The 54943-nt window shown below is 66.2% G+C and carries 56 protein-coding genes, 2 tRNA genes and 1 pseudogene (2 of these 59 cut by a window edge); 19 read left to right on the top strand and 40 right to left on the bottom strand.

All coding sequences use genetic code 11. From position 1 onward, the window contains the following. The 6 genes and pseudogenes from WC729_RS27260 to WC729_RS27235 all read right to left on the bottom strand — a co-directional run. On the bottom strand, positions 1-415 hold the 5' end (the start) of the coding sequence (locus WC729_RS27260; protein WP_372857777.1) for a sodium/sugar symporter. Its footprint begins 1214 nt before the window's first position; the window shows 415 of its 1629 coding nt (coding positions 1-415); its start codon is at positions 413-415; the stop codon falls past the left edge of the window. Positions 416-790: 375 nt separating this feature from the next. Continuing rightward, complete coding sequence (locus WC729_RS27255) at positions 791-2749, bottom strand: serine hydrolase domain-containing protein (protein ID WP_372857776.1); 1959 nt, start codon at positions 2747-2749, stop codon at positions 791-793. After that, positions 2742-3437 (bottom strand): SdpI family protein, encoded by a 696-nt coding sequence (locus WC729_RS27250; protein ID WP_372857775.1) that lies wholly within the window; start codon positions 3435-3437, stop codon positions 2742-2744. The genes WC729_RS27255 and WC729_RS27250 overlap by 8 nt, the downstream gene beginning before the upstream one ends. Continuing rightward, on the bottom strand, positions 3437-3709 hold the full coding sequence (locus WC729_RS27245; protein WP_372857774.1) for a metalloregulator ArsR/SmtB family transcription factor: 273 nt from the start codon (positions 3707-3709) through the stop codon (positions 3437-3439). The genes WC729_RS27250 and WC729_RS27245 overlap by 1 nt, the downstream gene beginning before the upstream one ends. A gap of 20 nt (positions 3710-3729) precedes the next feature. After that, positions 3730-3978, bottom strand: a pseudogene (locus WC729_RS27240) (Arm DNA-binding domain-containing protein); the annotation flags it as partial. 113 nt (positions 3979-4091) lie between these two features. Further along, positions 4092-4182 (bottom strand) — tRNA-Ser (locus WC729_RS27235). A 98-nt stretch (positions 4183-4280) separates the two neighbouring features. Here WC729_RS27235 and WC729_RS27230 point away from each other — a divergent pair. Next, entirely contained in the window at positions 4281-5156 is an 876-nt protein-coding gene (locus tag WC729_RS27230; RefSeq protein ID WP_372857773.1) for a peptidylprolyl isomerase, read from the top strand. Positions 5157-5422: 266 nt separating this feature from the next. Here WC729_RS27230 and WC729_RS27225 read toward each other — a convergent pair whose 3' ends face one another. The 4 genes from WC729_RS27225 to WC729_RS27210 are packed head-to-tail and all read right to left on the bottom strand — an operon-like array spanning position 5423 to position 8938. Further along, the gene (locus tag WC729_RS27225; RefSeq protein ID WP_372857772.1) at positions 5423-6022 is read right to left on the bottom strand and encodes an ABC-type transport auxiliary lipoprotein family protein; all 600 of its coding nucleotides are present in this window, start codon (positions 6020-6022) and stop codon (positions 5423-5425) included. Next, positions 6019-6990, bottom strand: a complete 972-nt coding sequence (locus WC729_RS27220) for an MlaD family protein (RefSeq protein WP_372857771.1) — start codon at positions 6988-6990, stop codon at positions 6019-6021. The genes WC729_RS27225 and WC729_RS27220 overlap by 4 nt, the downstream gene beginning before the upstream one ends. After that, positions 6990-7835 (bottom strand): ABC transporter ATP-binding protein, encoded by an 846-nt coding sequence (locus WC729_RS27215; protein ID WP_372857770.1) that lies wholly within the window; start codon positions 7833-7835, stop codon positions 6990-6992. Before WC729_RS27215 ends, WC729_RS27220 begins: the two co-directional genes overlap by 1 nt. Further along, positions 7832-8938 carry an ABC transporter permease gene (locus WC729_RS27210; RefSeq protein WP_372857769.1) on the bottom strand — a complete coding sequence of 369 codons (1107 nt, stop codon included), beginning with the start codon at positions 8936-8938 and terminating at the stop codon, positions 7832-7834. Before WC729_RS27210 ends, WC729_RS27215 begins: the two co-directional genes overlap by 4 nt. A gap of 62 nt (positions 8939-9000) precedes the next feature. On the opposite strand from WC729_RS27210, the gene WC729_RS27205 reads away from it, so the two are divergent. Further along, positions 9001-9687 (top strand): HAD family hydrolase, encoded by a 687-nt coding sequence (locus WC729_RS27205; protein WP_372857768.1) that lies wholly within the window; start codon positions 9001-9003, stop codon positions 9685-9687. Between the two features lie 4 nt (positions 9688-9691). Here the strand turns inward: WC729_RS27205 and WC729_RS27200 are convergent, their stop codons facing one another. The 3 genes from WC729_RS27200 to WC729_RS27190 all read right to left on the bottom strand — a co-directional run bounded on the left by WC729_RS27200 (position 9692) and on the right by WC729_RS27190 (position 15414). Further along, on the bottom strand, positions 9692-10957 hold the full coding sequence (locus WC729_RS27200) for a DUF445 domain-containing protein (RefSeq protein WP_372857764.1): 1266 nt from the start codon (positions 10955-10957) through the stop codon (positions 9692-9694). A gap of 90 nt (positions 10958-11047) precedes the next feature. Continuing rightward, entirely contained in the window at positions 11048-14218 is a 3171-nt protein-coding gene (locus WC729_RS27195) for an efflux RND transporter permease subunit (RefSeq protein ID WP_372857762.1), read from the bottom strand. 5 nt (positions 14219-14223) lie between these two features. Then, complete coding sequence (locus WC729_RS27190; RefSeq protein WP_372857761.1) at positions 14224-15414, bottom strand: efflux RND transporter periplasmic adaptor subunit; 1191 nt, start codon at positions 15412-15414, stop codon at positions 14224-14226. A gap of 237 nt (positions 15415-15651) precedes the next feature. Between WC729_RS27190 and WC729_RS27185 the strand changes: the two genes are divergently transcribed. Together WC729_RS27185 and WC729_RS27180 are read left to right on the top strand one after the other, a co-directional pair. Further along, positions 15652-15918, top strand: coding sequence for a GlsB/YeaQ/YmgE family stress response membrane protein (locus tag WC729_RS27185; RefSeq protein WP_372857760.1), 267 nt, complete (start codon positions 15652-15654; stop codon positions 15916-15918). A gap of 90 nt (positions 15919-16008) precedes the next feature. Then, complete coding sequence (locus WC729_RS27180) at positions 16009-16734, top strand: SIMPL domain-containing protein (protein WP_372857758.1); 726 nt, start codon at positions 16009-16011, stop codon at positions 16732-16734. Between the two features lie 54 nt (positions 16735-16788). On the opposite strand, the gene WC729_RS27175 is transcribed toward WC729_RS27180, so the two are convergent. From WC729_RS27175 to WC729_RS27165, 3 genes are all read right to left on the bottom strand, one after another. Next, complete coding sequence (locus tag WC729_RS27175) at positions 16789-17040, bottom strand: GlsB/YeaQ/YmgE family stress response membrane protein (RefSeq protein WP_372857840.1); 252 nt, start codon at positions 17038-17040, stop codon at positions 16789-16791. Between the two features lie 170 nt (positions 17041-17210). Next, the gene (locus tag WC729_RS27170) at positions 17211-17510 is read right to left on the bottom strand and encodes a DUF1153 domain-containing protein (protein WP_272624352.1); all 300 of its coding nucleotides are present in this window, start codon (positions 17508-17510) and stop codon (positions 17211-17213) included. Between the two features lie 75 nt (positions 17511-17585). Then, positions 17586-17840, bottom strand: a complete 255-nt coding sequence (locus tag WC729_RS27165; RefSeq protein WP_372857757.1) for a hypothetical protein — start codon at positions 17838-17840, stop codon at positions 17586-17588. A gap of 139 nt (positions 17841-17979) precedes the next feature. On the opposite strand from WC729_RS27165, the gene mnmA reads away from it, so the two are divergent. Further along, positions 17980-19092 carry a tRNA 2-thiouridine(34) synthase MnmA gene (mnmA, locus tag WC729_RS27160; protein WP_372857839.1) on the top strand — a complete coding sequence of 371 codons (1113 nt, stop codon included), beginning with the start codon at positions 17980-17982 and terminating at the stop codon, positions 19090-19092. A 126-nt stretch (positions 19093-19218) separates the two neighbouring features. On the opposite strand, the gene WC729_RS27155 is transcribed toward mnmA, so the two are convergent. Further along, on the bottom strand, positions 19219-19557 hold the full coding sequence (locus tag WC729_RS27155) for a hypothetical protein (RefSeq protein ID WP_372857756.1): 339 nt from the start codon (positions 19555-19557) through the stop codon (positions 19219-19221). 25 nt (positions 19558-19582) lie between these two features. Between WC729_RS27155 and WC729_RS27150 the strand changes: the two genes are divergently transcribed. Then, a complete protein-coding gene (locus WC729_RS27150) occupies positions 19583-20701 on the top strand; it encodes a serine hydrolase domain-containing protein (RefSeq protein WP_372857755.1) in 1119 nt (372 codons plus the stop codon). After that, the gene (locus WC729_RS27145; RefSeq protein ID WP_372857754.1) at positions 20698-21150 is read left to right on the top strand and encodes a hypothetical protein; all 453 of its coding nucleotides are present in this window, start codon (positions 20698-20700) and stop codon (positions 21148-21150) included. Before WC729_RS27150 ends, WC729_RS27145 begins: the two co-directional genes overlap by 4 nt. 282 nt (positions 21151-21432) lie before the next feature. Here the strand turns inward: WC729_RS27145 and WC729_RS27140 are convergent, their stop codons facing one another. Both WC729_RS27140 and WC729_RS27135 read right to left on the bottom strand, forming a co-directional pair. Next, positions 21433-23121 carry a GMC oxidoreductase gene (locus tag WC729_RS27140; RefSeq protein WP_372857753.1) on the bottom strand — a complete coding sequence of 563 codons (1689 nt, stop codon included), beginning with the start codon at positions 23119-23121 and terminating at the stop codon, positions 21433-21435. A 22-nt stretch (positions 23122-23143) separates the two neighbouring features. Continuing rightward, positions 23144-23707: a gluconate 2-dehydrogenase subunit 3 family protein gene (locus WC729_RS27135; protein ID WP_372857751.1), complete on the bottom strand. Its 564-nt coding sequence runs from the start codon at positions 23705-23707 to the stop codon at positions 23144-23146. Positions 23708-23843: 136 nt separating this feature from the next. On the opposite strand from WC729_RS27135, the gene WC729_RS27130 reads away from it, so the two are divergent. Together WC729_RS27130 and WC729_RS27125 are read left to right on the top strand one after the other, a co-directional pair. Beyond that, positions 23844-24608: a ThuA domain-containing protein gene (locus WC729_RS27130; RefSeq protein WP_372857750.1), complete on the top strand. Its 765-nt coding sequence runs from the start codon at positions 23844-23846 to the stop codon at positions 24606-24608. Between the two features lie 97 nt (positions 24609-24705). Next, on the top strand, positions 24706-25092 hold the full coding sequence (locus WC729_RS27125) for an endonuclease domain-containing protein (protein WP_372857748.1): 387 nt from the start codon (positions 24706-24708) through the stop codon (positions 25090-25092). 119 nt (positions 25093-25211) lie between these two features. Here the strand turns inward: WC729_RS27125 and WC729_RS27120 are convergent, their stop codons facing one another. The 6 genes from WC729_RS27120 to WC729_RS27095 all read right to left on the bottom strand — a co-directional run bounded on the left by WC729_RS27120 (position 25212) and on the right by WC729_RS27095 (position 34532). Further along, positions 25212-26258: a sugar phosphate isomerase/epimerase family protein gene (locus WC729_RS27120; RefSeq protein ID WP_372857747.1), complete on the bottom strand. Its 1047-nt coding sequence runs from the start codon at positions 26256-26258 to the stop codon at positions 25212-25214. Further along, a complete protein-coding gene (locus WC729_RS27115) occupies positions 26255-27406 on the bottom strand; it encodes a Gfo/Idh/MocA family protein (RefSeq protein WP_372857746.1) in 1152 nt (383 codons plus the stop codon). Before WC729_RS27115 ends, WC729_RS27120 begins: the two co-directional genes overlap by 4 nt. Next, on the bottom strand, positions 27403-28308 hold the full coding sequence (locus tag WC729_RS27110; RefSeq protein ID WP_372857745.1) for a sugar phosphate isomerase/epimerase family protein: 906 nt from the start codon (positions 28306-28308) through the stop codon (positions 27403-27405). Before WC729_RS27110 ends, WC729_RS27115 begins: the two co-directional genes overlap by 4 nt. A 300-nt stretch (positions 28309-28608) precedes the next feature. Continuing rightward, the gene (locus tag WC729_RS27105) at positions 28609-29196 is read right to left on the bottom strand and encodes an outer membrane protein (RefSeq protein ID WP_372857744.1); all 588 of its coding nucleotides are present in this window, start codon (positions 29194-29196) and stop codon (positions 28609-28611) included. Between the two features lie 546 nt (positions 29197-29742). After that, positions 29743-30528, bottom strand: a complete 786-nt coding sequence (locus tag WC729_RS27100) for a response regulator (RefSeq protein ID WP_372857743.1) — start codon at positions 30526-30528, stop codon at positions 29743-29745. Continuing rightward, a complete protein-coding gene (locus WC729_RS27095) occupies positions 30525-34532 on the bottom strand; it encodes a GAF domain-containing protein (protein WP_372857741.1) in 4008 nt (1335 codons plus the stop codon). Before WC729_RS27095 ends, WC729_RS27100 begins: the two co-directional genes overlap by 4 nt. 162 nt (positions 34533-34694) lie before the next feature. On the opposite strand from WC729_RS27095, the gene WC729_RS27090 reads away from it, so the two are divergent. Next, positions 34695-35378: a LysR family substrate-binding domain-containing protein gene (locus WC729_RS27090; protein WP_372857739.1), complete on the top strand. Its 684-nt coding sequence runs from the start codon at positions 34695-34697 to the stop codon at positions 35376-35378. A 14-nt stretch (positions 35379-35392) separates the two neighbouring features. Here the strand turns inward: WC729_RS27090 and WC729_RS27085 are convergent. Next, positions 35393-35468 (bottom strand) — tRNA-Lys (locus tag WC729_RS27085). Positions 35469-35484: 16 nt separating this feature from the next. After that, entirely contained in the window at positions 35485-35970 is a 486-nt protein-coding gene (folK, locus tag WC729_RS27080; protein ID WP_372857738.1) for a 2-amino-4-hydroxy-6-hydroxymethyldihydropteridine diphosphokinase, read from the bottom strand. A 20-nt stretch (positions 35971-35990) separates the two neighbouring features. Between folK and WC729_RS27075 the strand changes: the two genes are divergently transcribed. Continuing rightward, positions 35991-36650 (top strand): uracil-DNA glycosylase, encoded by a 660-nt coding sequence (locus tag WC729_RS27075; protein WP_372857736.1) that lies wholly within the window; start codon positions 35991-35993, stop codon positions 36648-36650. On the opposite strand, the gene WC729_RS27070 is transcribed toward WC729_RS27075, so the two are convergent. Then, positions 36647-36922 (bottom strand): hypothetical protein, encoded by a 276-nt coding sequence (locus WC729_RS27070; protein ID WP_372857735.1) that lies wholly within the window; start codon positions 36920-36922, stop codon positions 36647-36649. The two genes, WC729_RS27075 and WC729_RS27070, sit on opposite strands and share 4 nt — an antisense overlap. Before the next feature lie 108 nt (positions 36923-37030). Between WC729_RS27070 and WC729_RS27065 the strand changes: the two genes are divergently transcribed. Then, entirely contained in the window at positions 37031-37282 is a 252-nt protein-coding gene (locus WC729_RS27065) for a hypothetical protein (protein WP_372857734.1), read from the top strand. A 197-nt stretch (positions 37283-37479) separates the two neighbouring features. On the opposite strand, the gene aguB is transcribed toward WC729_RS27065, so the two are convergent. Genes aguB through WC729_RS27050 form a run of 3 tightly spaced genes read right to left on the bottom strand, consistent with a single transcriptional unit; the run spans position 37480 to position 40971 of the window. Then, the gene (gene aguB, locus WC729_RS27060; protein WP_372857732.1) at positions 37480-38328 is read right to left on the bottom strand and encodes an N-carbamoylputrescine amidase; all 849 of its coding nucleotides are present in this window, start codon (positions 38326-38328) and stop codon (positions 37480-37482) included. Between the two features lie 31 nt (positions 38329-38359). Continuing rightward, entirely contained in the window at positions 38360-39331 is a 972-nt protein-coding gene (locus tag WC729_RS27055; RefSeq protein ID WP_372857730.1) for an agmatine deiminase family protein, read from the bottom strand. A gap of 2 nt (positions 39332-39333) precedes the next feature. Further along, entirely contained in the window at positions 39334-40971 is a 1638-nt protein-coding gene (locus tag WC729_RS27050; RefSeq protein WP_372857729.1) for a M28 family peptidase, read from the bottom strand. Positions 40972-41119: 148 nt separating this feature from the next. Here WC729_RS27050 and WC729_RS27045 point away from each other — a divergent pair, with 148 nt between their 5' ends. Both WC729_RS27045 and WC729_RS27040 read left to right on the top strand, forming a co-directional pair. Next, complete coding sequence (locus WC729_RS27045; RefSeq protein ID WP_372857728.1) at positions 41120-43123, top strand: alpha/beta hydrolase family protein; 2004 nt, start codon at positions 41120-41122, stop codon at positions 43121-43123. 88 nt (positions 43124-43211) lie between these two features. Then, positions 43212-45182: an alpha/beta fold hydrolase gene (locus WC729_RS27040; RefSeq protein ID WP_372857727.1), complete on the top strand. Its 1971-nt coding sequence runs from the start codon at positions 43212-43214 to the stop codon at positions 45180-45182. Positions 45183-45246: 64 nt separating this feature from the next. Here the strand turns inward: WC729_RS27040 and rpsD are convergent, their stop codons facing one another. Together rpsD and WC729_RS27030 are read right to left on the bottom strand one after the other, a co-directional pair. Next, positions 45247-45861, bottom strand: coding sequence for a 30S ribosomal protein S4 (gene rpsD, locus WC729_RS27035; RefSeq protein WP_372857725.1), 615 nt, complete (start codon positions 45859-45861; stop codon positions 45247-45249). A 174-nt stretch (positions 45862-46035) separates the two neighbouring features. Beyond that, the gene (locus WC729_RS27030) at positions 46036-46287 is read right to left on the bottom strand and encodes a hypothetical protein (protein ID WP_372857724.1); all 252 of its coding nucleotides are present in this window, start codon (positions 46285-46287) and stop codon (positions 46036-46038) included. Between the two features lie 198 nt (positions 46288-46485). On the opposite strand from WC729_RS27030, the gene WC729_RS27025 reads away from it, so the two are divergent. Next, positions 46486-46791: a chorismate mutase gene (locus WC729_RS27025; protein ID WP_372857723.1), complete on the top strand. Its 306-nt coding sequence runs from the start codon at positions 46486-46488 to the stop codon at positions 46789-46791. A gap of 8 nt (positions 46792-46799) precedes the next feature. Here the strand turns inward: WC729_RS27025 and WC729_RS27020 are convergent, their stop codons facing one another. The 6 genes from WC729_RS27020 to WC729_RS26995 form a co-directional block, all read right to left on the bottom strand. Beyond that, complete coding sequence (locus WC729_RS27020) at positions 46800-47762, bottom strand: TauD/TfdA family dioxygenase (protein WP_372857722.1); 963 nt, start codon at positions 47760-47762, stop codon at positions 46800-46802. Positions 47763-47851: 89 nt separating this feature from the next. Further along, positions 47852-48613, bottom strand: coding sequence for an RNA methyltransferase (locus tag WC729_RS27015; RefSeq protein WP_372857721.1), 762 nt, complete (start codon positions 48611-48613; stop codon positions 47852-47854). Then, positions 48610-49071 carry a transcriptional regulator NrdR gene (nrdR, locus tag WC729_RS27010; protein WP_372857720.1) on the bottom strand — a complete coding sequence of 154 codons (462 nt, stop codon included), beginning with the start codon at positions 49069-49071 and terminating at the stop codon, positions 48610-48612. The genes WC729_RS27015 and nrdR overlap by 4 nt, the downstream gene beginning before the upstream one ends. Before the next feature lies 1 nt (position 49072). Then, positions 49073-50389 (bottom strand): serine hydroxymethyltransferase, encoded by a 1317-nt coding sequence (gene glyA / locus WC729_RS27005; RefSeq protein WP_372857718.1) that lies wholly within the window; start codon positions 50387-50389, stop codon positions 49073-49075. After that, a complete protein-coding gene (rpiB, locus tag WC729_RS27000) occupies positions 50386-50838 on the bottom strand; it encodes a ribose 5-phosphate isomerase B (RefSeq protein WP_372857717.1) in 453 nt (150 codons plus the stop codon). The genes glyA and rpiB overlap by 4 nt, the downstream gene beginning before the upstream one ends. An 84-nt stretch (positions 50839-50922) precedes the next feature. Beyond that, the gene (locus WC729_RS26995; protein WP_372857716.1) at positions 50923-51762 is read right to left on the bottom strand and encodes a LytTR family DNA-binding domain-containing protein; all 840 of its coding nucleotides are present in this window, start codon (positions 51760-51762) and stop codon (positions 50923-50925) included. A 53-nt stretch (positions 51763-51815) separates the two neighbouring features. Here WC729_RS26995 and WC729_RS26990 point away from each other — a divergent pair, with 53 nt between their 5' ends. The 4 genes from WC729_RS26990 to WC729_RS26975 all read left to right on the top strand — a co-directional run bounded on the left by WC729_RS26990 (position 51816) and on the right by WC729_RS26975 (position 54558). Beyond that, entirely contained in the window at positions 51816-52403 is a 588-nt protein-coding gene (locus WC729_RS26990) for a DUF1579 domain-containing protein (RefSeq protein ID WP_372857715.1), read from the top strand. A gap of 58 nt (positions 52404-52461) precedes the next feature. Further along, a complete protein-coding gene (locus WC729_RS26985) occupies positions 52462-53043 on the top strand; it encodes a sigma-70 family RNA polymerase sigma factor (protein ID WP_372857714.1) in 582 nt (193 codons plus the stop codon). Next, positions 53040-53813, top strand: a complete 774-nt coding sequence (locus WC729_RS26980) for an anti-sigma factor domain-containing protein (protein ID WP_372857713.1) — start codon at positions 53040-53042, stop codon at positions 53811-53813. Before WC729_RS26985 ends, WC729_RS26980 begins: the two co-directional genes overlap by 4 nt. A gap of 370 nt (positions 53814-54183) precedes the next feature. Beyond that, positions 54184-54558, top strand: coding sequence for a nuclear transport factor 2 family protein (locus WC729_RS26975; RefSeq protein ID WP_372857712.1), 375 nt, complete (start codon positions 54184-54186; stop codon positions 54556-54558). 186 nt (positions 54559-54744) lie between these two features. On the opposite strand, the gene WC729_RS26970 is transcribed toward WC729_RS26975, so the two are convergent. Next, positions 54745-54943: the 3' portion of a hypothetical protein gene (locus WC729_RS26970; RefSeq protein WP_372857711.1), read on the bottom strand. Its footprint extends 140 nt past the window's final position; only the last 199 of its 339 coding nucleotides appear in the window; its start codon lies off the right edge, out of view; its stop codon occupies positions 54745-54747.

Below are 54943 nucleotides of genomic sequence, written 5' to 3'. Positions count from 1 at the left end.
GGTTCACGAAGACATAAAGCGCCAGCCAGAATATCGCCATCAGCACGGGCAGGACCCGGCCGTACCGCTGCTCGAGGAACTGCGGCATGGTGTAGATGTGGTTCTTGAGGAAGATCGGCAGGAAATATTTGCCGACGATCAGCAGGGTCAGCGCCGCCATCCACTCATAGGACGCGATCGCGAGGCCAAGCGCATAGCCCGAGCCGGACATGCCGACGATCTGCTCGGCGGAGATGTTCGCCGCGATCAGCGATGCGCCGATCGCCCACCAGGGAAGCGATTTCGAGGCGAGGAAATAATCGGACGTGTCTTTCGCATGCCCCGCCTTTTCGCGGCTCACCCATTGCGCCAGGCCGAAAATGCCGATGGCATAGACAATGACAACGATGACATCGATCTGCGACAGACTCGTCATGCTGGTCCCCTCCTTGCCTGTGGGCGCGAGGCTCCAGCGGCGTTGTCGTACATCTATCTATATTTTTGGGCCTTGGAAGAGGGAGCGATCACGCGATGGGCTGCGCTCTCCGCGCGCGCGCTCGCCGGGATGGGCCTATGGCAGGAACAGGAGGATGTCGCGGGCCACGCCCGATGATGATGAGCACTACATCTACGCTGCAGCGTTACGACCGTAGCCGAGCAGACTGGCCTCAGGCGAAGCAGACCTGTGGCGGCGCCCTGTCGCCGCCACGGCCAACATCTTTGGAGGGTAGCATCCATAGCGAGACGCTACTGCTATCGACCGCTGCCCGATAAGCTGGGGGAAGGCTTGGCTCGGCTTAGCGCGCTTTCATCAATAATCGAGGGAAGGTGATAACAGCGAATAGGTAACACCGATCCAGACTATGCCAGCGCAAGCGAGCGCGAAAAGGGCCGAGCCGAGCCGAGCTGGCCAGCCCCGCGTTCTGTCGCGCCAGACCAGCACAAGGTTCCAGAGCGCAAAGGCGCCACCGATGATGCCGAGCAGGCCGAACAACTGAAACGCTCGGAGCAGCGGATCCAGCCCAGGACCAAACAGGGAAAGATTAGCGGCCCCCGCGACAAGCACTCCGAGGAACCCGCCGACGAACAGGAGGTTCGCGAGGGATGTCGCCCAGCTCATCCGATCGAGCAGCGCGGCGCGAGCCCGAAGCGGATATGGCTGTTTTCGCCGCCACCGGATCAGCGCTCGCACTGGCCGCGCGGCCAGCGTGTACAGCAAGACCAGCAGTGAGAATGCGAGCAGCGGCCCATTCCATGCCATGGACCGCGCTGCGACGCTGCGCTGCATCTCGAACGCTACCGGCAAATCATCGGTGGCAAAGGCAACGACGCGCCCATTTTCGACCCGCGCCGTGAGCCGACTGCTGCCGCCGACCTCCTGCCAGACGAAAGGTGCAACTTCACGCCATCGCTTCGGCATTGCATCGGTGCCGAGCAACTGGCTCACCAGGATTGTTCCGTCGGGCTGGGCTACGACCTGTGCTTCGCCAAGCGCGAACATCATCGAAATGAACGACGAGTCCCCGCGCCGGGAACTCAGGTAGCGGCCGGCGATCAGTTGGGCATGATCGGCAGCGGTGCGCGCCGTTGGCGCTGCAGGCCGCGGGTCCGGGAAGTAGCGGTTCATAAAGGAGCGGAACAGGTCGCCACGAGTGATCCCGGCTGTCGGCAGCCTTCCGGTGCTGTTCATCACGATGAAGAAGCCGATATCTTCCTGCGGCACAAGTTGCATGACGGAATGGAAATACTGGCTGTCGCCGGCATGGCTAAGCACGATCCGATTGTTTCTGTCGTCCCGGAAGAAACCGAGCCCCATTGGGGGCAGAGGCGGCATCGCGGCGAAGGTACCCTTCCACATGAGATCGATCGTTTCCGGCCGCAGAACCGATGCGTCGCCGAGCCGTCCGCCGCCGAGATAGGCGCGCATGAAACGCCCCATATCGGCAGCGGTCGCCGAATGCCCGCCGGCGGGACCGACCGAGAATATCTCGAAGGGCATGGCCGGACCTGAGCCGAGCATGTAGCCGCGTGCGGCTTCGCGCTGCAGGGCCGGAGGAAGCGGCTGGCGCGCCGTAGAGTGAGACATGCCCAGCGGCTCGAAAACATTACGGTCGATATAGGCGTCGTAAGCCTTGCCGGAGACCCGCTCGACGATATAGCCGGCAAGCGTAACCCCGTAATTGCTATAGGCGATCGTGCGGCCGGGCGGATAAATCCTCTCCGGCGTCCAGCCACGCACATAGTCACGCAGCGGCAGCGGAGCGGCGCCGCTCGTTACGAGATTCTTGACGTGCTCCTCGAAGCCCGGCGTGTGAGTCATCAGGTTCCGCAAGGTAATCGGCTGGCCATCCCGAGGCGGAATGCGGAAGTCGAGATAGCGGTTGATGTCCGCATCCAGGTCGAGCCGACCCTGCTCGACAAGCTGCATGACAGCCGTCCAGGTGAACAGCTTGCCCACCGATCCCGTACGAAAAACGGTTCGCTCCGGATCGACCGGCCGGCGCGCGGCGACGTCGGCATAGCCCCAGCCGCGCTGCGTAACGATTTCGTCACCGCGCACCACCACGATCGCGGCCCCCGCAATGTCGTTGCTGGCGAGGGCATAAGGCACGATTCCATCAAGCCAGGCATCTACATCCTGCGTGGTTAGCGGATGGGCGGCCTTGGTGGTTGGCGGCGCGACATGTTGTGCCGTTGATGCCGAGGAGATGCCAATGATGGCGAGCAAGGCGGCCAGCCAAACTGGCGCGCCGGAACGGATCCTATTCATGCTCGCTCTCCATGGTGAATCTGTCGGCGTCGCCGCGCCAGATGACATAAGAATACATCACGCACGCCAATGCGGCGGCCACGGCCGGAAGCACGAAAGTGTAAACCAGTGCTTCGGGGCGAAGCATCAAGGCGGAGGCGAGCCCGGCAAGTCCGACCACCATGAACAGGCGCCCGGCAAATCTATGCGTCCTTTCCCAGGCGAGATCGCTTGTCAGCGTCCACGGTGTAAGCACACCGAACACAAGGTTGCGCCGGGTCTTCGGCAGCGAATCCGCGACGACGACAAGCACGCCGCACCCAATCGACATAGCGACGCGCCAGCCGATATCCGTCGTTGATCCATGGGCTGTCGCGCGAACTTCCGCCGCGAGCATCCAGGCAATTGCAAGCAGCAACAGCTGTGTGCCGGCCCAGGCCATCACATAAGTGCGTTGTCCGCGCGCGAGATTCGCTCGCAGCGGCTCGATCCGTTGCAGGCCCGCGAAAAGCAGCGCGAGAACTGCCGCGATAAATGGAAGCAGCCCCAGAAGTGTCAGCGCAGCGCTGCCGGTCGGCTGAGGACCGGCGGTTGCAAGCGCAGAAAACGAAAACCGGACGTTGGGCCCAGCGTCCGCCGCAGCCCAAGAATAGAGGCCCGTCATCAGCAAGACCGCCACAACCGAAATCAGGAGACCCCGCTTGGTCATCACTTGGGCTTCCTCATGATCGTACTCCCGATATCGAGCAGCGCGGCCGCGGTTTCTTCCAGGATCGTGGCGTTCAATCGGTAGATGACGCTTGTGCCGGATCGTTCGGTAGTCACCAGACCGGCATCCTTTAGTATCTTGAGGTGCCCGGTCATCGTGGGCCAGGCCACGTCGAACCCCGCCGCTATTTCTCCGGAACAAAGCGGACCATTGCGCAGCATTGCGATCACCTTTCTTCGCGCGGGATGGGCAAGTGCCACAAATACGTCCATTAGCGACATGCCTAATTAGGCTATAGGCTAATGTCAAGCGGCGCTTCTATCGCTGCCGTCGGCTGGACAGCGATTGGGCAAAAACGGCCTACCAGCTTGTTCCCGGGACTCTTTTTCGCCCTCACTTCCGATATTTGGACGGTTCTCGGGGCACCGAAGACCATGCGCTTCTGCTTGCCGTCATAATCGTCGTTCCAGCGCCAAAGCTTGCCGCCGCTGGGGGTGACCAGCCCGTAAAGGCGATTGGCGTCGGTGAGTTTATGCGGCTTGGCGGCGCGAACGGGTACGGCCGGCCGAGGCCGAGCAGCTCCGCTAAATGCTAGATTTCAGGAGAGAAAAGTCGATCCCGGTGGCCTGTTGCGGACCACCGGGAACGGGTCCGTGGCGGAGCGGGAGGGATTCGAACCCTCGATACGCTTTTGACGTATACTCACTTTCCAGGCGAGCGCCTTCGACCACTCGGCCACCGCTCCGCATTCCCTGGAACGCAGCCCCCTAGAGGGTGACGGGCGGGCGCGCAAGCCGGGGGGGGCGATTGCGCGAACGCGGGGCTTCGTGTCAGGATGGCGCCATGCTGATCCCCTTCCTTGCGCTGCTCGCCGGCGCCCAGGCCGCGCCCCCGCCTCCGGTGTCGCCGCCAGCCCCGCCACTCCCCTCGGACGCGATCGCTGCCGACTGGCGCCCGATCCCCGATGACGAGCTGATGGTCATCACCCTTGGCGGCAACCGCAGCGTCGTGATCCGTCTCGCCCCGCGCTTCGCGCCCGAGCATGTCGCCAATGTCCGCAAGCTCGCGCTCGCACATTGGTGGGACGATACCAGCGTCTATCGCGTGCAGGAAAACTGGGTGACCCAGTGGGGCGACGGCACCGAGAAGAAGCCGCTCGCTCCCGGTATCGTCGAACCCCTGGCGATGGAATTCGACATCCCGGCATTCGATGCCGCGCAGCGGCTGAGCCGCAGCGACGCCTATTCGACCGCATCCGGCGTCACCGCCGATGGCTGGCCGATCGCGACCGACGGCAAGGCCGCCTGGATGCCGCATTGCTACGGCACGGTCGGCGTGGCGCGCGATTCCTTGCCCAAGACCGGCAGCGGGGCCGAACTGTTCACCCCGATCAGCGGCGCGGCGCGGCGGCTCGACCGCAACTACACCATCGTCGGCCGGATCATCGACGGCATGAAATATATGTCGGCGATGCCGCGCAGCGATGCCGCGATGGGCGTGTACGCGACCGAGCCGGAGCGCACCACGATCGTGTCCGTCAGGCTCGCCAGCGAGATACCGGCGGGCGAGCGCCCGAAGTTCGAATACCGCTCGACCGACAATGTGCGCTTCGCTGCCTATATCAAGCTGCGCGAGAATCCGGCGGCGCCGACGGTCGGGCTGGGCGGCATCGACATCTGCGATCTGCCGCTGGCGACGCGCCGCGTCGGCGCGAAATAGCGCAGGGTCGATTCAAACCTCTCGGACTGCCGCTAGGATCGTGCCTGATTCGGCCTCGCTCTGCGCGGTTCGTATCAGGCTCTTTCTCAATCTGTTATCCGCGGAATCGCACCTGTTATTCACCTGTTATCGATTAACAGGTGGAGCGACCTCAAGCTGCTGATCCGGAACGGGAAATTCGGACGCGAAATCCAACATAACAGGTACAGAAAAAATAACAGGCAAAGAACAGGTGGAACAGGTCCGCCCTGTTGGAGAAATCGGCGTCAGCGGCCGACCCAGTCGGCGACCTCCGCCGCGACCTGGTTCGCTGCCTGGTTGATCGCGACGCCCGCCGGACCAGGCTCGATCGCCGAGACCGGAACGCGCGCCTCGAACCGGCGCTTCTCGACGACATTGCCGTCCTTGCGCGTCAGCGCCGCGTCATAGGTCACTACGGCCTGGAGCGATCCGGCCTCCACGCCGAAGGCGCGCAGTTCGCCCGACAGGCGCGCGCCGGGGTCGACCATCGACTGGGCGCCGATCACCACGCGGCCGGTCTTTGCGCTCACCGTGTCCGACAGCAGCCGCGCGAACAACCGGGCGGGGGGCTCGGCCCATTGCGCGTCGACGATATAGGCAAGGTCGGTCGCACTGGTCTGTACCGGCACGCGCTGAGTGGCGAGCGCCTGCGAGACTGCGGGTACCAGGATGAGGATCGTACCGCCCGTCGCGGAGGACTGGGTCTGACCCACCGGGATCGACGCGGCCGACGTGATCGTCAGCAGCGAGGGTGGGGGCTTGGCGCCGAAACTGATGCAGCCGGCAAGCGGGGCCGTCGCCAGCAGCGCGAACATGAGGGTGCGGATGCGCATCATGGAGCTCATTTCGTCTTACCCTTGTAATCGGGGAGTTTCGGTCCGCCGACCAGCGAGCCGGCGCCGCCCTGATCGATCTTCTCGGCAACCGAGGTGAGCGCGGCCGACATCACGCGCAGGTCGCGGACGAGCTGTCCGACCTCTGGCATGGTCTGCTTCGAGAAGGACTGGATGCCCGGCCGGGCGTCGCCGATCGCCGCATCGAGCGATTCCATGCTATGCTGCGCCGATGCCACTGCCTTGTTGAGGTTCTGCATCGCCGGGCGGACATCGTTCGTCATCACGCCATTGGTCGTATTGGCGAGCTGACCGATCTGCTGCGCGGCGTCGCCCGCTTTCTGGATCGCGACCCGGGTCTCGGCGATCGTTGCCGCGATCTCCGGCCCGCGATCGGCCAGCGCGCCGGTCAGCCGGTTGGTGTTCTCCAGGATGCCGGTGATCGACGCCTGGTTCTTGTCCGACAGCATCTCGGTCAGGCGTTCGGTCAGGGTCGACAGCCGCTCGAGCAGTTTCGGCGCGGAGTTGAGCAGCGCGCCGAGCCCGCCCTGCTTGGGCGGGATGACCGGCACGCCGAACGGGCAGTCATTCTCCGGCTTGATCTCGGGGCAGGCGATCGGCGGAGCGCCCTTGACGGCGCCGTCGAGCTGGATCTCGCTGACGCCGGTAAAGCCCACGCCCTGGATCGTCGCAGTGGTGCCCTGCAGCACCGGCGTCTCGTCATTCACGCTGATGCGCACGCGAACGAACTGGGGATCGGGCTTCCACAGTGCGATTTCCTTCACCTGGCCCGAAGGCACGCCGGAAAAGGCGACGGTCGATCCCTTGTTCAGCCCGTCGACCGATTGCTTGAAGAAGATGTCATACTCCTTCTCGGAGCTGCCGCTCAGCCGCGCGATCCACACGGTGAAGATGGCGAGCACGGCGAGCAGGATCAGCACGACGGCGCCCACCAGGACATGGTTCGATCGGGTTTCCATCAGTCCTCAGCCCCTGTGTGTTCGGTCGCCCGTTTGGCCGCCTGCTCCGCATGCTGCTTGTGCTCAAGTGTTGCGGTGGCCGCCCGGCCACGCGGGCCCCTGAAATATTCCTGGATCCACGGATGGTCCAACGCGAGAAGCTCATCGATCGTGCCGACCGCGATCACCTTCTGGTCCGCGAGCACCGCGACGCGGTCGCATATTGCGTACAGCGTATCCAGATCATGCGTGATCAGGAAGACCGTCAGCCCCATGGTCTGCTGGAGCGAGGCGATCAGCTCGTCGAATGCCGCGGCGCCGATCGGGTCGAGTCCGGCGGTCGGCTCGTCGAGGAACAGCAGTTCCGGGTCGAGCGCCAGGGCACGCGCCAGGCCGGCGCGCTTGCGCATACCGCCCGACAGCTCGGCGGGGAATTTCGGCCCGGCATCGGCGGGCAGCCCGGTCATTACCACCTTATAGGCAGCGATCTCGTCGAGCAGCGCCTGATCGAGGCCGGGGTAGAATTCGCGTAAGGGGACTTGGGTGTTCTCCGCAACGGTCAGCGTGGAGAACAGCGCGCCACCCTGGAACAGCACGCCCCAGCGCTTGCGGATATTGACTGCTTCATTCTCGTCGAGGTTGACCGTGTTTTCGCCGAATACGGTGATCTCGCCCTCATCGGGCACCTGCAGGCCGATGATCGACCGCATCAGCACCGATTTGCCGGTGCCGGAGCCGCCGACCACGCCGAAGATCTCGCCGCGTTTTACATCCAGGTCGAGCCCGTCATGCACGATCTGCTCGCCGAAGCTGTTCTTCAGTCCCCGCACGCAGATGACGGTCTCGCCGCTCGCGCCCGGGCTCATGTCCAGCCGATCCAGGTAAAGAAGACAGCGAAGAAAGCGTCGAGCACGATCACCAGGAAGATCGCCTGGACGACCGCGGAGGTAGTGCGCAGGCCGACCTGCTCGGCATCGGCCTCGACCTGCATGCCCTGGAAGCAGCCGGCAATGGCGATGATCGCGCCAAATACCGGCGCCTTGACCAGCCCGACCCACAGATCGGTGATCGGCACGACCTCGCGGATGCGCTGGACGAAGGTGATCGGGGGGATGCCGAGCGAGATCCAGCAGAACAGCCCGCCGCCGATGATCGAGATGAGCGAGGCGTAGAAGCCGAGCAGCGGCATCATCACCACCGCGGCGATGACGCGGGGCAGCACCAGCGCCTCCATCGGCGACACGCCGATCGTGCGCATCGCGTCGATTTCCTCGGTCAACTTCATCGTGCCGATCTGCGCGGCGAAGGCCGATCCCGACCGGCCGGCGACCATGATCGCGGTCATCAGCACGCCAAGCTCGCGCAGGGTAATTCGGCCGATCAGGTTGATCGTGAAGACTTCGGCGCCGAACTGGCGCAGCTGAACGGCGCCCTGCTGGCCGATGACGATGCCGATCAGGAAGCTCATCAGCCCGATGATGCCGAGCGCGGTGACGCCGACCACTTCGAAGCGCTGGACCGTCGCGTTGAAGCGGAAGCGGCGATAACGGATGACGTTGCCGAACGCGATCACCGTCGCGCCGAGGAAGCCGAGCAGGCCGTACAGCGTCCGCAACCCTATCACGATCGCGTCGCCGACCTCGCCGACCACGCGGACGAAGCCGGACTCGACGGCCGGCCGCATCGCGACGTGCTGGTCCGCTGCCTCGACCTGCTGGAGGAGATGCATGCCGTCGGGATTCAGGCCCTCGATCCGGGCGCTGTGCTGGGCGGCGAAGCGATGGATCAGCCAGGCGCCGATCGTGTCGATCCGGTCGATCCCGCTCAGATCGATCACGTCGACCGCGCCGCTATAGCTGCGCAGCCGCTCGGGCAGGTTGCCGATCTGGGCCAGCGAGAGATTGCCGGTGAAACGCAGAACGTTGCCGTCACCGGCGCGGTCGTTCGAGAAGGCGGCCATCTCGTTCATATCGCGCACCATTGGTGCAATCGCGCTGGATCGGCAAGCCGCACCGTGCGTAGGGTGAGGCGATGCCGATACCCGCCCCGCACAAGCTTGCCATCTACGACATGGACAAGACGATCACGCACGCGCCGACCTGGACGTCGTTCCTCATCCGGACGGCGCGGCATCAGGCCCCGTGGCGGCTGGCCCTGCTGCCGCTCGCCGGCGCGGCGACCGGCGCCTATGCGGTGAAGGCAATCGATCGCGCGCGGCTGAAACAGGTCACGCAACGCCTGCTGCTCGGCCACAGGATGCGCGATATCGACGCCAGGCGGGCCGCGGAGCGGTTCGCTGATTCGGTCGTTGCCTCTGGCATCTTCGCCGGCGCCCGCGCGCAGATCGCCGCGGACAAGGCGGCGGGATATCGGCTGGTGATGGCGACGGCCTCCTACCGCTTTTATGCCAGCGCGATCGCCGAGCGGCTTGGCTTTGACGACGTCATCGGCACCGAGGTGGAGCAAGTCGGGGACCGGCTGCACGCACGGATCGCGGGCGAGAATTGCTACGGCCCCGCCAAGCTCCGCATGATCCAGGCCTGGATGGCGGCGAACAGCATCGACCGGGCCGATGCGGCGATCCGTTTCTATTCCGATCACGTGTCCGACGCGCCCGTGCTCGACTGGGCCGACGAGGCGTTCGCGGTCAACGCGCACGGGCCGCTGCGGGCGCTCGCCCGGGAAAAGGGCTGGCCGATCGTCGACTGGGAGCGATAGCGGTTCACAGCAGCACGTCGATGCTGTGGATGATCAGGCCCACCAGCCCGCCGACCAGGGTGCCGTTGACCCGGATATATTGCAGGTCCTTGCCGACGGCATTCTCCAGCCGCCGCGTGATCGTGCGGGCATCCCAGCCGCGCACCGTCTCGGAGACGAGGCGGACGATGCCGTCGCCATAATCGGCGGCCATGCCGACCGCGGTGCGGCGGACGAAGCGGTTGATCGTCGCGCGCAGCATCTCGTCCGTTTGCAGCGTGTCGCCCAATTGGCGCAACGCTTCGCCGAGCTGGCCGGTCAGCGCTGCGTCGGGATCGCGGGCGATCCGCAACATGCCGGCACGCGCGCTTTCCCACAGGCCGTCGAGCCAGCGCTGCATCGCCGGGTTTTCGATGATCTCGGCCTTCAGCGCCTCGACCCGCACCCGCATCTTCTCGTCATGCTGCAGGTCATGGGCGAGCGCGGCGAGGCCTTCTTCGGCCTTGGCCCGCAGCGGGTGGTCCGAATCCTCGGCCATGTCGTGGAGGAGGTTGTCGAGACCGTCGATGATCTTGTTGGCAAGTGTCTCGTCCAGCCCGGTCCAGCGCATCACCGATCCGGCGCGGTCGTGCACCATCGCGCGGATCATATGCTCGTTCGCCGACAGCACCTTGGCCGCCCAGCGGACGATGCCGTCGAGCAAGGGCGCGTGCCGCCCCTCGGCGATCGCCGCGGTCAGCGCCTGGCCAAGCAGGGGCGACATATCGAGCGCGCGCAGGCGCTGGCCGATCGTGGTCTTGACCATGCCGCCCAGCCGTTGCTGGTCGAACGCCTCGAGCATGTTGGCGGCGAGACGCGAGGCACCTTTGCGCAGCCGGCCCTGGGTGCCGGCAGGGCTCGCGAGCCAGCGGCCGGCCGCGCCAGCGACGTCGAGTTGGCGCATGCGGCGCGCGACGACGCCGGGCACGAGGAAATTGTCGCGCAGAAAGGCAGCGAGCGTCTCGCCGATGCGATCCTTGTTGCGCGGGATGATCGCGGTGTGCGGGATCGGCAGGCCGAGCGGATGGCGGAACAAAGCGGTGACGGCGAACCAGTCGGCCAGGCCGCCGACCATCGCTGCTTCGGCAAAGGCCCGGATGAAACCGATGGCGGGATGGACGGGGCCGATGGCGCGGGCAGCGAGGAAGGTTGCCGCCATCAGCACGAGCAGCCCGGTCGCGATCCAGCGCATCCGGCGCAAGCCCGCGGGGATGGGTTCCCCGTTCCGAGGTGCGCGGGCGAGCAGCTTCATGTCCGAAACAATCCCCGAAACCCGGGATTGTTCAAGTGGAGAGTCGATTTGGCATCCGGCCCCGACGCATCACGGGGCCGGACGGACGCCTCATTCCGCGGGCTGGGGTTCGTCGTCACCGGAACGGTGCACGATCGTTGCCGGCTTCGGCCCGATCCGGTGCGGGCCCGGATCATGGTCGATCACCGGCCGGCCATCGTCGCCCGGACGATAGGTGAGCAGGCGGCGGCCGAGCTTCGGCCCGATCCAGCGCTCGATGCCCACTGCCAGGCTGAAGCTCGCCGGAACGATCAGCAGGGTCAGCACGGTCGAGAGTATGAGCCCGCCGATCACGACGATGCCCATCGGCGCACGCCAGGATCCGTCGCCGCTCAGCGACAGGGCGGTCGGCACCATGCCGGCGACCATCGCCACCGTGGTCATGACGATCGGCTGGGCGCGCTTGTGGCCCGAATCGATGATCGCGACCACGGTGTCGACACCCTTGCCCATTTCCTCCAGCGCGAAGTCGATCAGCAGGATCGAGTTCTTGGCGACGATGCCGAGCAGCATCAGGATGCCGATATAGACCGGCATCGACACAGGATTACCCGTCACCAGCAGCCCGAGCAGGCCGCCGAGCGGCGCCACCAGCAGCGAGAGCATGTTGACGAAGGGCGGCAGCAGGCGGCGGTACAGCAGCACCAGCACCGCGAAGACCAGGAAGATGCCCGCCACCACCGCGACGATGAAGTTCTTGATCATCTCCGCCTGCCATTTGGCCTGGCCAAGCGTCAGCTCGCTGATCCCGACCGGCAGGTTCTTCATCGCGGGCAGGTCGTGGATCTGCTTCATCGCTTCGCTGGAAACGATCTGCTTGCCGTTCTTGTCGTTGCCGCGGTCAGCGCCGATCGTGATCTGGCGCTGCTGCGCGACGCGGTCGATCTTGGTCGGGCCGGCACCGAAGCCGATCTCGGCGACGAGGCTGAGCGGGACCGAGCTGCCGGTCGAGGTCTGCACCGGCAGGTTCTGGATCGTCGACAGCCGCTGGCGCGCATTCTGGTCGAGCGCGACGCGGATCGGGATCTGACGATCGGACAGCGAGAATTTCGCGCTGTTCTGGTCGATGTCGCCGAGCGTCGCGATGCGGATCGCCGAGGACAGGGCCTGAGTCGTCACGCCGAGATTGGCGGCCAGGTCCATGCGCGGCGAGATGACGATCTCGGGCCGCTTCAGGTCGCCGGTGATGCGCGGCGCGACGAGCGAGGGCAGCTTGCCCATCTGCTCGACGATCTTCACCGCCGTCGCGGTCAGCAGCACGGGATCGTCGCCGCCGAGCGTGATGGTCAGGTCGCGGCCGCTACCGCCCCAGCCATTGTTCGACCGGAACGAGACCCGGGCATCGGGGATCTTCGCCAGCTCCGGTGCGAGCGATCGCTCGAACTCGGTGCTCTTCATCGTCTTCTTCTCTTTGAAGATGGCGGTGACGCGGCCGTTGCCGACAAAGGCGCGCGAATAGACCGATTCGACGTCGGGCTGCTTCTGCATGAAATCGGCGACGCGCCGCACGACAAGCCTGGTCTCGTCGAGCGTGGTGCCGGGCACCATCTCCACGTTCACGGTACTGGCGTCCTGGTCCTGGTCGGGCTGGAAGGTCATCGGCAAGGTGCCGAACAGCACGATGGTGAGCGCGAAGGAGACGACGCCGCCGACGACCGCTGACCAGCGATGCCGCAGCGTCCATTTCAGCGTGGACATGTACATGTCCATCAGGCGGCCTTCGCCATGCTTGGCCTGGCCGTGCGCCTTCAGGAAATAGGCGGCGATCATCGGCGTCACGAGACGCGCGACGGCCAGGCTCATCAGCACCGAGACGACGACGGTCAGGCCGAAATTCTTGAAGAACTGGCCCGAGACGCCCGGCATCAGGCCGACCGGCAGGAACACCGCGACGATCGACATGGTGGTGGCGAGCACCGCGAGACCAATCTCGTCGGCGGCGTCGATCGATGCCTGATAGGCCGTCTTGCCCATGCGCATATGCCTGACGATGTTCTCGATCTCCACGATCGCATCGTCGACCAGCACACCCGCCACCAGGCTGAGCGCGAGCAGAGTCATCTGGTTCAGGTTGAAGCCGAGCAGGTCCATGAACCAGAAGGTCGGAATCGCCGACAGCGGGATGGCGAGCGCCGAGATGATCGTCGAGCGCCAGTCACGCAGGAACAGGAACACGACGAGCACGGCGAGCACCGCGCCCTCGACCATGGCCTCCATCGCCGAATGATATTGCTGCTCGGCATATTTCACTTCGTTGAAGATCAGCTGGAAATGGACCTTCGGGTTGCGCTTCTCGAGCGCGGCCAGCTTCTCCTTGGCGCCCTTGTAGACCGACACGTCCGACGCGCCCTTGGAGCGCTGGAAGTCGAAGCTCAGCACCTGGCGGCCGTTCATCTCCGAGGCGGAGCGCTGCTCGGCATAGAGATCGCGGACCTGGGCGATGTCCGCCAGCTTGACCGTGCGCCCGCCGCCGACGGCGATCTGGGTCTGGCCGAGATCATAGGCGTTCTTGGCATTGCCGAGCACGCGGACCGACTGTTCCGACCCGGCGATCTCGGCGCGGCCGCCTGCGGCGTTGAGGTTCACCTGGCGCAGCTGCTGGTTGACCTGGCTCGCGGTCAGGCCCTGCGACTGGAGCTTGGCGGGATCGAGGATGATGCGGATCTCGCGGTCCACGCCGCCATTGCGGCTGACCGTCGCCATGCCGGGAACCGCCAGCAGTTCCTTCGCGACATTGTTGTCGATGTACCAGCTCAGCTGCTCGATCGTCATGTCGGTGCCGACCGCGGCATAGCTGGCGAGGTCGTCGCCCGACGTGTTGGCGCGCGACACCTGCGGCTCGAGGATGCCGTCGGGCAGATCGGACCGGATCTGCTGGACGGCGCTGCGCACGTCCTCGACCGCGCGGTCGATCGGCGTGCCGATGTTGAGCTGGACGACCGTCACCGAGCTGCCTTCGGTCACCGTCGAGTTGATCTCGTCGATGCCCTGCAGGCTGCGGACCGCGGATTCGACCTTCTGGGTGACCTGGTTCTCCAGCTCGGTCGGCGCCGCGCCCGGCTGGCTGATCTGGACGATCACCACCGGGAAATCGATGTCAGGGTTGTTGTTCACCTCCATCGTGCTGAAGCTGACGATGCCGGCGACCGTCAGCATGAAGAACAGCACGATCGACGGAACGGGGTTCCGGATCGACCAGGCGGAGATGTTGCGAAAGCTCATGGCGGTCAGCCTTGCGTTTTCTGGAGGACGGGCTTGATCTTCTGTCCGGCGTTGAGGAACGCTCCTGCCGAAAGCACGACACGCTCGGTGCCGGCCAGGCCTTCGGCGATCGCGACGCCGTTGTCGGAAACCTCACCGAGCTTCACCGCGCGCCGGACGACCTTGTTGCCGTCGCCGACGACATAGACGAAATTGCCCTTCGTGTCGCTCTGGATCGCCGAGTTGGGCAGCTGCGGCAAGTCGGTCGAGCCGCGGCGGATCGTCGCCGAGGCGAAACCGCCGGGCTTGAGCGCCGGGTTGTAGCTGAGCGCGATACGCGCGATGCCCTGGCGGGTCTGCGGGTCGATGACCGGCGAAACCTGCCAGACCTCGCCCGAAAAGGCGGTATCGCCACCGACGGGTACGACCTGCGCACTCACACCGAGGGGAAGGCCGACAAGATCGGCTTCGCTCAGCTGCGCGCGCATTTCCATCTCGCCACCCTTGGCCATGCGGAACAGCGTGCCGGAGCCGGAGCTGATCACCATGCCCGGCTCGACGCTGCGAGTCAGCACCAGGCCGGCGGCCGGCGCGCGGATGTCCAGGCGACCGGTGCGGGCATTCTGCTCGGCGAGCTGCGCCTGGGCGACGCGGACGCGCGCCACTGCGGCGTCGCGGGTGGCGGCCTTGCGCTCGAGATCGGCCTTGGAGATGAAGCCGCGATTGACCAGCGCCTGGGCGCGGTCGAGCTCGGACTGGGCGATCGCCGCGTCCGAGCGTGCGACATTGACCTGCGCCGCGAGGGAGGCGCCGGTCTGGGTTTGCACGGCACGGTCGACCGTTGCGAGCACCTGGCCTGCGCCGACCCACTGGCCGGGCTCGACCAGCACGCGCGTGACCATGCCGCCTTCGCCGGCGACGCCGATCGGCATCTCGCGGCGCGCGGCGAGCGATCCCGTTGCCGAGATGATTCGTGCCGAGGCCTGGCGACCCGGAATCGCGACCGAGACGGTCGGCAGTTGCTCGGTCTTGCCGCCGCCGGCGGCGGCAGTGGCCGCGCCGTCCTTCTTGCCGCCCGACATGGCGAAATAGGCGCCGATGACGATGAGGACCGCCAGGATGGCCGCGCCGATGATCCACCAACGGCGATTCGACCGACCCTCGCCCGGCAAGGCAAGGTGATCGTCAGAACCGAAGGTCGGCTGCCCGTAATTCATGTGCGTCACTTTCCCCGTCCCGCCCAGGTGGCGTCGTCGTTATCGTTGGACTGTATTATAGAAATAAGTCACCGACCTCAAGGGGTCGTTTTCCGCGAGAGCGCCCATGGCCGTTTCGGGCCATTTTCGCAAGCCCGGCGCCCCTGCGTGGTAAAGAAACTGTTGCATCTCGGCAGCATGAGAGCGACGTTCGCCGCGGCGCCGCGTCAGCGTGCCGCAATCTAGGGGAGTGAAGCGATGCTTTTGCACAACAGCTTCTTGGGCTGGATTCTGATCGGCCTGGTGGCCGGCATTCTTGGCAGGATTATCATGCCCGGCAAGGATCCGGGCGGGTTCATCGTCACCATCCTGATCGGCATCGCGGGCGCCTTGCTCGCCGGGTATCTCTCCCCGATGATGGGGCTGCATATCGAGGCGGGGTGGCAGAGTTATGCCGCGGCCACGGTCGGCGCGATCGTTCTGCTCGCGCTCTACCGCGTGGTGATGACTCGCCGGGTGCGCTGACCCGCCGGCCCGTTCAGCTTAGGTTGGCCCGCGTCGCCGCATGAAGGGCGCGCGGGCCAATCGGCTCGGTCTGATACGGGAGTTCTATTGATGCGTTACCTAGCGACCGCCGTGGCGCTCGCCGCCCTGCCGCTTACCCTGTCGCCCGCCGTGGCACAGGTGACCCCGACCATCGTCGCCGATGGCGCGATCCTCGACGTGACCGCCCAGGGCGAGACGACCCGCGTGCCCGACGTGGCGACGATTCGCGCCGGGGTAGTGACTCAGGGCGCCACCGCTGCGGCCGCGCTGGCCGAGAATGCCAAGCGCATGGCAGGCGTACTCGAGGCGCTGAAGCGCGCCGGCGTCGCCCCGCGCGACAACCGCACGGCGAGCGTGTCGCTCAGCCCGCAATATCGCTACACCGACGGCCAGCCGCCGGTCGTGACCGGCTATCAGGCGAGCAACAGCGTTGCGATCCGCTTCCGCGACATCGCCAAGGCGGGCGCGATCCTCGATGCGCTGGTGACGGAAGGCGCGAATCAGATCGACGGCCCAACCCTGTCGATCGACCAGCCCGAGGCAGCGCTCGACGAGGCCCGCGCCGATGCGGTGAAGCGTGCCCGTACCCGCGCCGAACTCTACGCGCGCGCCGCAGGCCTTTCCGTCTCGCGGATTCTGTCGATCTCCGAGGCGGGCCAGAATGACGGCAGCACGCCGCAGCCGATCATGTTCAACAACCGCGCGATGGCCGCCGGCATGGACGCCTCGACCCGAGTCGTGCCCGGCGAGACCGAGGTAACGGTCTCGGTGAACGTGCGGTTCCTGCTCAAATAACGAAACGGGCCGCCCGGTTGCCCGGGCGGCCCGTCTTTTGCGCTGGCCTGGTGCTTAGCGGACGCTGCCGCGGCGGACCAGGTTGACGATCGCGAGCAGGATGATCGCGCCGATCAGCGAATAGACGAAGGTCGTGATGGTGATGACCTGGTTGATGCCGCCTCCGAAGAGGAAGGATGCGATCACCGAACCAATGATGCCGACCACGACGTTCAGGATAACGCCCTGTTGCCCGTCGGTGCGCATGACCATGCTGGCAAGCCAGCCCACGACGCCACCAACTACGAGCCAAACAATAAGACCCACCATGTTTCCCTCCGTTGTTCCCGGCTAGTCCGGGTTCGGACTGGAAAGACTCACGACCGCTTGCATTTGTTCCGCGTGCGTTTCGCTCGATTGAACGACAACGCCCCCGCAACCATCCCGAAAGGATGGCGGCGAGGGCGCGGATCTTCAGCCGTGCTGAAGCGGCGGCGTCAGTATTTCTGCTGGCGCTCGTACAGCGAACGATAATGCTGGATGCGCGTCACGCGCAGGCCCGGCATGCCCGAACGGTCGATCGCGCGCTGCCAGCCGGCGAATTCCTCGACGGTCAGGCCATAACGGTCGCACACTTCGTCGACCGACAGCAGCCCGCCATTCACGGCTGCCACCACTTCGGCCTTGCGGCGCACGACCCACCGGGTCGTCTCGGGCGGGGGCAGCGTGTCCAGGGTCAGCGGCTCGCCGAGCGGGCCGATGACTTTGGCGGGGCGTATCTTCTGGTTTTCGATCATTCTCAACCTCGATCGGGGCGGGGGGCCCCCTCTCTACTTCTACAACGTCATTACACGGGCGGACTTGAACACCGGCTAAAGCGGCTCGGTAAACGCCGGGTTCATTCCTTCCTGTTCCCTGCTCAGCATTGCGGCGACCTGAAGGTTAAACGCGCCGTGTTCCGGCGCGAACCAGCTGCGATGGCTGAACGCCGGCACCAGATGGGCGTGGCGCATCGCGGTCGGGCTCGCGGCCTGGCGCGCGGCGATCCCCACCATCAATACCGCCAGATCAGGCGGAAGGACGGTGACGCTGGCGTCAGCTTCGAACCGGGAAAAACTAAGATCCATAGCGCCCTTTCCGGCGTCAGAGACTCGATCGAGACTGATCTACGGCAAGGGTCTGAACTTCCGGTAAAGCTCGTCTAAAGGCCTTGGAAAGGCGCGCGGCTTTGCATCGCGGGCCGTGCGCGCCTATCTGCGCCGCATGATGACTAAGGGCGATTTTCAGCTGGGGCCGGACCTGACCGGCAAGCGCATCGTCGTCGCGATGTCGGGCGGCGTGGACAGCTCGGTGGTCGCGGCGCTTGCGGCGCGCAGCGGCGCCGAGACGATCGGAGTGACGCTCCAGCTCTACGATCATGGCGAGGCGGTGGGCCGCGCCGGTAGCTGCTGCGCCGGCCGCGACATCCGCGACGCGCGCGCGGTGTGCGACCGGCTGGGCATCGCGCATTATGTGTTCGATCATGAATCGAGCTTTCGCGACCAGGTGATCGACGGCTTCGCCGATGAATATCTGCGCGGCCGCACGCCGATTCCCTGCGTCCGCTGCAATATGGGGCCGAAATTCACCGATCTGTTCCAGGTCGCGCGCGATCTCGGCGCGGATTGCCTGGCGACCGGCCATTATGTCCGCCGGGTCGAAGGCCCGGCGGGCGCCGAGCTGCACCGCGCGGTCGATCCGGCGCGGGACCAGAGCTATTTCCTGTTCGCGACGACGCAGGACCAGCTCGACTATCTGCGCTTCCCGCTGGGTGGGCTGCCCAAGACAAGGGTGCGCGAGCTGGCGGCGGAGCTGGGGCTGGGCGTCGCGGCCAAGCCCGACAGCCAGGACATCTGCTTCGTGCCCGACGGCGACTACGCCTCGCTGGTCAAGAAGCTGCGGCCCGAGGCCGATACCAGCGGCGAGATCGTCGACGAGGGCGGCCGCACCTTGGGGCGGCATCGCGGGCTGATCCACTTCACCGTGGGGCAGCGGCGCGGGCTCGAGATCGGCGGGACGCCCGAGCCGCTCTATGTCGTGCGGCTCGAGCCGGAGAGCCGCCGCGTGGTGGTCGGCCCGAAGACCGCGCTGGCGGTCGAGGGGGCGCGGCTTTCCGAGATCAACTGGATCGGCGGCGACCATCAGGGGCCGCTGACCGCCAAGGTGCGCTCGCTGGCCAAGCCGGTGCCGGCGCGGCTGATCGGCGACCGGGTGGTGTTCGACGCGCCCGAATATGGCGTCGCGCCGGGGCAGGCGGCGGTGCTGTATGCCGGGGAGCGGGTGCTCGGCGGTGGGTGGATCGAGGAAACCGAGCGGGCGCGGGTGGCGGTGGCTGCTTAATCCTTCTCCCAGCGGGAGAAGGTGGCGCGTAGCGCCGGATGAGGGTGAGTAGGGAAGCAGACAATCACCCTCACCCTCCCACCGCTGCGCGGCGGGCCCCTCCCTCTCCCGATGGGAGAGGGGTTTTTAGCGCAGCTTGAGCGGCGTGCCTTTGAACGGCTCGGACTGGCAGCCGAGCACCGGATCATACGTCGCCGAACGGCTGGCGATCAGCGGGACATAGGCCGTCACCGTCTTCGTCGCGGGATCGTCCGAGAGGCGGATCGCTTCCATGCCGGGTTCGAAATCGGCGCGGCAGCTCTTCAGGTCGCGGTTGCCGATATAGCGGCAGGCACAGGCGACGCGGGCGGCATAGCCGGTGCCGAGCTGGAGTTGCGGCGTGAGCGAGCGGGCGTAGAGGAACGCGGCGGCGAGCAGCGCCACCACCACCACTCCCAGACCGACCGCGATGCGCCTTGCCTTCATGGGCGTGCACCCTATCGTGGCGGCGATGCTGCGCAAGGCCGCCTTTCTCGCTATGGTGCCCGTCCTCCTGGCGAGCACCGATGCGCCGCCCTCGCTCGCGACAACCTTCAGCTTTACCGCCTGCCCCGGTGCCGACCTTTCAAAGTCGATGGGACCGATCCAGTTGTTGTTCTCCGCTCACCCCGAAACGCGCGCCGTGCTGGTGACCGCTAACGGGTGTCCGGCGTACAAGGCCTATGCGTCGGACTATTCCGATGCGAACCGCTTCATCAGCTGGTCGATGGCGAAGACGGTGACCGGCATGCTGGTCGGCGCGCTGGTGACCGACGGCCGGCTCAAGCTCGACGCGCCGGCGCCGATCGCGGAGTGGCACAAACCCGGCGATCCGCGTGCCGCGATCACCTTGCGCCACCTGCTCCAGATGTCGTCCGGCCTCCAGCATATCGAGGTGGGCGATCCGGTCGAGAAATCGGATACCAACCAGACCCTGTTCGTCAGCCACACCGCGGCGATGGCGGCGGCGGCGATCGACCATCCGCTCGAGACCAAGCCGGGCACCAAGTTCCGCTACAGCTCGCTCACCAGCATCACCCTTGCCGAGATCGTGTCGCGGACGCTGACCGACAGCCGCGATCCGCGGGTTCGGGCGAAGGCCTATAGCGAGTTCGCCCAGTCCAGGCTGTTCCGGCCCGCGGGGATTACCAGCGCGGTGCTCGAGTTCGACGGGGCCGGCACCCAGATCGGCGGATCGATCATGCACATGACGCTCGACGATTGGGGCCGGATCGGCGGCCTGCTACTCGACGGCAAGGCAGCCGACGGGCGGCAGGTGGTCGATCCGGCCTGGCTCAACTTCATGAAGACGCCCTCGCCGACCAATGCCGAATATGGTGCCCAGACCTGGCTCAACCGGCCGGGCGGGGCCGAGGGCAAGGCGACCCTGTTCCCCGGCAAGGGCCCGGCAAGCGCCGTCGCGGCGGATGGGCATCTCGGCCAGCTGGTGATCGCCAGCCCGGAGAGCGGGCCGGGGCGCGGGATCGTCGTCGTGCGGCTGGGCAATACGCCGGACAAGCGCAACGCTGCGCTGATGCAGACGCTCGGCGATGCCGTGGCCGGCTTCGACCGGCCGGGAGGGATGCCATGATCGGGACGATGCTGGTTGCGATGGCGCTGCAGGCTGCGGCGCCATCGACGGAAGCCGAACTGCTCGGCCGGCGGCTGGCCGATGCGGGGACGCTCGCGGTGCTGGTGCCGCTGATCACCGCGAAGGAGACCGAGGAGCTGGTCGCGGCGCACAAGGAACTGAGCGAGGACGAAAAGGCCGAGCTGCGCGCGACGGCCAAGGCGGTCGCTGCGCGGGAAACCGGCCGGCTGCTCGACGCCGAGGGCCATGCCTATGCCGCGGCGCTGTCGGTTGTGGACCTGCGCGCGCTGGTCGCGGCGGCCGAAACCAGCGCGGCCGTCCGTCAGCGCGCCGCAATGCCAGGCGTGATCGCCGCGACGATGACATCGATCGGCAAGCTCGACTTCAAGGGCGACGTGCTCAAGCTGTTCTGCGCGAACACGGGCAAGGCCTGCGTCCCGATCGAGTAGGATTCTCCAACAAAGGGGCGGATTCGCGCGTTCTTTTTTCTTTCCGCTGTTATGTTGGATTTTCCGGCCCGAATTCCTGCCCGTTTCCAAAGGCTTGCCAGGCCTTTTCCCTGTTACCGGATAACAGCGGAAAACAGCGGTACATTTGCGCGAAAATACCGCTGTTTTTCCGCTGACGACGTCCGGAAATCGTCCAACAGAATCGACAATAAGAAAGAGCGGTCCCGGCCGATGCCCGAACCGCGCCGCGCTGCCACGGCCGGGCCGCGATGTGAATCGACGTCAGGCCTTGCCGGCGCGCAGGAACTCCACCGCATGGTGCGCGCCGCGCGCCGACATCGCCATATAGGTGAGCGAGGGGTTCTGGCAGCCGGACGAGGCCATGCACGATCCGTCGGTGATGAACAGGTTCGGCACGTCATGCGCCTGGTTATAGCCGTTGAGCACGGAGGTCTTCGGGTCCTTGCCCATGCGCGCGCTACCCATTTCATGGATGCCGAGGCCGAGCCCGCCATAATGCTCGCGCTGGGTGATGTCGGTGCAGCCGGCCAGCTCGAGCATCGCCCGGGCATCGGCGTTGCACTGGTCGATCATCTTCAGGTCCTGCGCCCCGAGCGCCACATCGATATGCGGGATGGGGATGCCCCATTTGTCGGTGCGGGTCGGGTGAAGCGTGACGCGGTTTTCGGGCCGCGGCAGCATCTCGCCGAATCCGCTGAGATTGAGCGACCATGGCCCCGGCTTGCGCAGCTTGGCCTTCAGCGCGGCGCCGGTGCCGGGCTCGCTTATGCCGCGCTGCCAGCTGGGGCGCAGCCCGCGCCCCTGGAAGCCGAAGCCGCGGGTATAGCCGTCGCCCGGCTCGGTCACGTTGCGATAGCGCGGGACGTAGAAGCCGTTGGGGCGGCGGCCATGATGATAGATGTCGTCGAAGCCGGGATAGGTGCCGGTCGCGCCCATGCCGCTGATATGGTCGGTCAGGTTGCGCCCGACCATGTCGGAACGGTTGGCGAGGCCGGTCGGAAAGGCCTCCGAGGTCGAGGTCAGCAGGATCTGCGCCGTGCCGATGGTCGAGGCGCAGAGGAAGACCAGCTTCGCCTCATAGACTTTGCCCACCTTCGTATTCCGGTCGATCACGCGTACGCCCGATGCCTTGCCGGTCCTGGGGTCGTAGACGATGCTGTGCGCGATCGCGTCGGTGACGATGGTGAGGTTGCCGGTGTTCTTCGCCGCCGGCAAGGTCGCGCTGAGGCTGGAGAAATAGGCGCCGTAGGAACAGCCGCGTTCGCACAGCGAGCGGTATTGGCAGGCGCCGCGACCGAGCGCCTCATGCTCCGGCGTCGGCGCCGTGAGATGGGCGCAGCGGCCGGTGATCAGCCGGCGGGTGGGAAAGGCCGCCTGGATCTTGCGGCCGAATTCCGCCTCGACCGGGGTCAGCGCCATGGGCGGGAGATATTTGCCGTCGGGGAGCTGCGACAATCCTTCGGTCGAGCCCGAGATGCCGGCAAAAATCTCCACATGGTCGTACCATTTCGCCATGTCGGCATAGCGGATCGGCCAGTCGGTGCCGAAGCCGTCCTTCGCGTTCGATTCAAAATCCATCTCGCTCAGGCGATAGGATTGCCGCGCCCACATCAGCGAGCGGCCGCCGAGATGATAGCCGCGGATCCAGTAGAAGGGCTTGTCCTCGGGCGTCGAATAGGGGTGGTCGCTGTCCTTCGCCCAGAAATGCTTGTTGGCGGTGGAAAAGGCATAGCATTTGCTCTGCACTTCATAATCCGCCTCGATCTCGGACTCCGAGACCTGGCCGTAATTGTCGAGCTCCCAGGGCGAGAGCGAGTCGGTGTAATCGCTGCCATGCTCGATATGCTGGCCGCGTTCGATCACCAGCGTCTTGAGCCCGCGTTCGGTGAGCTCCTTGGCGGCCCAGCCGCCGCTCATGCCCGATCCGATGACGATCGCGTCGAAGCTCATACTCGTCCCCCGATGGTCATGCTCAGCCGGCCCAGGCGCGGGTGTCGGGGCCCATCTTCACGTTCGGCTCCCACGCACCGGGCACCAATTCGTAGCGAAGCTCCTGCGTCGCGCCGCTTTCCGAGAAATAATAGCCGGTCAGGGCGAGGTTCCTGAAACGATGCCAGGCCGGGTCGTCGGCGGCGAAGGCGGCGGTATCGAAAGCGGCGAGCCGGGCGTCGCGCTCGGCCGCGGTGAGCGCCGCGAACCCTTTGCCGGTTGCCGCGCGGGCCTCGCTGTCGATTCGCGCCAGTACAGTGCGGAAGCCGGCGGCGGTGGCGGGCGCTGCCCAGTTGGTCATCATCGCATCGATGAAGGCGGGCACGCCCGCTTCGAGCGCGCCCGGCGTGTCGGTGCGCGGGATGAAGGCGGCGCAGACCGAGTCGAGCACGGCACGTTCGGCGGGCATGAAGAAGGCCCTGGTGGGAGCGGTCGCAAAGGCGATGTCGGGCAGGCCGGCCAGGGTGCCGCCGACGAGCAGGATCGCGCTCCGCAGGAGCGCGCGGCGATCCAGCGCAGCGTCGTCGAGCCCGGGGCTGTCGACCATTTCATCATCCTCTCATCGCACAGGGCGCTTGTGCGCCTCCCGCTTGCACGCCAGACTGCCGGGCGGGGCTGACCTTGTCCAGCCTATAGCGTTACCGGTACCAAGCAAAGAGCGCGGACCGTGGGGAGGATCGACGATGAGACACTTGCTTCGCCTGCTGGCGATCCTCCTCGGCACGCTGACTCTGGTCGGCGGGGGTGCCGGCGCAAGTGCCGCTGGGGCGAAAGAAGCGCCGCGCGTCCTGATCTTCACTTACTCGACCGGCTATCGCCATGCCTCGATCGAGCCGGGCGTGGTCGCGCTGCAGGCGATGGGCAAGAAGATGGGCGTGACCATGGTCACGAGCGCTGACCCGGCGGTTTTCAGCACCGAGGGGCTGAAGGGGGTTCAGGCGATCATCCTGATCAGCAACACCAGCAAGAAAACCGATCCGACCTCGGAATGGCTCACCGGCAGCAAGCGCGACGCGTTGCAGGCCTTCGTCCATCGCGGCGGCGGGATCGTCGGCATCCACGCGGCGGCGGATTCGCATTACAACTGGCCCTGGTACGGCCGGATGATCGGCGGCTATTTTCAGCGCCATCCCAAGGGCACGCCCGAGGGGACTGTGACGGTGGTCGACCCGAAGCATCCGGTGATGAAGGGCCTCGCGCCGGTCAGCCGGCATGTCGACGAATGGTATTATTATGAGGATTACGACCCGCGGCTTCACCTGCTGGCGACGGTCGACCCGGGCTCGCTCGGCGAGGCGGACGTGAACCCCAATCCGGTGGCGTGGGTGCATGAGTTCGAGGGCGGACGGGTGTTCTACACCGCGATGGGGCACACCGACGAATCGTACCGGGACCCGTGGTTCCTGCGGCAGCTGGAGAATGGGCTGAACTGGGTTTTGCGGCGGTAGGAGCCTTCTCCCCTCCCTGAAAGGGAGGGGTCGGGGGTGGGTAGGCGAGCGAAGCTCGCCGTTCTACGCTGGCCCCATGCGACGCATTCCGAGAGTGATGGTCGACCGGGCACGGTCGTTGCGGCGCGAGGCGACAGAGGCCGAGCGGGCACTCTGGCGACTGTTGTCACGTTACCGCCCTTCTTTCACGCGGCAATTGGTGATTGACCGTTACATCGTCGATCTGGCGTGTCGCGCCGCGAAACTGGCGGTCGAGTTCGACGGCGGGCAGCATCATGAGCAGGTGGCTTATGATGCGGAGCGGACGGCGGTGCTCGAGGGGCTTGGGTGGAAAGTCATTCGCCTGTGGAACAGCGATGTTCTGGCCAATCCGGAGGGCGCCGCCGAATATATTCTGTCGGAGGCCGCCGAGTGCCTCGGCGGTACCCACCCCCAACCCCTCCCTTCCAGGGAGGGGAGAGTCAGGAGGCCGCGTTTTGGCTAGGGGCGGAGCGATCTGGCTCGGTCGGTCATCAGCTTCGGGACGCGGCGCATGGGGTGAGCGTAGAGCGGCGAGCTTTGCTCGCCTACCCACCCCTAGCCCCTCCCTTTCAGGGAGGGGAATCAGTCAAGCCCCAGTATCCGTCGATTGCGGGCCGCATCCGGCGCGGCGCCGGCGAAGTCGTCGAACGCGCGGTCGGCCTTGCGGATCATATGCGCCTCGACGAACGGCGCGCCCTCGGCGGCGCCCTGTTCGGGGTGCTTGAAGCAGCATTCCCATTCGACCACTGCCCAGCCGGCATAGTCGTATTTGGTGAAGGCCGAGAAGATCGCGCCGAAATCGATCTGGCCGTCGCCCAGCGACCGGAAGCGGCCGGGGCGGTCGGCCCAGTCGGCATAGCCGCCATAGACGCCAGCGCGACCATTGGGGCGGAACTCGGCGTCCTTCACATGGAACATGCGGATCCGGTCGTGATACCGGTCGATGAAGTCGACATAGTCGAGCTGCTGCAGCAGGAAATGGCTGGGATCGTAGAGGATGTTGGCGCGGGGATGTTCGCCGACCGCGGTCAGGAAGCGTTCCCAGCTGATCCCGTCATGCAGGTCCTCGCCCGGATGGATCTCGAAGCACGCATCGACGCCATTCTCCTCGAAGACGTCAAGCAGGGGCAGCCAGCGCGTCGCCAGTTCCCTGAAGCCCTCTTCGACCAGCCCGGCGGGGCGTTGCGGCCAGGGATACATGGTGTGCCAGAGCAATGCGCCGGAGAAAGTGGCGTGCGCGTTCAGCCCGAGCCGGCGGCTGGCGCGGGCGGCCATGCGGACCTGTTCCCTGGCCCATTCGGTCCGCTCGGCCGGCTTGCCGTGCACTTCGGCAGGCGCAAAGGCATCGAACAATTCGTCATAGGCGGGGTGGACCGCGACGAGCTGGCCCTGGAGATGAGTCGACAGCTCGGTGATCGCGACCCCGGCCTCGGCGCAGAAACCGGCGACCTCGTCGCAATAATCCTGGCTTTCGGATGCCTGTTTCAGGTCGAACAGCCGCGCATCCCAGGTCGGGATCTGCACCCCGGCATAGCCGAGATCGGCCGCCCATTTGGCGATCGACCCGAGCGAATTATATGGCGCCGTGTCGCCGGCGAACTGCGCCAGGAAAATGGCGGGACCCTTCATGAATCGTCTCCAAGATCGGTCCAGGCGCCGCCGCCGGCGCTGCTGTCATGCGCGGCCTGGATGAACCGCATGCCCGCGACCCCGTCGGCGAGGCTGGCATAGCAGGGCAAGGCAGGCGCGTTGCCGCGTACCGCATCGGCGAAATCGCGATAGATATTGGCAAAGGCTTCGAGATAGCCCTCGGGATGGCCCGAGGGCACGCGCGTGACGCGCATCGCCGCCTCGCCCAGATAGGTGCGATCGACGCCGGGGGTCCAGATCTCCTCCGGCCCGCCGCGCCTTGCGACGCGCAGATGGTTGGGATGCTCCTGATGCCAGTGGATCCCCGCTTTTTCGCACCAGACCGATATCTCCAGCCCGTTCGAATCGCCGGTGCAGATCTGGCTGGCGACCAAGGTGCCGCGTCCGCCGCCCGAGAGGTGGAACATCGCCGCACCATCATCGTCGAGCAGCCGGCCCGGCACCGCCGCGCGCAGCTCGGCCGAGAGGCGGGTCATGCGCTCGCCGGTAAAATATTCGACCAGGTTGAAGGCGTGGGTGCCGATATCGCCGAACGCCCCGGCCAGGCCCGAGCGCGCCGGATCGATGCGCCATTCGGCCTGCTTGCCGACGGCGTCGCCGGCCGCAGCCAGCCACCCTTGGGTATAGCGCACCGCGACTCGCCGCACCGCGCCGAGGTCTCCCGCCGCCACGAGCGCGCGCGCCTGGCGCACCATCGGGTAGCCGAGATAGGTGTGGGTGACGCCGACCAGCCCACCGGTACGCGCGGCCGCTGCCTGGAAAGCGAGCGCGGCGTCGAGCGTGTCGGTCAGCGGCTTGTCGGTGAGCACCGGAAAGCCCGCTTCCAGCGCGGCGATGGCGACCGGCGCGTGGACATGATTAGGGGTGACGATCGAGATGAATTCGGCGCGCTCGTCCTCGGGCAGCGCCTTCTCGCCGTCGAACAGTGCCTGGTAGCTGGTATAGCTGCGGTCGGGCGCAATGCCTGCCGCGACGCCCGAGCGTTTCGCGCGCTCGGGATCGCTGCTCAGCGCGCCCGCGACCAGCCGGCAATTGCCGGCAATGGCGGCGGCAGTGCGGTGGACCGGGCCGATGAACGCGCCTTCGCCGCCGCCGACCATGGCGTATCTGACGGGACCGGCCGTCATGCGGCCAGCGTCTTCAGATAGGCCATGCTCTCGGCGATCGCGGCGAGCGGGGGCTGGACCCATGGCGGTTCCTGCTCGACGAACCAGCTCTTGATCGGCGCGGCTTTTGCGGCAGCGAAGACCGAGGGCCAGTCGATGCTGCCCTTGCCGACCGGCACGGTGGTCAGGTCGTCGGCGATCCGCCCGGGCTTGCGTTCCTTCGTCGCGATGTCCTTGACGTGGAGCAGCTCGATCCGCGCGCCATGCTCCTTCAGCACATGCGCCGGATCATGCCCGGCCGCAGCCGCCCAGCCGAGATCGAGTTCGAACGCGACCAGCGCGGGATCGGTATGCTCGAGCAATTCGTGGAACGCGACCTTGCCGTCATAAGCGAGGAATTCGGCCGGATGGTTGTGATAGGCGAAACGCATGCCGAGCGCCTTCGCCCGCCCGCCGATCTCGTTCATCCGCGCGGCGTTGCGACGCCAGTCGTCGAGCGTCATCGCCTCGGCGACGGCCTGGACCCAGGGGCGCTTCGGATCGAGCGCTTTGGTCGATGCAGGGGAAGAGGCGACGAAGAATTTGACGCCGACCTCGCGTGCGGCGGCGAGCTTGGTGTCGAACTCGTCCATCAGCTCGCGCATCGAATAATGGCAGGAGATGCAGTCGAGCCCCGCGGCGGCCACGCCCTTGCGGAAATCGGCCGGCGAGAGGCCGACCCAACCGGCGGCCTCGACCCGGTCATAGCCGATCGCCTTTACCGATTTCAGCGTGCCGGCGAAGTCCTTCGCCAGATCGTCCTTCACGGCCCAGAGCTGAAGCCCCGGCGGAAGCCCGAGCGGCATGGCGCGGGCATTGATGGGCAGAAAAGCGGTGGCAATGGCAGCGCCTGTGGCGCCGAGAAAAGTGCGGCGATCGAGCATCGGACCCCTCCTGAGGGAGAAGCGGGCTGGCGCCGCCTTGTTGCACGATGTTGTGCGCTCCCATCCTATATGATGGACCGGGGAATAGCGGCGATGCAAGCCGCAAGAACAACCGTCCGCCGCACGCAAACGCGGCGCGACCGATTCAGAGCGTGCCGGTCCACACCCCGATCATGATGACGAGGGGGAAGCTGGCGAGGATGACGGGCATGATCTGCTTCACGGGATGTCTCCTGCGCGCGGGGCAGCGCCGGGTGACCGGCGCTGCCCTTTTGCGGGTGGTGGAAAGGCGGGTGCCGCTCAGAAACGATAACCCGCGCCGAGCAGGACCTGATGACGCGAAACATCGTCGCCATAGTCGCTGAAGCGGTACTCGGCCTTGGCATAGAGATGGTCGCCCAGCATCTGCTCGACGCCGGCACCGAGGCGGTAGCCGTCTTCGTTGGTGCTGACATGGGTGACGGTGCCGCCGGTGGTCGAGCGCAGGCGGAACTGGCTGTTGGCATAGCCCGCCTTCACATAGAGCAACGTGCTCGGCGCCACCTTGGCGCCCAGGCGCAGCGACGCGTCGAGATCGCGGCCGGTGGTCAGGTGCAGGTTGGTGCCGCCGATCAGCGCGTCGGCGCTGCCCGACACCTGCCAGCCGATGCCGGCCTCGGCGCCGATGGTGAAAGTCGAGCCGATCGGCAGGTCGTACCCGATCGCGCCGCCGACGCGCACGCCGTGCACGCTGTCCTGGCTGGTCGGCAGGCCGTCGGCCTGAGTCGAATCATAACCGAAGGTCGCTTCGATACGGGGACCGGTGAAGCTGCTCGCCTCGTCCTGCGCAAAAGCAGGGGTGGCCGCGAACGCAGCGGCGGTGGCGAGAAGGAGGAAGGTAGAACGCATTATAATCTATTCCCTTGGTATTCTCCGGTCATCGTGCCGGGCTGTTGTCAGCGGCTCGGATTGGCCGCGCTGGGGGGCCGCTAACGGGAACGGATGCGGAATGAACCCCGGTCGCGACCGGTGCGACGAAGCTGCGGCGGAGGCGCGGTGCGGTCGGACGAATGCGACCGGAATGGGGGTATTTGCCTCTTTTCCCTCTTTTCCCTCTTCCCTTCCCCGGCGGAGGCCGGGGTCCAGTCGGAAGGTTCCGGCAATGGAGCGCATCGCCAGTTTACGGGCGTCCCCCAACTAGGGCCCGGCCTCCGCCGGGGAAGAGAAGGGGGAGGAGAAAGGGAAGCAACCAGCCCCAAACGCAAATCGGCCACCCGAACACGAGGTCCGGATGGCCGATGATGGCGCCGCCAGTGAGGGGCAAAGGCGAACGCGGCGTACCGCCGTCGCCGGGGGGGCTTGGTTAGACGGTACGCGACTCTATTGGCGCATCCGCATTTTTTTGTCCGCAGCGCTGCGACGGCGGTGCGACGAATCTGTTGCGGTGCGGCATCGTCACGCTTTCAGGCGGTGGCGCACCTCGCCCCAGTGGCGCGGGCCGACGCGGACGACGGCGCCCGATTTCAGTTCGAGCACCATATGCCGCCCGATCGCGCTGATCCGCAGCACCGATCCTGGCCGGACGAAGGCCGAGCGATGGACGCGGATCATCTGCGCCGGATCGAGCCCCTGTTCGAGCGCTCCCATGGTGATGCGGATCATATGGCTGCGTTCCGGCGTGTGGAGCAGCGCATAATCCTTGGCCGCCTCGATCCATTCGATCGTATCGACCGGCACGCGGATCTCGCCGCGCGACGTGGGGATCCAGAATTCCTCCTGATAGCTGCCGCGCGGCGCCGGTGGAGCCTCCTCCGCCTCGTCGTCATTGTCGGCGACGGTGACGGGCGCAGTCGCGGCGAGGCGGCGCAGCACCGAGCGGATCCGCGCGAGCAGCTCGCGCGGCTCGAACGGCTTCATGATGTAATCGTCGGCGCCGAGTTCGAGCCCGACGACGCGGTCGATCACGTCGCGCCGCGCGGTGAGCATGACGATGCCGATCGTCGGGTTCAGCGCGCGCAGCCGGCGCGCGATGCTGAAGCCGTCCTCGTCGGGCATGGTCACGTCGAGCACCACCAGAGTCGGCATGCCGCGCCCCAGGATGACATCGAGATCGGCGCCGCCGCCGGCTTCGTCGACCTCCATGCCCTGCTCGCGCAGATAGGCGGCGACCGGCTCGCGCAGGTCTTCCTCGTCATCGACCACAACGATGTGGGGGATATGCGGATTGGCGGGGGTGGTCATGCGAGATCCATCTGCTTGAGGAACCGGTGCACCGCATCGGGCATGAAGGGTTTTTCGAGCACGGGGCGTTTCACCGCATCGAGGAAGCGCGCCGCCGCGACGCCCAGCGTATCGCCGGTCGCGAAGGCGACCCGGTCGAGCAGGTCGGGGCGCTGCGCCGCGATCCAGGCATGGAGCTGCGGCCCGTCGATGCCGGGCATGCGCAGGTCGCTGATGATCAGGTCGTACTGGCCGCGCGCGAGCTTCTCCTGCGCGGCGTCGCCGCCGACCGCGATGTCGCAGACGAAACCCTCGATCGAGAGGAAGTCGGCGAGCGATTCGGCGATCTCCAGCTCGTCGTCGACGACCAGCGCCTTGCGCGCGGGAAACGCGACCTCGGGCGCGGGCTCCTCGACGATCGCCGCCACGGGGGGCTCGGCGTCGATCGGAAGGGTCAGGCGGAAACAGGCGCCGCGCACCGCGGGCACCAGCTCGAGCCGGCCGCCATGCGCTTCGGCCAGGCCTTGCGAGAAGGAGAGGCCGACGCCGGTGCCCTGGCCCTGCGGCTTGGTGGTGAAAAAGGGTTCGAAGACCCGGCGGCGCGCCTCCTCCGGAATCCCCGGGCCATTGTCGGCGACCTCGAGGATGACGGTGCCGGGGTCGTCGCCGATGGTGGTGCGCATCGTCAGCGCGCGATCGGGCACGCCCGCCTCGACCAAAGCCTGCTGCGCGTTGACGATCAGGTTGATGATGATCTGGTGGAGCTGGTCCGAATCCGCCGAGATATTGGGCAGCGCCGGCGCGAGATCGCGCGTCGCGGCGATGCCGTCGTTGCGCAGGCCGTATTCGGCGAGATCATAGGCGGCATTGGCGACGGCGTTGAGATCGACCGGCTCGCGTTCGGGCCTTTTCTGGCGCGCCATGGCGAGGAAGGTCTGGACGATGCGGGCGCAGCGATCGGCGGCGCGGCGGATCTTCTGCGCGCGCTCGGCCAGCTCGCCGCCGCGCGACTGGCGCTCCATCATCACCGCCTGGGCGACGACGATCGACAGCGGGTTGTTGAGCTCGTGGCTGACCCCGGCGAGCAGCGAGCCGAGGGCTGAGAGCTTCTCGGTCTGATAGAGCGCCTCGCGCGAGCGGGCCAGATCGGCCTCGGCGCGCTTGCGTTCGGTCAGGTCGAGGGTGAAGCCGCCGGTGCGCGCGACGCCGGCGCCGGTGATCGGGAAGACCATCGACAGGACATGCGCGACATCGCCCATGCCGGTCAGTGCGATCTCGGCGCTGGCGACCTGGCCGTTCTGGGCAAGCTGCTCCAGCCGGTTGAGTTCGTCGGTGATGTCCGCCGGGAAGATCTCGTCGGTATGCGCGCCGTGCAGCTCTTCCGGGCTCCGGCCGAGCGCCTTGGCGAATTCCGGATTGACCCGGATATAGCGGCCTTCGCCATTCTTCAGGTGCATCGCGACCGGCGCATTCTCCAGGAAGGCGGAAAGCTGCGCTTCGCTTTCGGCGAGCCGCTCCTCGCTATGGGCGCGTTCGAGCACGGCGAGCGTGCGGTCGGCGAGGTCGCGGACCAGATCGACTTCGCTGTCGGTCCAGACCCGGGGCGTGTCCTGCTGGACCGAGAGGACCGCGACGATCGCGCCCGCGCGCATCATCGGCAGGGTCAGCACGGCGGCGATCTGGAGCGAGTCGAACAGGGGCCGGTTATGCTCGTCGAAGCGCGGGTCGGTCGAGACGTCGTTCACCCGCACCGGCAGGCCGCTCATATGCGCGGCGGCGAGCTTCGTGCCGAGCGCGGCCGAGGGGTAGCGCTGGTTGACGATGCTGGGCAGGCCGGTGGTCCATTCCTGCAGCACGCACAAGGTGGTGCCGTCGTCATCGGTCTCGGCGAAATTGGTGCGCATCGCGCCGAGGTGCTCGCCGAGCGCGGCCAGCGTCTCGGCGAGGATGTCGCGCGCGCTGTTCTGCTGGCGGATGCGGTCGTTCCAGGCGAGCAGGAACGCCTGGTTGCGTTCGCGTTCCTGCAGTGCTGCCTGGGCATGGGCGCGTTCCAGCGCGACCCAGGTGCGTTCGGCGATGTCGTGGATCAGCTGGATATCGCTCTCGCGCCAGCGCCGCGTTTCCTTGTGCTGCACCGACAGGGCCGATCGCATGCGGCCGCCCTGGACCAACGGCACGCTGACGAATGCCTGGATGTCGGCACCGAGATAGCGTGCGACCGCGGCCGGTTCGAGCCGTGGGTCGGTGGCGACGTCCTCGTACCGGATGATCTCGCCGGCGGTCCATTGGCGGTCGACCGCGGCGCCGACGCTCTGGAGCTGGAAGCTGTTGCCGCGGATGCTGGAGACGCCGTCGCGCCATTCGCCGGTGACGGTGAACTGCTTCCCGCTCGCATCGCACGCGGCATAAGTGGTGCGCGTGGCGCCGAGGTGCTTGCCCAGCCATTCGAGCGTCGTCTGCATGATCGCGTCGGGCGACGCCTCGCCGCGCACCTTGTCGCTCCAGTCGATCAGAAAGGCCTGGTGGCGCTCGCGCTCGAACAGCTCGGCCTCGGCGCGGGCGCGTTCGAGCATCACCCAGACGCGTTCGGCGACGTCGCGCAACAGCTGGACCTCCCCATCGCGCCAGCGGCGCGGGGTGCTGTTCTGTACCGACAGCGCCGATCGGACCTTGCCGTTCTCGATCAGCGGGATGCTGACGAACGCCTGGATCTCGGCGGCGAGATAGGCGGGTACGCGGTGTTGCTCGATGCGCGGATCAGTCACGACATCGTCGTAGCGGACGATCGCGCCGGCGATCCATTCCTGCTCCACCGTGTCGCCGACCTCGTCGAGCGAGAAGCTGATGCCGGCGATGCCGATCACGCCGTTGCACCATTCGCCGAGGATGTCGAAGAGCCGGCCGCCGGAGTCGCTTTCGGAGAAGGTCGCGCGGGTGACGCCGAGATGCTCGCCGAGCGCCTCAAGCGTGGTGCGCATGATCGCATCGGGCGAGGCCTGGCCGCGCACCAGATCGCTCCAGGCGAGCAGGAAGGCCTGGTTGCGCTCGCGCTCCTGCAGCGCCGCTTCGGCGCGGGCGCGGGACAGGGTGGCCCAGACGCGCTCGGCCAGTTCCTCGCAGAGCTCGATCTCGTCGCGGGTCCAGACGCGCGGGGTGCTGTCGAGCACCGCCAGCATCGCGACCGGCCGGCCTTCCTTGACGATCGGCACGTTGATGCTCGATCGCACGCCCATCAGGTCGGCGGCGCGCTGCACCGGATCGTCCGGGCTGCGGCCGAACAGGCGATTGTCCTCGACCGCCTGGCTCTGGTGCCAGTCGTCGCGCTGGGCAAGGCTGGCAAAGGCCTGGTTCAGCGCGAAACGGTTGGCCGCGCCGTCCTGCGGCACGCCGCCCATGGCATGGAACACCTTGAGCGTCTTCGGGTCGCCGCCGTCGGTGCCGCCATAGAGCAGATGCGGGATGCCGAGATGCTCAGCCAGGATGCGCGACAGGCAGGTCAGGATCGCGTCGGCATTGCTCAGGTCGCGCGACTGGTCGTGGAAGGTGCGCAGCACCGCCTGGCGCCGGTCATGCGCCTGCTTGTCGCTGAAATCGATCTGGACGCCGCACCAGCGCACCACCGCACCCGAGGCATCGCGGATCGGCACTGCCTTGCTGAGGAAGGGGCGATAGGTCCCGTCCGGGCAGCGCATGCGCAGCAGCACCGTCGAGGTCTCGCCCGCGTCCCAGGATTGTTTCCAGGTCTTCAGCGCGAGCGGCAGGTCGTCGGGATGGCAGATCTGGCTCGGGTCGCCCTGCTCCGCGCTGGTGCCGCCGAACATCTCGTACCACTGGCTGTTGGCCCAGCGCAGCACGCCATTCTCGTCGCCGACCCAGCACAGGCCGGGCAGGTTCTCGGCGAGCATGCGGAACTGCTCTTCGCTCTCGCGCAGTTCGGCGATGGCGCGGAGCTGCGACAGCGCAGCGGCCGGCTCCCCGACCGAATCCGGCTCGCGAATGGCGTCGATGCCCGGTCGATCCTGCATGGTAACTCTGCCCCTCTACCCCGACATGATAGCGCCATTTCGGTGTTTTGCAGAAGGGCGGGCCTGCAGCCCGGTCGCGGGCGATGTCGGCTTCGTCGCAGCTTCGTCGCATTCGTCGCAAGCCGCAGTCGCCGCGCCGCCTGATCGCGCAGGATTAATGTCATGGAAAGTGTATCCGCCGGGTCCGGCATCAATGCACGCAAGGGCGCAGAATCCCTTCGAAATCTCGCAGTGGGATGTTTCGCGTCGATCTGTCGCGACCGGCTGGCGGACGAGCTGCTGGTCTTCTCGCGCAGCCGGCCCGAGGTCGATATCGGTGTGCACGAGATGCAGCGCGGCGCCTTGCTCCCGGCGCTCAGGAACGGCGACCTGTCGCTGGCGGTGCTGCCGGGCAAGCCCGAGCCGGGCACGCATTCGATCGGGCTGTGGCACGACCGGGTGCTGGTCGCGATGCCGCCGGGCCATAGACTGGCCGCATCGGCGGCGGTCGAGCCGGCCGACCTGCGCGATGAGATCTTCCTGACCTCGCAGCAGCAGTTCGGCGGCGACATGCATCGTTTCCTCGCGCAGCGCATCCTGCCGATCGGGCCGGCGTTCAACACGACGATCATGGATCTCGGTCCGCCCAGGATTCTCGACCGGGTCGCCAAGGGCGACGGCATCGCGCTGATCAGCGGCAGCCATGAGGAATTGCTGAGCGAAGGGATCGTGGTGCGCCCGGTCGACGCGGCCGACGCACTGTTCCCGGTGCGCGCTTATTGGACCGACGAGAATCCGGGCGAGCCGCTCGCCGGGCTAATCGGCAGCCTCAGGGCACGCGCCCGTCCGCTGGGTGTCGCGCGCTAGGGGCGACAAGGTGGTGGTGGGCCCGTCGGGATTCGAACCCGAGACCTACAGATTAAAAGTCCGTTGCTCTACCAACTGAGCTACGGGCCCCGACCAGGGACGCGCGTTACGAGCGGCGCGGGCGGCGGTCAACCGCGCGTGCGCGTGCCGCGAGCTGGCGCATCGTCAGCCCGGTGACCGGATCGCGCCAGGCCGGGACCAGGCTGACCAGCGGATCGAGCACGAAACGGCGCTGGCGAAAGGCACGGTGCGGCACCGTCAGCGCGGCATCGGACCAGATGCCGCCCGACCAGAGGATGATGTCGAGATCGATCACGCGGGCGCCCCAGCGCCGGCCGGCGCGGCGACCGAAATCGCGTTCAACTGCTTTCAGGCGCGCGAGCAGTTCGGGCGGGGAGTCGGCCGAATCGAGGATCAGCGCGGCGTTGACGAAGCGGCGCGACGAAGGGCCGAGCGGGGGCGTCGGGAAAAAGCGCGACACCGCGACGACCGGCCCGAGCGCCGCGATCGCCGCCCGCAACGCCGCCTCGGGCAGGCCGTGACGGCCCGGGCGGTTCGATCCGATCGCGATGGCATATCTTGTTATCGGCACGCGGACGTGCGTAGCGCCCAATGATGTTCGCCCCAAGCCCGATCCCCGATACCGAGCCGTCCCGCGACTGCCCGCTCTGCCCGCGCCTCGCCGCCTATCGCGAGACGGTCCGGGCCGAGCAGCCCGACTGGTGGAATGCGCCGGTGCCCGCCTGGGGCGATCCCGATGCCTGGCTGGTGATCGTCGGGCTCGCGCCGGGCAAGCAGGGGGCGAACCGGACCGGGCGGCCCTTTACCGGCGACGGTTCGGGCGCGCTGCTGTTCAGAGCGCTCACCAAATATGGCCTCGCCAGCGGCGACTATGAGGGCACGCCCGAGGATTCGTTGCGGCTGAACGGGGCCATGATCCTCAACGCCGTCAAATGCCTGCCGCCGCAGAACAAGCCGGTGCCCGAGGAAATCCGTACCTGCCGGCGCTTCCTCGAGGGGCAGGTCGCCGCCTTGCCGAGGGCAAGGGTGTTCGTCGCGCTCGGGCAGGTCGCGCATCAATCGGCGGTGAAGATCATGGGCGGCAGGCTGCCGAAATGCCGCTTCGCGCATCTCGCGGAGCACCGCGTGCCTGACGGGCGCCTGCTGATCGATAGCTATCATTGCTCGCGCTACAACCAGAATACCGGCCGGCTGACCGACGAGATGTTCGACGCGGTGTTCGCCCGGGCGCTCGAGCTGAAGCCGGCCTAGAGCGCCAGCACCAGCACCGCGACGACCAGGGTGACGATGCCGAGCAGGAACGTGCGGTCGGCCCAGCCCTCCCAGCGATCGAGCTCGAGCGGTGACCGGATCGACAGGTAGGACAGGCCGCAGCTCATGCTGAAGCAGACCGCGCTGAGCCAGGCGACTTCGTCGGCGAGCGATTTTTGCGCCTGGTTGGTGATGTGCAGGCCCGCGATGATGAGCAGGGTGATGCCAAGCAGATTCGACGCGGCGTTCAGGATGTGCGTTGTCTTCTGCATGCGCGCGGGCATGGGCGACCCAATCTGAACTCAGCCGAAACGGCGTGGATTCCGGATGAAATCGGGCCGTCCCATGATATGATGGATCATCATCGAGGAGAGTTCGCCATGCGTATCGTTGCGATCCTTGCCCTGCCGGTCATGATGGCTGCCGCGCCGGCGCCCGATCAGGCTCCTGTCACGCCCGTTTGCCAGAACGGCAACGTCCAGAAGGCCGAGCAGCGGAAGGCCCCGCTCGGCCCGCACAAGCTGACGGCGGAACCGCCTGCCAAGCAGGTGCTGACGGTGCTCCGAACGGTGGACGGCTGTTCGAATCCCGTGGTGATCCGCGAGGACGTGGGCGAAGCGCCGCGGCCTTAGAGTGCCGCCAGCCTGAGCTCGTCTGGGGATAACATGTACGCTTCCCCGGCGAAGGCCGGGGTCCAGTTGAGGGGCTTTTTGAAATAGTCGCTACGGCCGTTTCCTTCTGTCTCCCTACTGGGCCCCGGCCTTCGCCGGGGAAGAAAAATATAGTCGCCCACTCGTTTCAGCGTAACGGCTTTCCGCGGGCGCCCGCCCTAGATATCCTGAGTCAGCCGCCCGTACAGTTCCGGCCGGCGATCGCGGAAGAAGCCGAAGGCGGCACGATGGCGTTTGATCCGGTCGAGATCGAGTGTGGCGACCAGCACGCCGGTTTCCTCCGCGCCGAACTCCGCGATCAGGTCGCCGCGTTCGTCGGTGATGAAGCTGTGGCCGTAGAAATGCTGGCCATGCTCGGTGCCGATGCGGTTGGCGGCGATCACGGGCACGACGTTCGACACGGCATGGCCGACCATCGCGCGGCGCCACAGCCGGCTGGTGTCGAGATCGGCGTCATGCGGCTCGCTGCCGATCGCGGTCGGGTAGAACAGGACTTCCGCACCCATCAGCATCATCGCGCGGGCGGTCTCCGGGTACCATTGGTCCCAGCACACCCCAACGCCGAGCGTCGCGGACGGGCCGGGCCAGACCTTGAAGCCGGTATTGCCGGGGCGGAAATAGAATTTCTCTTCATAGCCCGGGCCATCGGGAATGTGGCTCTTGCGATAGACGCCCATCAGCCCGCCATCGGGGCCGACCATTGCCAGGCTGTTGTAATGATGCGGGCCGTCCGCCTCGAAAAAGCTGGTCGGGATCGTCACGCCCAGTTCGGCAGCGAGGCTCTGCATCGCCAGCACGGCCTTGTGCTCGCCGACCGGCTTCGCGTTTGCGAACAGGCCTTCGTCCTCGACCCGGCAGAAATATTCGCCCTCGAACAGCTCCGGCGGCAGGATGACTTGCGCGCCCTTCGACGCGGCCTCGCGGACCAGTTCGGAGACATGGGCGATGTTCGCGTCGATATCGCTCGAAAAGGCGAGCTGAAGCGCGGCAACGGTGATTTCGGTCATGCGGACCCCTTACGGCTTTCGCGTGGAAAGGTCAGGCGGGAATCTGCTGGCTGATGCAGTGGAAGCTGCCGCCGCCGGTCAGAATCGCATCGGCATGAAGCCCGACGACATGCCGGTCGGGGAACAGCGCCTGGATCGCCTCGACCGCTGCCGCGTCATTCGCCGCGCCATATTGCGGGACCACCACGGCGGCGTTGCCGATATAGAAGTTCATATAACTCGCCGGGATGATCTCCTCGTCGCGCAGCACGCGGCCGGGCGAGGGGATGCGGACGATCTCCACATCATGGCGGCCAGCGTCGCGCGCGGCGTTCTGATAGACCAGCCAATTGGGGTCGTTGTCGTCGGGCTCGGGAATGGCGAGTTTCCCCGGCGCCACGAAGCGCGCGAGATTGTCGACATGGCCATCGGTATGGTCGTGCATCAGCCCGTCGCCGAGCCAGATCACCTCGGAATAGCCGAGATCCTCGGCCAACCGCGCCTCGATTTCGGTGCGTGACAGGCCCGGGTTGCGATTGGGGTTGAGCAGGCATTGCTCGGTAGTGACGACCAGGCCGGTGCCGTCGCCGTCGATTGCGCCGCCTTCGAGGATCCAGTCGCAGGTTTCGGTCCTGATGTGGCGCCGCTCCGCGAGGCGCAGGCCGATATCGTCGTCGCCGGGCAGGTCGTATTTCCCGCCCCAGCCGTTGAAGCGGAAATCGCGCGCATGGCCGTCGCCGGTGACGATCGCCGCGGTATCGCGCAGCCAGATGTCGCCGAACGGCTCGACCACCACTTGTGCCGCGTCGCCGGCCAGCGCTTTCGCTGCCCTGGCCGCTTCCTCGTCAGCGGCGACGAGCAGCACGCGTTCGCCCTTGCCATCGGCATGGACGGCGCGGGCAAAGGCGACGACCTCCTCGCGGGCCGGATCGAGATCCTCGAGCCACAGATCGGGGTGGCTCGGGAAGCCGATCCAGACGGCCTTGTGCGGCGCCCATTCGGGGGGTGGGGTGATCCGGCTCATGCTTACTTCGCCTCCGCGCGGCTCTTGTCGCGGACCGCGCGGAATTCGGCGGTCGGATACCAATTAGGCCAGGACGAGCCGTCCGCAAGGGTGCGGCCCATGGTGTAATAGAGCTTCACGTCCTGCAGCGCCGCGCCCCAGTTCCAGGCGGGATCATATTCGTCCTGCGGCTTGTGATAGCGGTTGGTGTTGTAATCGTCCGCAGCTGCCTTGCCCGCCGCGGGGCCGCCGACGACCAGATCCTCGCCCGCGCTGCCGTCGAGCATCGGCACACCGAGCTTGGCGAAGCTGAAATGATCGGAGCGGTAATAATAACCACGCTCGGGCGTGGGCTCCGGCGCGATGCGGCGACCCTGCGCCGCGACCATCGGCTTGACCATGTCTTCGAGCTCGGACTTGCCCGCGCCGGTGATCACGAAATCCTTTGCCTCGGGGTAGATCTTCAGCGCGTCCATATTGACCCCGCCGACCGTCTTGCCGAGCGGATAGACCGGGTTCTCGGCATAGAATTTGGAGCCAAGCAGGCCCGATTCCTCGGCCGTGACGGCAAGGAAGACCTGCGAGCGTTTCGCCGCGCCCGCCTTGTAATTGGCCTCGGCCATGGCGACCAGCGCGGCGACGCCCGAGGCATTGTCGACCGCGCCGTTGCAGATGTCGTCGCCCTTGACGGCGTCGCAGCGGCCGAGATGGTCCCAATGCGCCGAATAGAGCACGACCTCGTCGGGCCGCTCGGTGCCGGGCAGGATGCCGATGACGTTCTTCGACGCCTGGCGGCGGATCGTGTTGGCAAAGCTGACATTCGCCTTCACGCCCAGCGGCACGGCCTTGAAGCCCTTGACCTTCGCGGCAGCGGAGAGCGCCGCGAAATCCTTGCCGGCGCTGGCGAACAGCGCCTCGGCCGCGGGCTTCTGGATCCAGCCGATCGCTTTCGACTGGTCCATATGGTCGCCCGGCGTGTCCTGCTGCAGCTGCGGGCCGGTCCAGCTCGACTGGACGACGCCCCAGCCATAGGCGGCGGGCTCGGTATCATGGACGATGATCGCGGCGGCGGCGCCCTGGCGCGCGGCTTCCTCGAACTTGTAGGTCCAGCGGCCATAATAGGTCATGGCGCGGCCGCCGAAATCGCCGTCGAGGGTCATGGTCTGCCAGTCGGGATCGTTGACCAGGATGACGACCGTCTTCCCCTTCACGTCCATACCGGCATAGTCGTTCCAGCCCCGCTCCGGCGCGTTGATGCCGTAACCGACGAACACGACCTCGCTGTCCTTCACGTCGGCCTTTGGCACGACCTGATAGGTCGCGATGACCATGTCGGTGCGATAGGCGAGGCTGACCGGTGTCTTGCCCCCGGTGAAGGTGAGCGGGGAGACGTCCTGGCCGGTGATCTCGACCAGCGGCACGTCCTGGAACCACGCACCCTTGTTGCCAGGCTTCAGGCCCGCGGCCTTGAAGCGCTCGACGATATAGGCGGTCGTCTTGTCCTCGGCGGGTGTGGCCGGGGCGCGGCCCTCGAAATCGTCGGAGGAGAGCGTCTTCGTCACGTCTTTCAGCGTCTGTAGCGGGATTTCGGGGGCATCGGGCGCATCGGGCGCCGCGGCAGTGAGGACGAACGCAGCGGACAGCAGGAAAAGGGCGCGCATTGTGGCTCCTCGGGGGTCTCGTGATTGGGCCGCGTTTTGGCAGCGCGTCGGGGCGGGTGCAAGCGATGCGGAATAGAGCCGGAATGGAGGGAGAATCCCGTTGCCCCGATCCGGGGTGGCGCTACTGTTCGACGTAACATCTTGAATAATGGGGGCCGAATTGAAGATCTGGACTTTGGCGGCGATGCTCGCCGCATCCGGCGTGGTCGCGCAGCCGGCCGCTGCTGCGAGCGAGGCCGCCGCGAAATTCGGCGCGAGAGAGATGGTGGAAGACGTCAGCATCTCGCCCGACGGCAATTCGATCGCGCTGATCCAGCCGACCATGGGGCGCGGCTCGGTCTTGTACATCGTCAACTTGAACGGTGCACCAGAACTGAAGCCGATCCTTTCATCCTCGGGATCGCCGGAGCGTTTGACCGATTGCCGCTGGTCCACCGCCACGCGTTTGATTTGCGGCCTTTATCTGGTCGAGTCGATCGGCGGTGATCCGCGTGCTTATTCCCGGCTGGTCTCGCTCAACTCGGATGGCTCCGACCTGAAGCCGTTGAGCGCGCGCGCCAGCTCCAACGAGCTGGGCGTCGCCATGGGTGGCGGCAATGTCATCGATTGGCTGGGCGACGACAAGGGCGCGGTGCTGATGACGCGCACCTATGTGCCGGAACAAAGCACGGGCACCTTGACGACGAGTCAGAAGGAAGGCCTCGGCGTGGACCGGGTGGACACCACCACCCTGTCGCGCAAGTTGGTCGAAACGCCACGGCCGGCCGCTTCCGAATATATCTCGGACGGCCATGGAACCGTGCGGGTCATGGGCGTGCAGCCGGACACAAATACCGGTATGATGGGTAATCGGACGGTCTATACCTATCGCAAGAAGGGTAGCCGCGACTGGCTCCCGCTCAGCACGGTCACCTATGATGGCAGCCTCTCGAGGGGCTTCAGTCCTTATGCCGTCGATCCCGATCTTGATGTCGTCTACGGCTTCGACAATGAGAGCGGCCGGACCGCGCTGTTCAAGATTTCGCTCGATGGCACTCTGAAACGCGAGCTCGTCTATGAACGCCCGGATGTCGACGTCCATCGGCTCATCCAGATCGGCCGCCAGAATAGAGTCGTCGGTGTCGGTTATACTGCCGAAAGGCAAATGACCGCATTCTTCGACCCGGCGCTCAAAGCCTTTGCCGCATCGCTGTCCAAGGCGCTGCCGGGCAAACCGCTGGTAAGTTTCGTGGACGCGAGTGCCGACGAGAAGAAGCTGCTGCTCTGGGCGGGCAGCGATACTGATCCGGGCCGCTTTTATCTGTACAACCGGGATACCAAGGGCCTGACCGAGATCATGGCCGTTCGTCCGCAATTGGAAAAGACTCCTCTTGCGACGGTCAAGCCGATTGCGTTCCCAGCCGCGGACGGCACGATGATCCCGGGATATCTGACGCTGCCACCTGGTAGCGACGGGAAGAATCTGCCCGCGATCGTGCTGCCGCATGGCGGACCCGAAGCGCGGGACGAATGGACGTTCGACTGGCTACCCCAGTTTTTCGCCAATCGCGGCTATGCCGTGCTTCAGCCAAATTATCGCGGCTCGACCGGTTATGGCGCGGCTTGGTTCCAGGAGAATGGCTATAAATCCTGGCGGACGGCGATTGGCGATGTCGATGATGGCGGGCGCTGGCTGGTGAAGCAGGGGATCGCCGCACCCGACAAGATGGCGATCGTGGGCTGGTCCTATGGTGGCTATGCCGCGCTGCAGTCCGCGGTGCACGATCCTGGGTTGTTCAAGGCAGTCGCGGCGGTGGCGCCTGTCACTGATCTGGTGGCGCGGGTCGAGCGCGCAAAACGCTACACCGACTACAAGCTGGTCGAGGCGCGGACTGGGACGGGGCCGAATGCCGTCCAGGGCTCTCCGGCGCGTAACGCCGAGCGAATCCAGGTGCCGGTGCTGCTGTTCCACGGCGACCTCGACGTCAATGTCGAGATCGAGCAGTCGCGGATCATGGAGTCGCGGCTCAAGGCCGCCAACGGAAAGGTCGAGTTCGTCGAATATAAGGGGCTCGACCACCATCTGGTCGACGACAAGGTTCGTACCGAGATGCTCGACAAGATCGACACCTTCCTCCGGACGTCGATGAACCTGGGCAAGGCGGCCAACTAGGCCGAAAGTCAGTGATGGAGGAGCAGGCGATCAGGGGGATTGCCTGCTCCTTAACGGATGCAACGCGTTGAATGGGGGATTTGGGGTGATGATCATCTGGACCTTGGCCGCGCTCGCCGGCGCGGCGATGCCGCAGGCGGCGCCTGCGGCGAATGAGGCAGCGATCCGTTTCGGCGCGCGCGAGGCTGTGCAGCAGATCAGCCTGTCGCCCGACGGCAGCCATATCGCCTATATCCAGCCGACGACGGCACGCGGTGCCGCGCTGTACGTCGTGGACCTCGCCACCGGTACGCCCAAACCGATCCTCACCTCCTCGGGCGATCCGGACCGGTTGAGCTATTGCCGCTGGTCGACCAATACGCGGCTGGTCTGTGGCATCTACATGATCCTGCCGAGCGAGGTAGGGGCATTGGGCTTCACCCGCGTGATCGGCATCGATTCGGACAGCAAGAATCTGAAGATCGTCAGCGCGCGGGACTCGCAAAACGCGCTCGGCTTCACGACCGGTGGCGGCAGCATCATCGACTGGTTGAGCGATTCCGACGACGGCACCGTGCTGATGACGCGCACCTATATCCCCGAAGTATCGACCGGGACGCATCTCGGCAGCGTGCAGGAGGGATTCGGGGTCGACCGGGTCGATACCGGCTCGCTGAAGCGCAGGACGGTGGAAAGCCCCAAGCTCGACGCCGCCGAATATATTTCCGACGGCCATGGCACCGTGCGGATCATGGGCATACGCCCCAAGGCGGGCGACGGCTATGACAAGGGCAGGGTCAACTATTTCTACCGCAAACCGGACAGCCGCGACTGGGCGCCGCTCGGTTCGATCACGGACAGCCCCGGCACCGGCGATGGTTTCGATCCTTACGCCGTCGATCGCGACCGCAACCTGGCCTATGGATTCGACGACAAGGACGGCCACACGGCGCTCTATTCGATCGCGCTCGACGGCAGCCTGAAGCGCGATCTCGTGCTGGCCAGGCCGGACGCGGACATCGACAGCCTGGTGCAGATCGGCCGGCAGAGGCGCGTTGTCGGCGCAAGCTACGCAACCGAACGGCGCCAGGTCGAATTCTTCGATCCCGAACTCAGAAAGCTTTCCGCGGCGCTATCCAAGGCGCTGCCCGGCCTGCCGCTGGTAAGCTTCGTCGACGCGAGTACCGACGAGAACCGGCTGATCCTCTTTGCCGGCAGCGATGTCGATCCCGGCCATTATTACCTCTTCGACAAGAAGGCGCGCAAGCTGGACGAACTCCTCCCGACGCGACCCCAACTCGCCAAAACCGTGCTGGCGCCCGTCAAGCCGGTAAGCTTTCCTGCGGCGGACGGCACGCAAATCCCCGGCTATCTGACCTTGCCGCCGGGCAGCGACGGCAAGAACCTGCCCGCGATCGTGATGCCGCATGGCGGGCCGGGCGATCGCGACGAATGGGGCTTCGACTGGCTAGCACAATATTTCGCCAATCGGGGCTATGCCGTGCTCCAGCCGAATTTTCGCGGATCGACCGGATACGGATCGGCCTGGTTCCAGCAGAATGGCTTCAAATCCTGGAAGATCGCGGTCGGCGACGTCAATGACGGCGGACGCTGGCTGGTCAAGCAGGGCATCGCCGATCCGGCCAGGCTCGGTATCGTCGGCTGGTCCTATGGCGGCTATGCCGCGCTGCAGTCAGCCGTGCTGGATCCGACCTTGTTCAAGGCGATCGTGGCGGTGGCCCCGGTCACCGACCTGGAGACGCTCCGTTCCGAATCCGAGAATTTCACCAACTATCGCAGGGTCGATGCCTTTATCGGCCGCGGACCGCATGTGCGCGAAGGATCGCCGGCGCAGAATGTCGGACGCATCGTCGCGCCGGTGCTGATGTTCCACGGCGACCGCGACCAGAATGTCGGTATCCGCGAATCGCGCATGATGGCGTCTCGCCTGAAGGACGCCGGCAAGCAGGCGGAACTGGTCGAATTCCACAATCTCGACCATTATCTCGACGACAGCACAATCCGCACCGGGATGCTCGACAAGATGGACGCTTTTCTGCGGGCCTCGATGAAATTCTGAACCAAAGAAAAAGGGCGGCCCCTTGCGGGGCCGCCCTTGTCTCTGTGATCCGAAGACCGACCGATCAGCGCGAGTAGAACTCGACGACCAGGTTCGGTTCCATCTTCACCGGGTAAGGCACTTCGTCCAGCGTCGGCACGCGGGTGAAGGTCACCTTTGCGGTGCCGTCCGGCGCGACGTAATCGGGGATGTCGCGCTCGGCGAGGCTCTGTGCTTCCATCACCAGCGCCATTTCCTGCGCCTTGGAACCCAGCGTGATCTCCATGCCCGGGAACACGCGGCGCGACGCGATGTTGCACTTCACGCCGTTGACCTTGATGTGGCCGTGGCTGACGAGCTGGCGCGCGGCGAACACGGTCGGCGCGAACTTGGCGCGGTACACGATCATGTCGAGGCGCTGCTCGAGCAGGCCGATCAGGTTCTGGCCGGTGTCGCCCTTCATGCGGGCGGCTTCATGGTAGCATGCCCGGAACTGCTTCTCGGTCACGTCGCCATAATAGCCCTTGAGCTTCTGCTTGGCGCGCAGCTGGATGCCGAAATCGGAAACCTTGCCCTTGCGGCGCTGGCCGTGCTGGCCGGGACCATATTCGCGCTTGTTCACCGGGGACTTCGGACGACCCCAGATGTTCTCGCCCATACGGCGATCGAGCTTGTACTTGGCGCTGGAGCGCTTCGACATGTGTATTACCTTTGCAAGTGCCAACAACAAGACCGGCGCCCTAGGGTGCCGATCGATATCCGGTCATCGCTCTGCCGTTGATCGTCAGATCCGACAGGGCCGCCGCTTCACCGGAGTGCGGGGCCTTTTGCGAAGGGGCGGCGCCTGACAGAAGCGCCGCGCAGAGTCAAGCAGCTACTGGCGCTCGGCGCCCATGCGGCTCCGCATCGGATCGCGCATATTGTCTGCGCTCCGTTCGTTCGCGGCGTCGATCTGCTTCCATTCCGTCTTGGTATGGCAGGTCAGCTTGCCGCCCAGGATCGATCCGGTCGTGTCGATCCGGCGGCACGACTTCTTGTCGGGATCCGCAGGCTTGTCGTCCTTGGCAAGGGCCGGGGTGGACGAGAGTATGAGACAGCTCAGCGCCAAGGTGGCGAACACTCGCATGATAGGCTTTCCTCTGATTCCGAAACGATTCGCTAGTCGCCGCGACGCAGCATTGCGTGAGAGTTAGCTTCAAGCGTGTCTGCTCGCAAGACCCCAGAATATGGCGATTAAGTGACGGAACAACTGGTCCCGAAACGGCCATTTTGCTGATGGGCGCCGCAGCGCTGGACACCTGTTCCAGCAGCGTTATCAGGCAGCATGACTGAAACGATCCTGCCCGGGCCCGACTGTTCTACTATGCTTGAGGTGCGCGCAGGCGTCGATCAGGTCGATCGCGAGCTGATCGCCCTGCTTGCCCGCCGCTTTGCCTATATGGACGCAGCGGCCCGCATCAAGACCGAGCGCGGCGCGGTGCGCGACGAGGCGCGCAAGGCACAGGTGATCGCCAATGCCCGTGCGGCGGCTGAGGCGGCGGGGCTGCCGGCTGCCGACATCGCCGATCTGTGGGAGCGGCTGGTCGAAGCCTCGATCGCGTATGAGATGGCGGCGTTCGACCGGCGATAGCCCCATGCTCAGGCGTCGGACCCGGCGCGCGGCGGCCAGAACTTGCCGAGCCGCCAGGGTGCTTCCGGCGGATCCTCCTCATTGGCGTGCGCGAAGTTGAGATAGCCGAAATAGGACGCGATCAGCCGTCCGTCGCGCGGCACCACTGCCGTCCTGCCGTGCAGGAAGCGCGTATTGTCCAGCATCAGGATATCGCCGCGCCGCCAGGCCACTGCCGCCGTGATCCCCTCGCCCACGTCCCTGATGATATGAGTCCAGGCGGGTGGGACGAGGGTGCCGTCGTCGAAGACCGGGAAATCCCAGCGATCGATCCCGTAGCGCGCGAACAGCAGGAAATTGCCGAAGGCCAGGCGATCGGTGAACATCGGCCTGTGCAGGAAGGGCCGGCTGAAGCTGCGCTGGACCTGGTCGCCGTCGCGGTGGAAGGTGAAGGGGCAGTGTGCGGGCGGATCGGCCAGCTGTGTGTCGGACGGGTCCGAGGTGCCGAACCAGGTGAGCAGCTCGTCTTGTGTCGTCTGCCGCGTGTAGCGCAGGCGCCGCGTTGCCATTTCGTTGCGGAGGGCAGGTGGGAGCCGCTCGACCAGGTCGCTGCCGTCACAAACCGTCGTCGCGCCCAGCCGGCGCGGCGGATTGAGGCAGGCGAAGAAGCAGACATCGGGCTTCCACGGCTCGCGCGACAATTCGGGGTGGAGCGGGAACGCCGCGGTGCCCAGGCTCACCGACTGGATGTTGCGCGAATCGTCCAGAACCTGCCGGCTGCGGCTTTCGTTGAAGACCGAGCCCGAGCAGAATTGCTCGGCGAAGCGCGCGAAGATGTCGAGATCCGTGGTGAAGCCACGCAGCAGCAGCGCGCCATGGTTTTTATAGGCTTCGATAATGGTATCGGCCGAAACCTCGAGCGGGCTCTTCTCGCCTTTGGCCCGGATGGTGAGGTACGGGATGGCCGCAGCGGGCGGAATCAGGTCGGCCATCGTCGGGCGTCGCGCTCTTGTTGGGGCGATGAACGCGCCCGGCATAATCGCAATCACCGGCACGGGATAGCCGGTGCGGCGTCATGCTTTCAGGACTGGCGTGGTGCCTTTGATCGCTTCGCGCCCGCCAGCGCCGACAGCACCCCGCGCATCGTCCGCACTTCCTGGCTCGACCAGCCCGGTTTGGTCAGCAGCGTACGCAGGGTCCGTTTCGTCACCGGCGTCCGATCGGGCGGATAGAAGAAATGGGCTGCCTCCAGCATGGCGTCGAGCTGCAGGATCATGCCCTCCAGCTCTTCATGCTCCGCCGGCTCGGGCATTTCGGTCTCGGGCGGGGACGCGAGCGCGATCCGCTTCGACCATTCATAGGCAACGAGGATCACTGCCTGGGCGAGGTTGAGCGACCCGAACTCGGCATTGATCGGGACGGTGATGATCGTACGGGCAAGCGCGACGTCGTCGCTCTCCAGCCCCGAGCGCTCCGGGCCGAACAGGATCGCGGTGCGGGCGGCGGAGGCGTGAATCGCGGTCGCGGCTTCGTCCGGGGTCACGACGGGCTTGGTCACGCCGCGCTTGCGCACGGTGGTCGCATAGACGTGGGCGCAATCGGCGACGGCCTCGGCGACGCTGTCGAACACCTGCGCCTGTTCGAGCACCACATCGGCGCCCGACGCGGCCGGGCCGGCCGAGGGATTGGGCCAGCCGTCACGCGGGGTGACGAGGCGCATCTCGGTCAGCCCGAAATTGAGCATCGCACGCGCCGCCTTGCCGATATTCTCGCCGAGCTGTGGGCGGACGAGGACGATGACGGGGGGCGGGGCGGAGGACAGAGGGGGGATGTCGGAGCTCACCCCTTGCCCACCTCGTTCACATTGCCGGCGAATTCCTCGAAATCCTTGGCCTCGCGGAAATCCTTGTAGACGCTCGCGAAGCGGATGTACGCGACCGAATCTAGGCCCTTCAGCCCGTCCATCACCATCTCGCCGATGCGTTGCGAGGGGACTTCGTTCTCGCCCTGGGTCTCGAGCTGGCGCTGGATGCCGGAGACCAGCTTCTCGATGCGGACCGCGTCGATCGGCCGCTTGCGCGCCGCGATCGAGACCGAGCGAAGCAGCTTCTCGCGGTCGAACGGCTCACGCTTGTCCTCGCTCTTGATCACGGTGAGCTCGCGCAGCTGGATGCGCTCGAAGGTCGTGAACCGCGCGGCGCAGCCCTCGCACTGGCGGCGCCGGCGGATCGCGGCACCGTCTTCGGTCGGACGGCTGTCCTTTACCTGGCTGTCTTCATGGCCGCAGAACGGGCACCTCAAATCACACGCCTTCCGGATAGATCGGGAAGCGCGCGCACAAAGCCAGCACGCGCTCGCGCACCGCGGCTTCGACCTGGGCGTCGCCCTGCTCGCCATTCTTGCGCAGGCCGTCGAGCACGTCCGCCACCATGTTGCCGATCTCGCGGAACTCGGCGGGGCCGAAGCCGCGCGTCGTGCCGGCGGGCGAGCCGACGCGGATGCCGCTGGTCTTGGTCGGCGGCAGCGGATCGTTGGGGATGCCGTTCTTGTTGCAGGTGATGCCCGCCCGCTCGAGCGCTTCGTCGGCGTCCTTGCCGGTTACGCCCAGCGGGGTCAGGTCGATCAGCGCGAGATGCGTGTCGGTGCCGCCCGAGACGACCTCGGCACCGCGCTCCTTGAGCGTGGCTGCGAGGATCTTGGCGTTCTCGACGACCGCGGCGATATAGCTCTTGTACTCGGGCTGAAGCGCCTCGCCGAAGGCGACGGCCTTGGCCGCGATGACATGCATCAGCGGGCCGCCCTGAAGCCCCGGGAACACCGCCGAATTGATCTTCTTGGCGATGGCTTCGTCATTGGTCAGCACCATGCCGCCGCGCGGCCCGCGAAGTGTCTTGTGCGTGGTGGTGGTCACGACATGCGCGTGCTCCAGCGGCGAGGGGTGGAGGCCGCCCGCGACGATGCCGGCGAAATGCGCCATATCGACCATGAAGATCGCGCCGACCTCGTCAGCGATCTCGCGGAACTTCGCGAAATCGATCTGGCGCGGATAGGCCGAGCCGCCGGCGATGATCAGCTTCGGTTTGTGCTCGCGGGCAAGGCTCGCGACCTGGTCGAAATCGATCAGATGCGTGACCGGGTCGACGCCGTACGCGATCGCATTGAACCATTTGCCCGACATCGCTGCCTTGGCGCCATGAGTCAGATGGCCGCCGGCGTCGAGGCTCAGGCCCATGATCGTCTCGCCCGGCTTGACCAGCGCGAGCATCACCGCGCCGTTCGCCTGCGCGCCCGAATGCGGCTGGACGTTGGCGAAGCCGCAATTGAACAGCTTCTTCGCGCGCTCGATCGCCAGCGTCTCGACCTCGTCCGAGGGTGCGCAGCCCTGATAATAGCGCTTGCCCGGATAGCCCTCGGCATATTTGTTGGTGAACACCGAGCCCTGCGCCTGCAACACGGCCTTGGAGACGATGTTCTCGGAGGCGATCAGCTCGATCTGGGTCTGCTCGCGCTTCAGCTCATGCGTGACGCCGCCGAACACCGCCGGATCCGCTTCGGCAAGGCCGCGGGTGAAGAAGCCGTCGGGCTGGACGTCGTGCAGGTTGCGGGGGTTCGTGCTCATGCGGGTTCCTTCGCGAAGCTGGGGGCGCCGAGCATCTCGACGCGCGGGGTATGCCGGCCACCGGCGAATTCGGTGGCCAGGAAAGCGGTGACGCAGGCTTTGGCCATGTCCTCGCCGGTCAGGCGGGCGCCCATGGCGAGGATGTTTGCGTCGTTATGTTCGCGGCACAGCGCCGCCGACAATGGCTCGCCGACCAGCGCGCAGCGCGCGCCGGGATGGCGGTTGACCGCGATCGAGATGCCGATACCCGAGCCGCACAGCGCGATGCCGCGCTCGGCCTTGCCGGCCGCCACATGCCCGGCAAGCGCAAAGCCATAATCGGGATAATCCACGCGCGCGTCCGAATGGGGGCCGAGATCGGCGACCTCATGACCCTGTTCCCCAAGCCACGCGACCAGCGTTTCCTTCAGCGCGAAGGCGGCATGATCGGATGCTATGGCGATGCGCATGAACGGCGCGCTCCTTCTCGGCGAAAGCGGATGCGGCGGCCTTTACGCAAAGCGCGCGGCGAACGCTACCCGCTAGCGGATGCTTTATCGCCGGACGCGCAACCAGCCCCGGTCGCGCGCCGTGGCGGCGAAGCTGGCGCTGACCGGAATCTCGGCGCCGTCGGCGAGCAGCAACAGCCAGCGCCGCCCGTCGCGCCGAGCTCCGGCCACGCCGCTTGCCGCGACCCAGGCGCCGCGATGGACTTGCGCGCCGTCATAACCCGCGACCTCGGCCAGGGCATCGCCGAAACGGTGCAGGACGAGCAGGCTGCGCCCGCCCGCCAGGTGTAGCCGGCAATAATGATCCTCCGCTTCGATCGCGTGGAGCGCGGCCGGATCGTTCAGCCCGGCGCGATCGAGCAGGCCATCGGGCGTGACCGCTGAGGGCGGGGTTGCGACGGAAGCGGCGGCGGGCGTCATCCTGCGGCCAATGCCGGCGATGATCAGGACGAGGAAGATCGCCGCGCTGATCGCCAGCGCTTCGGACCAGGTGCGCGATGGTTGGGGCGCGTAGTCGATGCCGAACAGGCGCAGCGCCAGCGAGATCTCGATCGGGAGCGGCAGGTTGAGCACCAGGGCGCCGATCGCTGCCGTGCGCGGCCAGTCGCGGGGGCGGCGGACGAGCAGCGCGAACCAGGCCTGCCATTTCAGCACGTTCCAGCCGAGCAGCACCGCCCAGAAGGCGATCCGCGTCGCGAGCGGCATCTCGCCCGTGCCGAACGCGCCGACCACGACCATCAAAATGCCTGCCGCAAGGCCGGCGATGGGCAGAACCGGAAAACCGGGCAGGGCGAGCGCGCGATTCGCGAAGTTCCGGGCGTGCTTCGCGAAGCCGGCGTTGCGGGCCGCGGTCGGCAGGCGGAAAGCAGGGCGGGCGCTCGGCATGGCGCAAGGCTGCCATCCCTGCCGGGCCTGTGCAATCGAAGAAGGAGTTTGGAGTGACGACGAAATCCTGGATGCGCGCCGCGGCGCTGCTGCTGGCGGCAACCCCTTTCACCGGCGCGGCGGCACAGGCGGTCGATCCGGCAATGATCGAGGCCGAACGCGCCGCCATCGCCAAACTGAGCTGGATGGACGGCACCTGGCGCGGCCCGGCCGTCACCCAGTCCCCGGGTGGCGAGCACAAGGTCACCCAGACCGAACGGATCGGCAATTTCCTGGGCGGCACGATCAAGGTGATCGAGGGCAAGGGCTTCAACCCCGACGGCTCGGTCGGCTTCAACGCCTTTGCGGTGATCTCCTATGATCCGGCGACCAGGGCCTATACCTTCCGTTCCTATGCGCAGGGCCGCGCGGGGACCTTCTCGATCGTGCCCCAGGGCAATGAGGGTGTTCGGGGCTATGTCTGGGAAATCCCGGCGGGCCCGGCGACGATCAGATACACGGCGACCTTGGAGAACGGGAAATGGCATGAGGTCGGCGACCGCGTCGTGCCGGGCCAGCCGCCGCAGCGCTTCTTCGACATGCAGCTGACCCGGGTCGGCGACACCGACTGGCCGGCCGCCGGCGGCATGACCGGGAAATAACAACAGGACGGTATGCGCGGGATTGCCGCGCATACCCTGCCCGGGTAGCGTCGCGGCCGTGACGGATTCACCCCAAGCCGCCCTGCAACAGGCCAGCGACGCGCGTCTGAAGCTGGTCGAGGCGCTGGTCCGGACGGGGCATGAGGATCGCACCGCCTTTCGCGACCTTTATTCGCTCACCTCCGCGAAGCTTTTCGGCATCTGCTACCGTATCTGCGGCGAAAGGCAGGCGGCGGAAGATGTGTTGCACGACGTGTATCTGACGATCTGGAAACGGGCGGGCGCCTATGAGCCGCACCGCGCGAGCCCGATCACCTGGCTCGCCACGATCGCGCGCAACCGCGCGATCGACTGGCGCCGCGCGCAGAACGTGCGCCGATCGACCCCGATCGAGGATGCGCCGCCGATCCTGGATGAAGCGCCGCTCGCCAGCGAGACGATGGTCGCCGACGAAGAGGCGCACCGATTGCACGGCTGCCTCGAGACGCTCGAGGATCGTCAGCGCGGCGCGATCCGCACCGCCTTTTTCGACGGCCTCACCTATGCCGAACTGGCCGAGCGCGAGTCCGTGCCGCTGGGCACGATGAAGAGCTGGGTCCGGCGCGGCCTCGCCAGGCTCCGGGAGTGCCTCGAGCGGTGAGCGACGATCGCACCCCCCCGTCCCCCGGCGACTCCCCTGGCGACGATACGCCCGACGCGGCGGCGGCCGAGCTGGCGCTGGGCATCCTCGACGGCGAGGAGCGCGCGGTCGCGCTGCGCCGCGTGCTCGCCGAACCGGGCTTCGCGCAGCAGGTCGATCGGTGGCGGCACTATCTCGCCCAGTTGTTCGATCTCTGGCCCGCAATGCCCGCACCCGCGGGCGTGCTGGAGCGGGTCGAATGGACGATCGACGGCCCGGCCGCGATGGATGTGCCGACCCCGCCGAACCGCCGCTTCTTCTGGCCGGCGGCAGCGGGCATTTCGAGCGTCGCGGCGGCGGTGCTGCTGCTGTTCATCGTGATGCGGCCGATCGAGCGTGCACCTCGCCCGGTGCAGCCGGCCGCGAAGCCGATTGCGACGATCGCCGCCGCATCCCCGACCATGCTGGTCGCCTCGATCGCACCGGTCGAAAAGGGCGCGCCGGTGACCGCGATCTACGATCCGGCTTCGGGTGCCCTGCGATTGACCCCGACTGCGCTGGCCGACGCCAATCGCAGTGCCGAGCTGTGGGTGATCGGCGGCGACGGCGTGCCGCATTCGCTCGGCCTGCTGCGCCAGGCGGGTGCGTCGAGCCTCGCGGTCAACGCGGCCAATCGCGCGCGCCTGGCAGTGGGCGCGACCCTGGCCGTCTCGCTCGAACCGATCGGCGGTTCGCCGACCGGCCTGCCGACCGGACCGGTTGTCGCAACGGGCGCGCTCTCCCAGGTCTGAGTCCTGATCCGAAAAAAATTTGCGGGTACATGCATCCGACTGGACTCCATGCGCGTATTAGCTTCGTCTTTCCTTCCCAAGCGAAAGGCGAGTAACTTAGGGGCCGCACATTCCCCCTCCTTTGCGGCGCCGTGCGTACGGACCTGCCGGCCCCCTTCGCCGGCAGGTCCTTTTCAATTTCGGAGGTTCGCACCTTCATCCCCCGCGCCGCTTCTGGCACAAACGGGAGGACCAGAGACGGAGGGTTAGCTGCGGTTATAGCTTACTAATTGATATGATACGGAAGAACAGGCCGACGACATTCAATGAACTGCCGCCGCAATTGTTCGCTTCTGCGGCAATCTCCGACACCAGGCAGTGGAATAAATCTATGGAAGACGCTGAACATACTTTGCGAGCCCTGGCTCAAGTTTATTTCGACGCCGCGTACGACATGGACGCTGAGCAGTTCCAGACGATATTTCACCTCCTCAGTGCCGTAACCAGAATTGGCGATGACGGCGAGGTCAGCGTGATGCCGATCGAGACTTGGCTGGCCGGCGTGCGCAATGCGACCGCGCCGCGCAAACTCAAGCTCGAGCGCAAGGACGAGGTCGTCGCGATCGATATTTCGGATAATCTCGCTCTGGTGAAGCTGAGGCTTCAGATGCCGCCGCGTTACTTCATCGACCTGCTGTCATGCCTGAGGGTGCAGGGCGCCTGGAAGATTGTTCAGAAGGTGATGTCGGTCGACGTTCGCCAATAGATTCGCCTGGTCAGTCGTCGGCACGCGTGGAAGGCTACTGGTCCGCACTCGATCAATGCCGGCCGCTTTTCGGGAAGATTCGGAGATTCGGGGACATTATACCTAACCGGCGCCCATCGTTCGCGCATGGCCAGATTTAAACTTCTGTAGATCGCGTAGTATGGCGTCCCGGAGTACTCGGTCCGATCAGCGTTGCTTCTTGGCCGTGGTCGCGGTGAAATCCGGGTCCTTTTTCGCCACCCAATCGACGAATTTGCGGACGTTGGGATTGGCCAGCAGGCCCTCCACATCCATCCCGTGGCGCTGCAGTTCGGCATTGGTGAAATTGGCGATCAGCGTCTGCTGGCAAATCGGGTGCATGGGCACGACGTCGCGCCCGCCCCGG

It is taken from the genome of Sphingomonas sp. (assembly GCF_041661825.1).
GTDB lineage: Bacteria > Pseudomonadota > Alphaproteobacteria > Sphingomonadales > Sphingomonadaceae > Sphingomonas.
The sequence above is the reverse complement of the archived record's forward strand: the minus strand, read 5'-3'. Positions and strand labels throughout refer to the sequence as shown.

Excerpts from the sequence above, each read along its gene's own strand:
- WC729_RS27065 (WP_372857734.1), top strand. The coding sequence starts at position 37,031 with ATGCGTATCGTTGCGATCCTTGCCCTGCCGGTCATGATGGCTGCCGCG.
- WC729_RS27030 (WP_372857724.1), bottom strand. The coding sequence starts at position 46,287 with ATGCGAGTGTTCGCCACCTTGGCGCTGAGCTGTCTCATACTCTCGTCC.
- WC729_RS27100 (WP_372857743.1), bottom strand. The coding sequence starts at position 30,528 with ATGACCACCCCCGCCAATCCGCATATCCCCCACATCGTTGTGGTCGAT.
- mnmA (WP_372857839.1), top strand. The coding sequence starts at position 17,980 with ATGACTAAGGGCGATTTTCAGCTGGGGCCGGACCTGACCGGCAAGCGC.
- WC729_RS27165 (WP_372857757.1), bottom strand. The coding sequence starts at position 17,840 with ATGGATCTTAGTTTTTCCCGGTTCGAAGCTGACGCCAGCGTCACCGTC.
- WC729_RS27190 (WP_372857761.1), bottom strand. The coding sequence starts at position 15,414 with ATGAATTACGGGCAGCCGACCTTCGGTTCTGACGATCACCTTGCCTTG.
- WC729_RS27070 (WP_372857735.1), bottom strand. The coding sequence starts at position 36,922 with ATGCAGAAGACAACGCACATCCTGAACGCCGCGTCGAATCTGCTTGGC.
- WC729_RS27185 (WP_372857760.1), top strand. The coding sequence starts at position 15,652 with ATGCTTTTGCACAACAGCTTCTTGGGCTGGATTCTGATCGGCCTGGTG.
- WC729_RS27200 (WP_372857764.1), bottom strand. The coding sequence starts at position 10,957 with ATGAAGCTGCTCGCCCGCGCACCTCGGAACGGGGAACCCATCCCCGCG.
- WC729_RS27245 (WP_372857774.1), bottom strand. The coding sequence starts at position 3,709 with ATGGACGTATTTGTGGCACTTGCCCATCCCGCGCGAAGAAAGGTGATC.
- rpsD (WP_372857725.1), bottom strand. The coding sequence starts at position 45,861 with ATGTCGAAGCGCTCCAGCGCCAAGTACAAGCTCGATCGCCGTATGGGC.
- WC729_RS27040 (WP_372857727.1), top strand. The coding sequence starts at position 43,212 with ATGATCATCTGGACCTTGGCCGCGCTCGCCGGCGCGGCGATGCCGCAG.
- WC729_RS27230 (WP_372857773.1), top strand. The coding sequence starts at position 4,281 with ATGCTGATCCCCTTCCTTGCGCTGCTCGCCGGCGCCCAGGCCGCGCCC.
- WC729_RS27150 (WP_372857755.1), top strand. The coding sequence starts at position 19,583 with ATGCTGCGCAAGGCCGCCTTTCTCGCTATGGTGCCCGTCCTCCTGGCG.
- WC729_RS27095 (WP_372857741.1), bottom strand. The coding sequence starts at position 34,532 with ATGCAGGATCGACCGGGCATCGACGCCATTCGCGAGCCGGATTCGGTC.
- WC729_RS27155 (WP_372857756.1), bottom strand. The coding sequence starts at position 19,557 with ATGAAGGCAAGGCGCATCGCGGTCGGTCTGGGAGTGGTGGTGGTGGCG.
- WC729_RS27215 (WP_372857770.1), bottom strand. The coding sequence starts at position 7,835 with ATGAGCCCGGGCGCGAGCGGCGAGACCGTCATCTGCGTGCGGGGACTG.
- WC729_RS27045 (WP_372857728.1), top strand. The coding sequence starts at position 41,120 with ATGGGGGCCGAATTGAAGATCTGGACTTTGGCGGCGATGCTCGCCGCA.
- WC729_RS26995 (WP_372857716.1), bottom strand. The coding sequence starts at position 51,762 with ATGCCGAGCGCCCGCCCTGCTTTCCGCCTGCCGACCGCGGCCCGCAAC.
- WC729_RS27135 (WP_372857751.1), bottom strand. The coding sequence starts at position 23,707 with ATGGTCGACAGCCCCGGGCTCGACGACGCTGCGCTGGATCGCCGCGCG.
- WC729_RS27115 (WP_372857746.1), bottom strand. The coding sequence starts at position 27,406 with ATGACGGCCGGTCCCGTCAGATACGCCATGGTCGGCGGCGGCGAAGGC.
- WC729_RS27195 (WP_372857762.1), bottom strand. The coding sequence starts at position 14,218 with ATGAGCTTTCGCAACATCTCCGCCTGGTCGATCCGGAACCCCGTTCCG.
- WC729_RS27020 (WP_372857722.1), bottom strand. The coding sequence starts at position 47,762 with ATGGCCGACCTGATTCCGCCCGCTGCGGCCATCCCGTACCTCACCATC.
- WC729_RS27205 (WP_372857768.1), top strand. The coding sequence starts at position 9,001 with ATGCCGATACCCGCCCCGCACAAGCTTGCCATCTACGACATGGACAAG.
- WC729_RS27090 (WP_372857739.1), top strand. The coding sequence starts at position 34,695 with ATGGAAAGTGTATCCGCCGGGTCCGGCATCAATGCACGCAAGGGCGCA.
- WC729_RS27225 (WP_372857772.1), bottom strand. The coding sequence starts at position 6,022 with ATGAGCTCCATGATGCGCATCCGCACCCTCATGTTCGCGCTGCTGGCG.
- WC729_RS27050 (WP_372857729.1), bottom strand. The coding sequence starts at position 40,971 with ATGCGCGCCCTTTTCCTGCTGTCCGCTGCGTTCGTCCTCACTGCCGCG.
- WC729_RS26975 (WP_372857712.1), top strand. The coding sequence starts at position 54,184 with ATGGAAGACGCTGAACATACTTTGCGAGCCCTGGCTCAAGTTTATTTC.
- WC729_RS27170 (WP_272624352.1), bottom strand. The coding sequence starts at position 17,510 with ATGATCGAAAACCAGAAGATACGCCCCGCCAAAGTCATCGGCCCGCTC.
- WC729_RS27075 (WP_372857736.1), top strand. The coding sequence starts at position 35,991 with ATGATGTTCGCCCCAAGCCCGATCCCCGATACCGAGCCGTCCCGCGAC.
- WC729_RS27180 (WP_372857758.1), top strand. The coding sequence starts at position 16,009 with ATGCGTTACCTAGCGACCGCCGTGGCGCTCGCCGCCCTGCCGCTTACC.
- WC729_RS27055 (WP_372857730.1), bottom strand. The coding sequence starts at position 39,331 with ATGAGCCGGATCACCCCACCCCCCGAATGGGCGCCGCACAAGGCCGTC.
- glyA (WP_372857718.1), bottom strand. The coding sequence starts at position 50,389 with ATGAGCACGAACCCCCGCAACCTGCACGACGTCCAGCCCGACGGCTTC.
- WC729_RS27120 (WP_372857747.1), bottom strand. The coding sequence starts at position 26,258 with ATGAAGGGTCCCGCCATTTTCCTGGCGCAGTTCGCCGGCGACACGGCG.
- WC729_RS27105 (WP_372857744.1), bottom strand. The coding sequence starts at position 29,196 with ATGCGTTCTACCTTCCTCCTTCTCGCCACCGCCGCTGCGTTCGCGGCC.
- WC729_RS27255 (WP_372857776.1), bottom strand. The coding sequence starts at position 2,749 with ATGAATAGGATCCGTTCCGGCGCGCCAGTTTGGCTGGCCGCCTTGCTC.
- aguB (WP_372857732.1), bottom strand. The coding sequence starts at position 38,328 with ATGACCGAAATCACCGTTGCCGCGCTTCAGCTCGCCTTTTCGAGCGAT.
- WC729_RS27220 (WP_372857771.1), bottom strand. The coding sequence starts at position 6,990 with ATGGAAACCCGATCGAACCATGTCCTGGTGGGCGCCGTCGTGCTGATC.
- rpiB (WP_372857717.1), bottom strand. The coding sequence starts at position 50,838 with ATGCGCATCGCCATAGCATCCGATCATGCCGCCTTCGCGCTGAAGGAA.
- WC729_RS27130 (WP_372857750.1), top strand. The coding sequence starts at position 23,844 with ATGAGACACTTGCTTCGCCTGCTGGCGATCCTCCTCGGCACGCTGACT.
- WC729_RS27250 (WP_372857775.1), bottom strand. The coding sequence starts at position 3,437 with ATGACCAAGCGGGGTCTCCTGATTTCGGTTGTGGCGGTCTTGCTGATG.
- WC729_RS27140 (WP_372857753.1), bottom strand. The coding sequence starts at position 23,121 with ATGAGCTTCGACGCGATCGTCATCGGATCGGGCATGAGCGGCGGCTGG.
- WC729_RS27145 (WP_372857754.1), top strand. The coding sequence starts at position 20,698 with ATGATCGGGACGATGCTGGTTGCGATGGCGCTGCAGGCTGCGGCGCCA.
- WC729_RS27125 (WP_372857748.1), top strand. The coding sequence starts at position 24,706 with ATGGTCGACCGGGCACGGTCGTTGCGGCGCGAGGCGACAGAGGCCGAG.
- WC729_RS27210 (WP_372857769.1), bottom strand. The coding sequence starts at position 8,938 with ATGAACGAGATGGCCGCCTTCTCGAACGACCGCGCCGGTGACGGCAAC.
- WC729_RS27110 (WP_372857745.1), bottom strand. The coding sequence starts at position 28,308 with ATGCTCGATCGCCGCACTTTTCTCGGCGCCACAGGCGCTGCCATTGCC.
- WC729_RS27025 (WP_372857723.1), top strand. The coding sequence starts at position 46,486 with ATGACTGAAACGATCCTGCCCGGGCCCGACTGTTCTACTATGCTTGAG.